This window comes from Streptomyces sp. NPDC050423 (assembly GCF_040655445.1).
Taxonomy (GTDB): domain Bacteria; phylum Actinomycetota; class Actinomycetes; order Streptomycetales; family Streptomycetaceae; genus Streptomyces.
This window is the reverse complement of record NZ_JBFAJY010000003.1, coordinates 225,880-282,276: the sequence shown is the minus strand read 5'-3', so window position 1 is coordinate 282,276 and position 56,397 is coordinate 225,880. Positions and strand designations below refer to the sequence as shown.

The window sequence follows — 56,397 nt, the reverse complement described above, 5'->3', positions numbered from 1 at the left end:
GGGGGGCAGGCGCAGGAGAGTGTGGATATCGCAGAGGTTGAGAAGGTTCCTGCGAATGGTCTCGCCGGCACCGCTCTCGAAGAGGACGTTGTCGGGGAGGACCAGGGCGGCCCGGCCGTTGGTCTTCAGCAGGTTGTAGATGTGCTGGACGAAGTTGAGCTGCTTATTGGTCGTCTGCGCCCAGAAGTCGGTGCGGGCCGTGTACGACTCGCCGGTCACCGAGCCGACGCCGAAGGGCGGGTTGGCAAGCACCATGTCGTAGTGCCGCTTCGGGGGGCGGGCGAGTGAGTCCTGAATGGTGATGAGCGGCTTGGCCTCGGAGTTTCCGATGCCGTGCAGCAGCATGTTCATCAGGGCGAGGCGGCCGGTCTCACGAACGAGCTCATAACCGGTGATCGCACCGGTCTGGAGAGCCCGCCCCTTGTCGCCATAGAGCTCGTCCTCGTAGTGCTGGATGAGGTGGGCATGCGCCGCGATGAGGAAGCCGCCAGTACCGCAGGCCGGGTCGGTGATGGTCTCACCGGGCTTCGGCTGGACGCAGTCGACCATCGCGTCGATGAGGGGGCGGGGTGTGAAGTATTGGCCCGCGCCGGTCTTGCGGTCCTCGGCGCCACGCTGGAGAAGCCCTTCATAGGCGTCGCCCTTGAGGTCTTGATTCTCGGTGGTCCAGGTGTGGGGATCGATCAGGTCCTTGATCAGCCGTTCGAGGACCGCAGGTTCCTGGATCTTGTTCTGCGCCTTGGTGAAGACCTCGCCAAGCATGGTCCCGCCGCGCTGGCCGAGGTCCTTGAGGATGAACTCGTAGTGGTCGAGCAGTGCCTCGGCGGATCGGGTCATCAAGCTCTTCCAGTCCCGTCCCTCGGGCACGAGAGGCTGTTCGGGGGCGTTGCGCCGGAAGACGGCCGGGCGGTTTGCACGCTCGTCGGCCATCTTGAGGAAGAGGAGGTACGTGAGCTGCTCGACGTAGTCGAGGGTCGAGACGCCGGAGTGGCGAAGCAGTTCGCAGTACGACCAGAGACGGTTGACGAGGGTGGAGGTCGAGACCGGGGCCGCCGGGGCGGCCTTGGTCTTGCCCTTGGCTCCGGTCTCGCGGGGGGTGGCCGCGCCGGGCGCGTACTCGGCCTCCGCGTTGGCGGGGCTCTCGGAGGCCGTGGTCTCGGTACTGCTGCTCATGTTCGTGCTCACAAGGGAAGTGTGTCCTGGGTACCGGCCGGAACCGGCCGGCCGGAGGTCTCGGGTGCGGCCGGGGATGCCTTGCAGGGCGCGCGCTTGCGCTTGGCCGGTTTGGAGGCGGCGGCCCGCTGCGCGCGACTCCGGTCGAGGAGGACGGACGCGTGCTCGTCGTCAGGATCCTGGGGAACGAGGGCGCCAATGAAGGCTGCGTGGAGGAGGGCGTTACGCAAACTTTCGCCCTGCTCGCGCACGCCCTGAATCACCTGCTGGGCAGACCTCGCCTCCGCCAGGCGAATTTCAACAGCCTTGACCAGAACGTCTTGCATAGACTTTGGCGGCACGGGGATAGGCATCAGTTTGATTGTTCGAAGACTGATAGAGGCAAGATTAACCGTCTGCCTCCCGTTGCGATCACACCAGTTCTTACCGAATGCGTTGGAATGCCAGGCAAGCAGCCTGGGGTCCAGCATCTTGCCTCTGATACGCGCGCGAAAAACGTGATTCTGGTGAATACAGTCCTCTATCTGCCCTTCCCAAATCCACCCGCGCCCCAGCTTGTCTCGGTCTCCCCCCTCATTTAGGAGAACATCACCGGATTCAAGCTTCAAAGAATGAGCCTTCTTCGCAGGCAACCTGATTCTTTCCACACGATCAAGCACAAGGCGTCCACGCTGCACATTCGCAACCCGGAGGTACGGAACTTCAACATACTCGGGGTCGCCCTGTTTCTTGCCATCTTTCGTGACTCCACCAACTACTTCGGCAATGTCCCCGAGACGCACCCATTTCCATCCGAGCGGAAGATCAGGAAGTACGCCGTCATCAACATCTGCGGGTTCAAGCGAGGTAGGCAAGCACTCGACTCCGTACAGTCCGCCGCGTGCACCACAGCCGGTAATCAGATCTTCCAAAACTGCGGAGGCAGTCAAAGCAGCCCGCACCGCCTCCTCTCCCGCCTCAACATGTGCCAGCTGATCGTCCAGCTTGGCGACGATTCGGTGCTGTTCGGCGAGGGGTGGCACAGGGATCTCCAGCTCCGCCAGGTACGGGCGCGGAACGCGACGCTGACCCACAGCACCAGCCATGTGCCGCTCGGCTGTCTTCCGGATGTTCGATTGCAGCAAGAAATGCATCAAATATTCAGGGAGCACGGCTCCGCGGCTCCGCAGCACATGAAATTCCGTACTTCCCAGAGCGCGCCCGCCGGTCAGCCCCTGCGCCTTCGCGATCTTCCCATTCTCCATGCAGGGCGTGATCTTAGCGAAAAGTACGTCGTTCTCCTGGAACCTGGTGAGCGACTTCTTCTTCAGATCTCCATATCGCACCCGCATCGATGCGTCCATACGCCCCGTCGCCACCTCGACAGCAGCCATCGGAACCTGCGAAATCAACTCGCCGTCGGCCGGTTCCTCGTCAAAACCACGAGGATTTACGTCACACAGCTCCCCGATCGTTGCCCGAACCCACCCCTCAGGCAGCTCCGCTGCAACACCCTCCTCGGCCCCCGAGCCCTCCGGCTCCGGCCCCGTTCCCGAGTCGGTCGTCACGCGCTCAGCTCCCTGTCCAATTCAGTGATGATGTGTTCGGCCCGCTTTCCCCCGAATTCGGCGATGAAGCCGTCCGTACCATTGTGTTTGGTGAAAGGGGGGTAATCCAGGTCAGCGGTGTCGAAGCGTACACGCCTGGCCGTCGCTTCGGCGATGCGGTCGAGCCACCAGTGCTGGCGCGCCGTGAACCGGCTGCCCATCTGTTCCTGACTGGCGATCCAGCGCTGATAGCGCTCGCGTACGAGCCCCTCGTACGGACGTGGAGCAGGCGCCCCCCGCTCCGCGCCGCCCGCGAGCTCGTAACGGAGCAGGGCCAGCAGGTCGGAGGCCGTACGCGTGCGACGGGCGCCGTCGGTCACCGCCTCACCGAGCCGCTCGTACGCCTGCCAGAGCCGGTCAGGGGTCCAGGCGCGCGGTGGGCGGGCGATCCTGCGGGCCACGTCGTCGAGCCTGTTCATGGCGGCGCTCGGTGGCACGTCCGAGCCGGCGCTGAACGCGATGGACATAGCCGCGATCTCGTCCCGGTTGTCGGCGATGTACTGGCGCCAATCCCGGACGGTCCGAAACGCCGAGTCCTCGTCCTCCACGACCGCGCCCGCCCCGAGCAGCTCGTCCGTGCCGGTCTCGTCGTAGAGGATGTCCTTCGCTCGCCGCATCTCCAGCAGCCTGGCACGCAGCGGTGGCTGGGCTGCGAGTGGCCGCACGGCCCATTCGATGAGGTCGCGTACCGCGTGCTCGGGATCGCGGCCGGCGCGCTGGGCAGCCTCGCGGGCCTCCAGTTGCCGGTCCGCCGAGACGGCGTCGACCATTCCATGGACGATCTTCGTCAGCTCCAGTCCACCGCTCAGGCGCTGGATCTCGGCGCGTTCCTCATCCGTCATCTGGACATCGAGCTTGGCAAGGCGGGCCGCGAGGGTGGAGACCTCTTCCTCCTCGATGGTGTTCGCGGCGGTCTTGCGGAGCAGCTTCTCCAGGCTGATCTGTTTGTCGGTGTGGCGTTCCAGCGGTGCCGCGTCGACCTTCGGCTTTTTCGTCACACCGACCGCGTCGACGATCACGAAGCGGGTTTTCGGGCCCACGCCGGGGGTGACCTTCTCGAACTCCGTGAGGGACAGAGTCCGGGCGCCGCGGCCCTTCATCTGCTCGAAGTAGGCCCAGCTCTTGACGTCCCGCAGGAACAACAGGCATTCAAGCGGCTTGACGTCCGTGCCGGTGGCGATCATGTCGACCGTGACCGCGATCCGCAGGTCGGGCAGGTTTCGGAAGGCAGCCAGGCGTTCGGGGGCGTTGCGGGCCGCGCTGGTGATCTTCGCGCAGAAATCGTTGCCCTTGCCGAAGACGTCGCGGACGACCTCGACGATCTCCTCCGCGTGGTTGTCGTTCTTGGCGAAGATCAACGTCTTGGGCACGTGCATCTCGTCCCGCAGCAAGGCTCCCGTGGCCGGGTCGCGCTTCGCCCGCTCGGGGAAGATCTCCGTGAACAGCCGGTCGTGGAAGGTCTGGACGACCGTACGGAGCTGGTCCTTGCTGATAACCCCGACACCGACCTGGTTCGCTCCGTACGCAATGTCCTCGTCGATGTCCTCGTAGCGCTGGCGGCGCGTGCGGCGGTCACGGACCGGAATGGTGCCCTGCGCGATGACACCGCCCTCGGCCGTGATACGTGTGTTGATCTCGTAGACGGAGAAGTCGACGTTGACGCGGTCGGCCACAGCCTCCTGATAGGAGTACTCGCTGACCAGGTTGCCGTTGAAGTAGCCGAAGGTCTGGGCGACGGGGGTGGCGGTGAGGCCAACGATGGGGGCGTCGAAGTATTCGAGGACGGAGCGCCACTTGCCGTAGATGGAACGATGGCACTCGTCGACGACGATCAGGTCGAATGCCTCCGGGGGGATGTCCGCGTTGTAGCCGACCTCGATGCCGCCGGGCACATCGATGTCGTACTCGATCTCCCCGTCCCCTTGCACGGCCCCCGGCAGGCTCGCACCGGTGAGCTCCATGTAGAGGCGCTGCACGGTGGAGATCACGACCTTGGAGGAGGTGAGCATGCCCTCCGCGCCAAGACGCTGGACGTTGTAGAGGTCGGCGAACTTGCGATCGGTGTCCGGAGTCTTGAAGTTCTCGAACTCGGCGAACGCCTGCACGCCGAGGTTGTTGCGGTCCACAAGGAACAGGACGCGCTCGGCGCGGGCGTGCTTGAGGATCCGGTACGAGAACGTGACGGCCGTGAACGTCTTGCCGGCGCCGGTGGCCATCTGGACGAGGGCGCGGGCCTGCCCCATGCCCTGCTGCCCTTTACCCAGGGCCAGCGAGTTCTCCACGCCGCGCACCGCTTTGATCTGCGCGGGGCGCAGAGGCCGTTCGTCGAGGTCGGGCATGCGGTGGCGCAGCCGGGCGCGGTAGCTGGGGGTCTGCTCGTCCTCCTCGGCCTGGCGGACCCAGCGAGCGAGAGTACGCGGCTGGTGGAAGAAGAAGATGCGGCGAGTACGGGAGTCCGGGTCAAGGACGGACCGGAAGCGGGTCTCTCCGCCATCGCTGACGTAGCGGAACGGGAGCGGAGTGCGCCATGCGTTGAAACGCTGCTGGGCATCGGTGAGGTGGTCGGCGTAGCGGTCGGCCTGGGCTTCCGCGGCGGACAGGTCAGCCCCCTCGCGCTTGGCCTCGATGACGCCGACGAGCTTGCGGTCGACGTAGAGGGCATAGTCGGCGCGGCCCCGGGCGGTGGTGACCTCTCGGACGGCGACGCCGTTACCCCGTCGGTCGCCCTGGATATGGAGGTTGAGGTCCGCGCCACCGTCCTGGACGTCCCAGCCGGCTGCTGCCAGCATGGCGTCGAGTCGCTTGCGGACCTGTACTTCGGTGAGCGGTTCGCGGGAAGCCTGCTCCGCGTTGTCGAGGAGGCGGGCGCGCTCCGCGACGGCGGCCGAAGCGGCGGCTCGGTCAGTGGTGGCGGTGTGACGGCGGTCGAGCTGAGTCGCCTCGGCAGCGGCCTGGAGTTCCTTGAGCTGGTGCTGCATGGCAGCGACCGCACGGGCCATTTCCTCGCGCTCGGCCTGCGCCTGGGCGAGCTCGCGCTCGACGACACTCCGGGCGGCCTGTTCGGCCTGGGCCTGGGATGCCTGGTCGTGATAGCTGAGACGGGCCTCTTCTAGTTCCCGGCGTGCCTGGGCGACATCCTGGAGGAGACGCGCGTTCTCCACGGCGGGGGTGCGGTCGGGACTGGGCGGCACGAACGCCAGCTGCTCGCGTGAGCCGGTGAGCAGTCGGTGGTACCAGACTCCGAGGCGGAAGCAGGTACGCAGAGCTCGGAAGGCGTCGTCGGCGTTGTCGAGCCCCGAGTGGTTCGCGTCATTGCCGAGGGTGCGCACCTTGTGAAAGGCAGTGCCCACGTCGCCATGGAGGTAGCCCTCCCGTTCCAGGGCCCGCAGCCGGTCGAACTGGGTGGTGCCTTCTGCGCGGACCCGCCCACGGCTTACGAGGTCGGCCGCCATGGCCTCGGCGAACTGGCGCGATTTGATCAGAGATGTATTCGGGTCACTGAAGACATGGCTCTCGGCGGCGCTTCCATAGGCGACGAGCAGCGGAAGGTGCGGCAGCAGGAAGCCGAAATTGCGAGTCCGTCCTGCCAAGCCTAGAAGTCGAGGGTCCGACGCCTGCGGCACCCCGTCTGCGCTGCTCATGGGGTAGGTACCACCTTCCAGGAGTACGAGAACCACCGCCACTCGTGCGGTGTGATCACCCGTCGAGCCTAACCGGCGACAGGTCCTTGCCGCTGGTTTCTCCGACTCCCTGTTCCAACCGCTGGGCTCAGGCGTATCTCGCTGACGAAAATCCGCGCCACCATGTCGGCGGCATGGTTCACTCACCCGGACCCTGCCATCACCACAAGGGAAGGCCGCCCGTGCCCCATGAGGTAGATCAGTCGTTCCTGGCCCTCCCGCTGCGGCCCCTCGCCGACGCGGCGCTCGCCCGCGCGCGGGCGCTCGGGGCCGCGCACGCCGACTTCCGCTTCGAGCGGGTGCGCAGTGCCACCTGGCGGCTGCGGGACGCCCGGCCGGCCGGGGCGTCGGACAGTACCGACCTCGGGTACGCGGTGCGGGTGGTGCACGGCGGGGCGTGGGGGTTCGCCTCAGGGGTGGATCTGACGATGGACGCCGCGGCGAAGGTGGCCTCGCAGGCCGTCGCCATGGCGAAGCTGTCGGCGAAGGTGATCGCGGCCGCGGGTTCCGACGAGCGTGTGGAGCTCGCCGACGAGCCGGTGCACGGGGAGCGGAGCTGGGTGTCGGCGTACGACGTCGATCCCTTCGACGTGCCGGCCGGGGAGAAGGCGGGGCTGCTCGCCGAGTGGAGCGCCCGGCTCCTGCGGGCGGAGGGCGTCGCGCATGTGGACGCCTCGCTGATGACCGTCCACGAGAACAAGTTCTACGCGGACACGGCGGGCACGGTCACCACCCAGCAGCGGGTGCGGCTGCACCCGCAGTTCACCGCGGTGGCGGTGGACGCGACGAGCGGCGAGTTCGACTCGATGCGCACGATCGCGCCGCCGGTCGGGCGCGGCTGGGAGTACCTGACCGGGACCGGCTGGGACTGGGACGCGGAGCTGGAGAGCATCCCCGCGCTGCTGGCCGAGAAGATGCGCGCCCCGGGTGTCGAGGCGGGGACGTACGACCTGGTGGTCGACCCGTCCAACCTGTGGCTGACCATCCACGAGTCGATCGGCCACGCCACCGAGCTGGACCGGGCGCTGGGGTACGAGGCGGCGTACGCCGGGACCTCGTTCGCGACCTTCGACAAGCTGGGGAAGCTGGCGTACGGCTCCCCGGTGATGAACGTGACGGGCGACCGCACGGCCGAGCACGGGCTCGCGACGATCGGTTACGACGACGAGGGTGTCCAGGCCCAGTCGTGGGACCTGGTGAAGGACGGCACGCTGGTCGGTTACCAGCTGGACCGCCGGATCGCGAAGCTGACGGATCTGGGCCGGTCCAACGGGTGCGCGTACGCGGACTCGCCGGGTCATGTCCCCGTGCAGCGCATGGCGAACGTGTCGCTGGCGCCGGATCCCGGCGGCCTCTCCACCGACGATCTGATCGGCGGGGTGGAGCGCGGGATCTACGTGGTCGGCGACCGGTCCTGGTCCATCGACATGCAGAGGTACAACTTCCAGTTCACCGGGCAGCGGTTCTTCCGGATCGAGAACGGCAGGCTCGCCGGGCAGTTGCGCGATGTCGCCTACCAGGCGACGACGACGGACTTCTGGGGCTCGATGGAGAAGGTCGGCGGTCCGCAGACGTACGTCCTGGGCGGCGCCTTCAACTGCGGCAAGGCCCAGCCGGGCCAGGTGGCGGCCGTCTCGCACGGCTGCCCCTCCGCCCTCTTCCGGGGCGTGAACATCCTCAATACGACGCAGGAGGCCGGACGATGAGCGGCGTGCACGGAACCGGCCGGAGGTCCGGGGGTCGCCCCCCGGGACAGCACAGTCTCAATACGACGCAGGAGGCCGGACGATGAGCCTCGTCAGCAAGCCGTACGAGATCGTCGAGCGCGCGCTCGAACTGTCCACCGCCGACGGCTGTGTGGTCATCGCCGACGAGGAGTCGTCGGCCAATCTGCGCTGGGCGGGCAACGCGCTCACCACGAACGGGGTGACCCGGGGCCGCACACTCACCGTCATCGCCACGGTCGGCGGGGCCGAGGGCACCGCGTCCGGCGTGGTGTCCAGGTCCGCCGTCACCGCGGCGGACCTGGAGCCGCTGGTGCGGGCCGCCGAGACCGCCGCGCGCGGGGCCGGGCCGGCGGAGGACGCGCAGCCGCTGGTCACCGGGGTGCGTGCCTCGCCCGACTTCACGGACGCGCCCGCGGAGACGGACTCCGATGTGTTCGCGGCGTTCGCCCCCGCGCTCGGCGACGCCTTCGCGCGGGCCCGGTCCGGCGGCCGTGAGCTGTACGGCTTCGCCAACCACGAGATGACCTCGACCTACCTCGGTACGTCGACGGGGCTGCGGCTGCGCCACGACCAGCCGAACGGGACGCTGGAGCTGAACGCCAAGTCGCCCGACCGGGTGCGCTCGGCCTGGGCGGGGCGTGCGACCCGCGACTTCAAGGATGTCGACCCGGCCGAGCTGGACGCCGAGCTGGCCCGGCGACTGAGCTGGGCTCAGCGGCGTATCGAGCTGCCGGCCGGACGGTACGAGACGCTGCTGCCGCCGACCGCCGTCGCCGATCTGCTGATCTACCAGCTGTGGTCCTCGACCGCCCGGGACGCCGCGGAGGGCCGGACGGTGTTCTCCAGGCCCGGTGGCGGCACCCGGCTCGGCGAGACGCTGTCCGCGCTGCCGCTGACGCTGTGCAGCGATCCGCACGCGCCGGGTCTGGAGTCGGCGCCGTTCGTCGTCGCCCACTCCTCCGGGGACGACGCCTCGGTCTTCGACAACGGGCTGCCGCTGGCCCGTACCGACTGGATCAGGGACGGCCGGCTGGAGCAGCTGACGACCACCCGGCACACGGCGGGCCTGACGGGGCTGCCGCTCGCCCCGGCGATCGACAACCTGGTCCTGGAGGGCGGCGGCGAGCGGTCCCTGGACGAGATGGTGGCCGCCACGACCGGCCGCGGACTGCTGCTGACCTGCATGTGGTACATCCGCGAGGTCGATCCGGCGACGCTGCTGCTGACCGGGCTGACCCGCGACGGGGTGTATCTCGTGGAGGGCGGCGAGGTCGTCGGCGAGGTGAACAACTTCCGCTTCAACGAGTCCCCGGTGGACCTGCTGTCGCGGGCCGCCGAGGCGGGACGTACCGAGAGGACGCTGCCGCGCGAGTGGGGCGACTGGTTCACCCGGGCCGCGATGCCCGCGCTGCGCATCCCGGACTTCAACATGAGCTCGGTGAGCCCGGGGGTGTGACCCGCCTAGACTGGCTGTCGCAATTCGATACACGTATCGACACACGTATCGATACACGTATCGACACACGTAGCTGAGGAGACACGGAACCGTGACGGACATCGTCGACGAGCTGAAGTGGCGCGGGCTGTTCGCCCAGTCCACTGACGAGGACGCACTGCGCAAGGCTCTCGCGGACGGTCCCGTCACGTTCTATTGCGGCTACGACCCCACCGCGGCGAGTCTGCACGTCGGCCATCTGGTGCAGGTGCTCACCATGCGCCGGCTCCAGCAGGCCGGTCTGCGGCCGCTCGCCCTGGTGGGCGGGGCCACCGGCCAGATCGGTGACCCGCGCCCGACCGCCGAGCGCACACTGAACGACCCGGAGACGATCGCTGCCTGGGTGGCGCGGCTGCGGTCCCAGATCGAGCCGTTCCTGTCCTTCGAGGGCGAGAACGCCGCGGTCATGGTGAACAACCTGGACTGGACCGCGGGCATGTCCGCGATCGAGTTCCTGCGGGACATCGGCAAGCACTTCCGGGTCAACAAGATGCTCACCAAGGAGTCCATCGCCCGCCGGCTGGAGTCCGACGAGGGCATCAGCTACACCGAGTTCAGCTACCAGCTGCTCCAGAGCATGGACTTCCTGGAGCTGTACCGGCGTCACGGCTGCACCCTCCAGCAGGGCGGCAGCGACCAGTGGGGCAACCTCACCGCGGGCCTGGACCTGATCCACCGTCTGGAGCCGGGGGCCGAGGTGCACGCGCTGGCGACCCCGCTGATGACCAAGGCGGACGGGACCAAGTTCGGCAAGTCCGAGAGCGGCGCGGTCTGGCTGGACCCGGAGATGACGACGCCGTACGCGTTCTACCAGTTCTGGCTGAACGTCGACGACCGGGACATCTCCCGCTACATGCGCATCCTCAGCTTCCTGAGCCCCGCCGAGCTGGAGGAGCTGGAGAAGGTCACCGAGGAGCGGCCGCAGGCGCGGTCGGCGCAGCGCGCGCTGGCCGAGGAGCTGACGACGCTGGTGCACGGCGCGGACCAGTGCGCCGCGGTCATCGCCGCGTCGAAGGCGCTGTTCGGCCAGGGTGAGCTGGGTGCGCTGGACGAGGCGACGCTCGGCGCGGCGCTCTCCGAGGTGCCGCACGCCCGGGTCACCGAGCTGGGTCCGCTGGTGGACCTGCTGGTGGAGGTCGGTCTGGCGCCGAGCAAGTCGGGTGCGCGCCGCACCGTCAAGGAGGGCGGCGCGTACGTGAACAACGTCAAGGTCGCCGACGGCGAGGTGGCACCGGCCCGTGAGGAGCTGCTGCACGGGCGCTGGCTGGTGCTGCGCCGGGGCAAGAAGAACCTCGCGGCCATCGAGGTCACGGCCGGCTGAGCCTTCACGAGGAACGGCCGCGGCCGTTCGGTGCCCGGCGGTCCTCAGGTTTTCTGTCGCTTGGTACCGCGGATCGACGCCCAGAGCATGTCGCCGACGCCGACCACCACCACGGCACCGATGAGCTGGAGCACATGGCGCGTCCAGTCGATGCCCTTGGTGTCGTTGACACCGAGCCAGGTGGCGACAGCGTTGCCGAGGATGCTGCCGATCATGCCGAAAATGATCGTCAGCCAGAGCGGGATCTGCTGCTTCCCCGGCAGGATCGCCTTCGCGATCAGGCCGAGGACCAGGCCCACGATGATTGCCCACAACCAGCTCATACCGCCTCCTCGTGCGACGCGGTGTCGCGATGTCCGATCAGTCTCGGCGCCGGGCGTGTATCCCGCATGCCGGAGGGGTCCGAACGTGCGGCTGGAGCGGTTTCACGGCGCGCCCCGGTCTCGAACGCGCCGGATGCCGGGCGTACCGTGGGAGCGGTCCGGTCCGGGGAGCGTCCGGCGCGAAAGCGGGGTCTCCCCCAGTGTCCGCGCGGGCTCGGGGAAGATTGGTGGAGACGGGATGCGGAAGCGGAGCGATGCGGAGGTCTTCCGGATCACGGGTGCCCGGCAGGGTCTCGCGGAGGATGTGCGCGGCAGGCAGCGGCGCTATGTGATCTCGATGTCGGTGCGCACGCTTTCGGTCGTCGCCGCGGCGGCCCTGTGGAACGTGGAGCGCTATGTGGCGATCGTGGGGCTGGCGCTGGGCGTTCTGCTCCCGTACGTCGCCGTCGTCATCGCCAACGCGGGCCGCGAGAACAGCCCTGCGCTGCCCTCCACCTTCGTCCCGGCCCCGACGCTGCCGGCGCTCGGCACCGCACCGGTGGCAGGCCCGGCCGAACCGGGTCCGGAGGCGGGCCAGAGCTTCCGCGCCTCGGATCCGCAGGGGCACGGCTGAGCCCGTGCGCCCCGATATCGACCGGATTCACGGCGGATTCAAGCTCAAGAAAAGCTCAGATCAATCATGAAGTTCCAGTGCACCGCACCCCGGTCTGCGTGACATACTTCAAAAGCGCTCCGCATCCCCCGTCGGAGCGACGGACCGACGCCGGGCAGCTCCCCCCGTGGCTGCTCGGCGTCGCCTTTTCTCCGGCAGGGGATGCGTCAGGTTCAGCCGCCCCGGCGGCCGGCCCTAGGGTTGAGTCCGTGAACTCCCCTGAATCCGCCCCCGGGAACGCCGCCGAAGCCCCCGTCTGCTCCGCCAAGGGCTGCCGTGCCGACGCCGTGTGGGTGCTTGCCTGGAACAACCCGAAGCTGCACACCCCGGACCGCCGCAAGACCTGGCTGGCCTGTGACGAGCACCGGGAGCATCTCTCCTCGTTCCTGGATGTGCGGGGCTTCCTCAAGGATGTGGTGACGCTGGCGGAGTGGGAGTCACCGGACTCGCCCCGCTAGGGCGCGCTACCCGCCGATCGCCGACATCGGACGGTCGGGCTGGAGGAACGAGGGGTCGTCCAGGCCGGAGCCGGCCTTCTTGCCCCACATCGCGAGCCGCCAGATCCGGGCGATCTCCTTGTCCGGCGCCTCCGACCGCAGTGCGCCGCGCAGGTCGGTCTCCTCGCGGGCGAACAGGCAGGTGCGCACCTGTCCGTCGGCGGTGAGCCGGGTACGGTCGCAGGCCCGGCAGAACGGCCGGGTGACGGAGGCGATGACGCCGACCCGGTGGGGTCCGCCGTCGACCAGCCAGCGTTCGGCGGGGGCGGAGCCGCGCTCGTCCCGGCCCTCCGGGGTGAGGTCGAACCGGGTGCGCAGCGAGTCGAGGATGTCACCTGCCGTGATCATTCCGTCGCGCTTCCAGCCGTGCTGTGCGTCGAGCGGCATCTGCTCGATGAAGCGGAGCTCGTAGGCGTTGTCCACGGCCCAGGCGAGGAGGTCGGGGGCCTCGTCGTCGTTGAGTCCCGGCATCAGGACGGTGTTGACCTTGACCGGGGTGAGCCCGGCTTCCCGGGCGGCTTCGAGGCCGGCCAGGACGTCGTGGTGCCGGTCGCGGCGGGTGAGGGTCTTGAACACGTCGGGGCGCAGGGTGTCCAGCGAGACGTTGACCCGGTCGAGACCGGCGGCCGCGAGCGCGGCGGCGGTCCGCTTCAGCCCGATGCCGTTGGTCGTGAGTGACATCTTCGGGCGGGGCCCCAGGGCCGCGCACTGTTCGACGATGGAGACGAGTCCGGGGCGCAGCAGCGGCTCTCCGCCGGTGAAGCGGACTTCGGTGATGCCGAGCTGTGTGACGGCGATGCGGACGAGCCGGACGATCTCGTCGTCACTCAGCAGGTCCGGCTTGGCCAGCCACTGCAGGCCCTCCTCGGGCATGCAGTACGTACAGCGCAGGTTGCACCGGTCGGTGAGTGATACGCGCAGGTCGGTGGCGACCCGGTCGTAGGTGTCGATGAGCATGGCGGGCCCCCTCCTCCGGCTGACTTCCCGGTTGCGGTTGCTGACTCTTTCGAGACTACGCGAGACGTGTGACATCGCAGGGGCTCGTTTGGCACGAGGTACGGCGCGGCCGCGTCGTAGGACTCTACGACACGGCCGCGGGAAAGGATCGGTACGAGAGACGGACTCCTGGGTGAGCTCCTGGTCTCAGTGGGCTCCGATGCCGGTGAGGGACTTGACCTCCAGCTCGGCGTACTTGCCCTTGTCGGGCTCCTCCTTCGACAGGAGGGAGCCGACCCAGCCGAGCAGGAAGCCCAGCGGGATGGAGATCAGGCCGGGGTTCTCCAGCGGGAACCAGGCGAAGTCGACGCCCTTGAACATCGAGGTCTTCTCGTTGCCGGAGACGACTGGCGAGAACAGCACCAGGATCACCGAGCCGGCCAGACCGCCGTAGATCGACCACAGTGCGCCCTGGGTGGTGAACCGCTTCCAGAAGAGGCTGTAGAGGAGGGTCGGCAGGTTGGCCGAGGCGGCGACGGCGAAGGCGAGCGCCACCAGGCCGGCGACGTTCATGTCGCGGGCGAAGGCGCCCAGCAGGATCGCGGCCGCGCCGATGAAGACGGTGGCCCAGCGGGCGGCCCGCATCTCCTCCTTCTCGCTGGCCTTCCCCTTGCGGATGACATTGGCGTAGATGTCGTGCGCGAAGGAGGACGAGGAGGCGAGGGTGAGGCCCGCGACGACGGCGAGGATGGTGGCGAAGGCGACGGCGGAGATGACGGCGAGCATGATGGCGCCGCCGGTGCTGCCGACCCCGCCGAGGTACTCGGCGAGTTGCGGGGCCGCCGCGTTGCCTGCCGGGTTCTTGGCGATGATCTCCTTCGGGCCGATGAGGGCCGCGGCGCCGAATCCGAGCGCGATCGTCATCAGGTAGAAGCCGCCGATGATGCCGATGGCCCAGTTGACGGACTTACGGGCGGCCTTGGCGGTCGGCACGGTGTAGAAGCGGATCAGGATGTGCGGCAGGCCCGCGGTGCCCAGCACCAGGGCGATGCCGAGGGAGAGGAAGTCCAGCTTCGAGGTGCCGGTGGCCCCGTACTTGAGTCCGGGCTGCAGGAACGACGCGCCGTGGCCGCTCTTCTCGGCGGCGGTGCCCAGCAGGTCGGAGACGTTGAAGTTGAACTTCCACAGCACCATGAAGGTCATCAGGATGGCGCCCGCGATGAGCAGCACGGCCTTGACCATCTGCACCCAGGTGGTGCCCTTCATCCCGCCGATGGTGACGTACACGATCATCAGTACGCCGACCAGCGCAACGATGAGGATCTTTCCCGCGTCGCTGGTGATGCCGAGGAGCAGGGAGACCAGCACACCCGCGCCGGCCATCTGCGCCAGCAGGTAGAAGATCGAGACGATGATCGTGGAGACGCCCGCCGCGGTGCGCACGGGGCGCTGCCGCATCCGGTAGGCGAGGACGTCGCCCATGGTGTAACGGCCCGAGTTGCGGAGCGGTTCGGCCACCAGCAGCAGGGCCACCAGCCAGGCGACGAGGAAGCCGATCGAGTAGAGGAAGCCGTCGTATCCGAAGAGGGCGATGGCTCCGGCGATGCCGAGGAACGAGGCGGCGGACATGTAGTCGCCGGAGACCGCGAGTCCGTTCTGGAAGGCGGTGAACTGGCGGCCGCCGGCGTAGAAGTCGGAGGCGCTCTTGGTCTGCCGGCCGGCCCAGACGGTGATGCCGAGGGTCGCCGCGACGAAGACCGCGAAGAGCGTGATGATCAGCGGCCGGTGCTCGGTGGTGGAGGAGGCGGCGAGCACGGCGGTGTGGGAGTGGTACGCGGCGCTCATGCGTCGGCCTCCATACGGGACTTGATGGCCTCGGCCTTCGGGTCCAGCTTCGCGTTGGCGTGCCGCGAGTAGAACCAGGCGATGAGGAAGGTGGTGAGGAACTGGGCGAGACCGAAGACGAAGGCGACGTTGAAGTTGCTGTACACCTTGGTGCCCATGAAGCCGCCGGCGTAGTTCGACAGCAGCACGTACAGCAGGTACCAGAGGACGAAGGCAATCGTCAGCGGGAAGGCGAACGAGCGGTGCGAGCGGCGCAGTTCGCCGAATTCCGCGCTCTCCTGCTCCGCGATGAACGCCTCGGTCGTGGGCTGGGCCGGCCCTTTGTCCGTACTGCCCTCGGGCGGCGGTGCATCGGTAGCCACGGAATCTCCTCGCGACGCGGGTGCGGTAGTGGTGGGGACGGTGGATTTCATTGCGAACCTCGGTATCGGGGGGTGGTGGTGCGCCTCCCCTGACAACGGCACGCGGCGCGCGGCGAAGCGGTTCACCACTCTTGCGCCCTTCTCCGGGTCACCCCTTCGGACGCCTCGACGGAGACGGGTTCTCGTGAACTCATTGATGAGCCGGGATGATCAGCGATAGCTTCACTCGTCATGTACGCGACTGGACACGCCCGTGTCCGGTCCACTGACACGGATGAAGTGGAGACCCCATGGATCATCTGGGATCCAGACGGACGCGCGCACTGGCGCTTCCCGTCGGATTGGCCCTCACCGTCTCGCTCGGCTTCCTGCCGACGAGTGCCGCGACCGCCTCGCCGGTCGACGGCAGGACCGCGGCGGCGGTGCCGGCCGACGGACCGAAGCTGTCGTACGTGGTGAATACGCGGGCCGGTCACGGCACCGTCAAGCAGGTGCGCAAGGAGGTGGAGCGGGCCGGCGGCACGGTGGTGACCACCTACGACCGGATCGGTGTCCTCGTCGTCCACTCGCAGAACCCGGACTTCGCGCGGTCCATACGCAGGGTCAGGGGCGTGGATTCGGCGGGCGCCACCCGTACCAACCCGATCGTTCCGCAGGCCACCAAGGACATCGGGGTCGAGCAGCCGCTCACCGCGCAGGAGGAGCGGGGCGCCGCGGCGCGGGCGACGGCGGACCAGGACCCGCTGGAGCCGCTCCAGTGGGACCTGCCCGCCATCAAGGCGGACAAGGCGCACCAGAAGTCGCTGGGCAGCCGGAAGGTCACGGTCGCGGTCATCGACACGGGTGTCGACGACACCCACCCGGACCTCGCACCGAACTTCGACCGGGCCGCCTCGGCGAACTGTGTGACCGGCGCACCGGACACCACGGCCGGCTCCTGGCGTCCGAATGCGGGTGAGAGCCCGCACGGCACCCATGTCGCGGGCACCATAGCCGCCGCGAAGAACGGTATCGGGGTGACGGGTGTCGCACCGGGGGTGAAGGTCGCCGGTATCAAGGTGGCGAACCCGGACGGGTACTTCTACACCGAGTCCATAGTCTGCGGCTTCATGTGGGCGGCCGACCACGGCGTCGATGTCACCAACAACAGCTATTACACCGACCCGTGGCTGTTCAACTGCAAGGATGATCCGGACCAGGGCGCACTGGTCGAGGCGGTCGCGCGTGCCACCCGGTACGCGGAGCGCAAGGGCACGGTCAATGTCGCCGCTTCGGGCAACTCGGCCGAGGACCTGGCGGCCGACACGATCGAGGACTCGACCAGCCCGAACGACGGCGACACGGTCACCCGGACGATCGACCCGAAGAAGTGCTTCGACATCCCGACGATGCTGCCGGGTGTCGTGACGGTCTCGGCGACGGGAGCGAAGGGGCTGAAGGCCTCGTACTCGAACTACGGGAACGGCGTCATCGACGTGGCCGCCCCGGGCGGCGACTCGACGGTGTACCAGACCCCCGCGCCGCCCGCGACGAGCGGCCTGATCCTGTCCACGCTGCCGGGCGGCGCGTACGGCTACATGGCCGGTACGTCGATGGCCTCCCCGCATGTCGCGGGAGTCGCCGCCCTGATCAAGTCGACGCACCCGCACGCGTCGGCGCTCGCGGTGAAGGCGCTGCTGCTGGCGGGGGCCGACGCCACCGCGTGCGGCGCGCCGTACGACATCGACGGTGACGGCACCGTCGACGCGGTCTGCGAGGGCGGCAAGCACCGCAACGGCTTCTACGGAGCCGGTGTGGTGAACGCCCTGAACGCGGTCCGCAGGTAGCGGGTCCGGTACGGGGGCCGGTGATCTCGCCGGCCCCCGTACCGGCCGGCTCACGGCTTGATGAGGACCTTCAGCGCGGTGCGCTCGTCCATCGCCTTGTAGCCGGCCGGGACCTCGTCGAGGCCGATGGCCAGGTCGAAGACGGGCGACGGGTCGATGGTGCCGGACAGGACGTCGGGGAGCAGCTCCGGTATGTAGGCGCGTACGGGGGCGACCCCGCCGCGCAGGGCGATGTTCCGGTCGAACATGACGCCGAGGTCCAGTCCGGTGCCGCTGCCGTGCGGTACGCCGACGTAGCCGATCGAGCCGCCGTCACGCGTGATGCCGACGGCCGTGCGCATCGACTGCTCGGTGCCGACGGCCTCGATCACCGCGTGGGCGCCCTCGCCGCCGAGCAGTTCCCGTACGGCGGCGACGGCCGCGTCGCCGCGCTCGGCGACCACGTCGGTGGCGCCGAAGGTGCGGGCGATGTCGGTGCGCGCGGTGTGGCGGCCGAGCGCGATGATCCGTTCGGCGCCGAGCCGCTTGGCGGCCATGACGCCGCACAGGCCGACTGCTCCGTCACCGACGACGGCGACCGTGGTGCCGGGCTTCACACCGGCGCCGACGGCCGCGTGGTGGCCGGTGCCGAGGACGTCGGAGAGGGCCAGCAGCGCGGTGAGCAGCCGGTCGTCGGAGGCCGCGGCGGACGGCAGCTTGACCAGGGTGCCGTCGGCGAACGGGACGCGGACGGCCTCGCCCTGCCCGCCGTCGGAGCCGACCGAGCCCCAGAAGCCGCCCTGCGGGCAGGAGGTGGTCAGGCCCTCGGCGCAGTAGGCGCAGGTGCCGTCGGACCAGACGAAGGGGGCGACGACGAGGTCGCCGACGGCGAAGCCGTTGACCCCGGAGCCGGCCTCCTCGACAATCCCGAGGAACTCGTGGCCGATCCGCTGGCCGGGCTGCCGGGCGGACTCGCCGCGGTACGCCCACAGGTCGCTGCCGCAGATGCAGGCCCGCAGGACCCGGAGCACCACATCGGTGGGCTGCTGGATCGCCGGGTCCGGGACCTCCTGCACGCGGATGTCGTGGGGGGCGTGGATGACGGTGGCGCGCATGCGTGGGAGTCCTTGCTGGTCTCAGATGCTGATACTCCGTCCACGGTACGCCCCGGGGCCCGTACCGGGCCGTCGCGCACCCGGGGCGAGCGCTCCGAGGGTCAGCAGGAGCTGGGCCGCCACGTAGGTGAGCATGACCCAGAAGTCGGGTGCGGGCAGCTGCGGCCGGTCGGCGATGCCGGTGGCGATCAGGGCGTCGGAGATCAGGAAGAGCGCGCCGCCGGCGGCCGCGTACCGGCCGAGGACGCCGGACCGGTAGGCCATGGCGGTGAGCAGCAGGCTGTAGCCCGCCAGCGGGAACCGCAGACCGGCCGGCAGCCCGCCCCAGATCAGGGCGGTGAAGACGGCCAGGGCGGCCGCGTACAGGATCGCGGGCAGCAGCGCGCCGCGGGCCCGTCCGAAGAGCCGCAGGTAGCAGAGGTGCCCTGCGGCGAAGCCGCCCATCCCGAGGAGGAAGGCGAGGTCGGCATCAGCCAGCAGGAGCACGTCACCGACCCAGCCGCAGAGCAGTGCCGCGATCAGCAGCCGGGGCGCGTCCCGGGCGGCGGCGTACCCGGCCAGCAGCGGCATCAGCAGCGGCTTGGCGACTAGGTGCGCGATGCCGATGTCGGCGAGGACCGCGACGAGGTCGACGGCGCAGACGGCGAGGAAGGCGATGAGCAGGGGGCGTACGAGACGCTCCCGCCGGTCCGGGAACGGGCCGGCGCTCATCCGGTGCGCTCGCGCACGGTGGCGGTCGCGGGGGCGGTCGCGGGGGCGGCGGCAGGCGTGGCGGCGCCGGGCGGCTGCCAGCCCGGCCCGCGGAAGACCCGTCCGGCCCGCTCGCCCCAGCTGCCCGCCGCGCGTACGTCGCGGGCGATGGCGGCGTACTCGTGGGTGGCGACCCGCAGCGGGTTGAACGTGTCGATGTTCTTGGTGAGCCCGAACACGGGCCGTTGCGACTCCGCCGTGAAGGAGCCGAACCACCGGTCCCACACGATCAGGATGCCGCCGAAGTTCCGGTCGAGGTAGCCGCCCTGGGAGGCGTGGTGCACCCGGTGGTGGGAGGGCGTGTTCAGCACGTACTCGAAGGGCCTGGGCAGCTTGTCGATGCGTTCGGTGTGCACCCAGAACTGGTACACGAGATTGGCCGATGAGCAGAAGGCGAGCGCCGCCGGGTGGACACCGCAGGCGATCAGCGGGAGGTAGAACGGCCAGACGGTCAGCGAGGTCCAGGGCTGGCGCAGCGCGGTGGAGAGGTTGAACTTCCGGCTGGAGTGGTGCACCACGTGGCAGGCCCAGAGGATCCGGATGACGTGGTGGCCCCGGTGGGACCAGTAGTAGAGGAAGTCCTGCCCGAGCAGCATCAGCGGGACGGTCCACCACAGGACGGGCACGCGCAGCGGGGTGAGTTCGTACACCGCCGAGTAGATCGCGACGATGGGCACCTTCCACAGCAGGTCGAAGGCCAGGCTGCCCAGCCCCATGGTGATGCTGGTGGCGGCGTCCTTCGCCTCGTAACCGGCGGCCTCCTCGTCGGGGTGGAAGTGGTGGAGCGCCATTTCCAGGACGGTGAGCAGGACGAAGGCCGGTATGGACCAGAGCACTACATCGGGCAGGTTCGTCGGCATGTCAGCACCGTAGAGCCGCAGGTCGGCCCGCGACCAGACGTTGTTACCAACAAGTATGCGAGACGCGCTGTCAGCGATCTTTGGTGACTTCCGACAGCACGGCCGTCGTACGATCCCTCCACCAGGGTCCGACAGGGGGAGGAACTGCGGTGCAGGGTCTTGAGGTTGCGCTGGTCCGGCTCGCGACGACGGTGCTCGGCACGGTGGCCAGATCACTGCTCACACCGAAGCCCGGCGCGGGCCTGGTCCCGGACCCGGTGCGCCCGCTCCCCCGCCCGGCGAGGCCGGACCGGCTGGCGAAGGTGCTCGGCGGCCGGCTGGAGGCGGCGTACGCCGGCCTCCCGGAGCACGAGCGGCTGGCGGCCGTGGAGGCGGTCAAGGACACCTTCGCGGCGGCGGACGCGCTGACGGCGGACCGGCTGTTCGCCGTGAACCTCGATCCGGAGCGGCTGGCGGCCGGGTTCCCGGCGCCCCCGGCGGGACTCTCGGAGCGTGCGGCCGGACTGTACGGGGAGCTCCTGGGCCGGTGCTGCGCCCATGTGGTGGAGCAGCTGACCGCCGAGCCGTCGTTCATGGCGCGGACGGCGGTGGAGCAGATGCGCGAGGCCGGACGGACCCGGGAGCTGGTGGAGGACGTACGGGAACGGCTCGGCCCGCGCCCGGACGCGGCGGCGCTGGACTTCGAGCGGCGGTACACGGAGTTCATTGCCGCGACGCACAGCCGGATGGGGCTGTTCGGACTGACGCTGGGGCGGTCGGCGGGCGAGTGGCCGCTGGAGACGGCTTACATCAGTCTGGCGGTGAGTTCCGAGGAGACCGGCCCGTCCTGGTCACCGGGGTCCGTACCGGAGCGGGTCACCGTCGAGATCGAGCAGGCTCTCGCCGAGACCAGCCGGTTGCTGCTGCGCGGGCCGGCCGGATCGGGCAAGAGCACCCTGGTGCAGTGGCTGGCGGTGAACGCCGCGCGGCAGACGTTCGACAGCGATCTGGTGGACTGGAACCGCTGTGTGCCGTTCGTCCTGCGACTGCGCGCGTTCACGTCGGACGAGAAACTGCCCGGCCCGGAGGACTTCCTGCGTGCGACCGGCGTCCCGCTGCACGGCGCGGCGCCCGCCGGCTGGGCGGATCGGCTGTTGTCGCAGGGCCGGGCGCTGGTGCTGGTGGACGGGGTCGACGAGGTCCCGATGCGGCTGCGCAACCGGACCGAGCGCTGGCTCAAGGACCTGATCGTGGCCTACCCGCAGGCCCGGTACGTGGTGACAACCCGGCCGTCCGCCGTCCCGGACGGGTGGCTCGGGCAGCAGGGCTTCGTCGCGCACTCGCTGCTGCCGATGGAGCGGGACGACATCCGCGCGTTCATCGGACACTGGCACGACGCGGCCCGGCTGGAGTGCCCTTCCCAGGAGGAACGCGATCAACTGGACGTGTACAAGGCGTCGTTGCGCCGTGCGGTCGGACTGCGCCGGGACCTCGGCCGACTGGCGACGAACCCGCTGATGTGCGCCCTGCTGTGCGCCCTGAACCGGGACCGGCGGATGCAGCTGCCGCGTGCCCGCAAGGAGCTGTACGACGCGGCGCTGGACATGCTGCTCGTACGACGGGACACGGAACGCGAGATCGTGAACGTCGAAGGGGTCGACCTCACCCGCGAGGAGCAGACGGCCCTGCTCCAACGGCTGGCGTACTGGCTGATCCGTAACGGTCAGTTGCAGGCGGACCGCACGGAGGCGGTCGAAAAGACGGCGCAGTGGCTGCGGGCGATGCCGCAGGTCCGGGGATCGGCCGAGCAAGTGTTCTCGCATCTGCTGATCAGGAGCGGCCTGCTGCGCGAACCAGCCCCGGGCGCCGTGGACTTCGTGCACCGGACGTTCCTGGACTACCTGGGCGCGAAGGCAGCAGTGGAGGCGCGCGACTTCGGGATGCTGGTGCGCAACGCCCACGACGACGGCTGGGACGACGTGGTCCAGATGGCGGTGGGGCACGCCAGGGCGGACGAACGGGCTTCATTGCTGCGCAAGTTGCTGCAGCGCGCAGACCAGGAACCCGAGCACGAGCACCGGCTGGTGCTGCTGGCGGCGGCGAGTCTGGAACACGCGCCGGAGCTGGACCCCGACGTGCGCAAAGAGGTGGCGGCTCGCACCGAGGGAATGCTTCCGCCCCTCACGCCGGAGGACGTGGAGGCCCTGGCGAAGGTCGGCGAACTGGTTCTGGGGCTGCTGCCGGGCCCCGACGAGGTGGACGGGTACGAGGCGGCCGCGATCGTCAGAACGGCCGCGCAGATCACGGGCGACGCCGCGTACGAGGTAGTGGCCCGCTTCCGGGACGATGAGAGATGGCCGGTCGTACCGGCCGTCTCCGAGGCGTGGAGTTCCTTCGACGCGGACCTGTACGCACGGGACATCATGGCGGCCGGCTCCTGGGACGACGCATACGCCTATGTGCAGAGCACCGCCCAGCTGGCGGCCCTGCGTCACATCCCGTGCGCGAGGCGGATACACCTTCGGGGCGATCACCAGGACTTCTCGTCCGTGACGTCGCGGACGGACGTGGAACGGCTCTTCGTCTACCACAACCGGGACCTCGACGACCTGAGCGAGATCGCGGCCATGTCCGGACTGCGCGAGCTGGCCGTCAGCATGTGCCCCTGGGTCGAGGATCTCAGTCCGCTGGTGAGGCCCGGTCTGGAGTGGCTCTCACTGATCGAGCTGCATCCCGCGCTCGGTCCCGGTCCGCTCGGGGACATGCCCGACCTCCGTCAGCTGACGCTCGGCCATCCGTTCCTCGTCGAGAGCATCGGCGAACTCCCTGTGTGCCAGAAGGTCACCAGCCTCCTTCTGGACCGGCAGACCCGGTACGTGAACCTGGAAGGCCTTGAGCACTGGCCGAAACTGCGTGAACTGGCCCTGAGCGGCGTCACCCAGCTGCGACAACTGGCAGGGATGCCGCAGCTGAATGGCCTGGAGTCCCTCAGTCTTCGGGAAGTGTCACCGCTGGACCTGGGCGTGCTCGCTCCCGTCACGGGACTGCGCACGCTCACCCTGTTCCAGTGCCGGATACCGGACGGGCTTGAACCGCTGCGCGACGTGGCCGGCCTCACCTCGCTCGTCATCGAGTCGTACTTCGGTGCCGCAGACCTGACGCCGTTGAGCGGCCTGACCGATCTGACCATCACGCTCGCGTACGGCAGCCGGGCCACCGGCACCGAGCTCTTCCCGCCCGAGCGGATCGTGCGCAAGGAACGGAGTTAAACCCCCGCCGCCCCCAGCAACTCCCCCGCCGCATACGTCACGGCCATCGCCAGCGCTCCCCCACCCATGTTCCGCAGCACCGCCGGGCCCACCGCCGCCTCGCCCAGCCGGGCGCTCCACCAGCCCGTCAGGGCCAGCGCGGCGAGCACCGAGAGCACGGTCACCAGCAGCCGCAGCGACATCGGGGGCAGCACGATCGCCAGCAGGGGCAGCAGCGCACCCACCGTGAACGCGAGGAAGCTGGCGCCCGCCGCGTGCCAGGGGTTCGTCAGGTCGTCCGGGTCGATGCCCAGCTCGACCTCCGCGTGGGCGCGCAGCGCGTCGCGTTCGGTGAGCTGGACAGCGGCCTCGCGGGCGACCTCGTGGCTCAGCCCCTTGCCCTCCAGCAGTCCGGTGAGCTCGGCGAGTTCCTCCTCCGGCATCTCCTGGAGCTCGCGCTTCTCCGTGGCGAGTGCGGCCTTCTCCGAGTCGCGCTGGGTGGAGACCGACACGTACTCACCCGCGGCCATCGACATGGACCCGGCCAGCAGCCCGGCCAGGCCGGCGGTCAGCAGGGTGCCGCGGTCGTCGGTGGCCCCGGCGACGCCGACGACGAGGCCGGCGGTGGAGACCACACCGTCGTTGGCCCCGAGCACGGCGGCGCGCAGCCAGTTCAGCCGTGCGCCCATACCCGTGCCGTGCGGTTCGTGGTGCGCCTGGGGATCGCTCATCCGGGGATGATCTCACCTAGGGCCTTTCGTTTGGATCAGGCCGGGCTCGCGTGCCCTGGTGCCGCACCTCGCGGCGTTGTCACCAGACGCGTACCGACCCGCCCGGCGCGAACGCGGGACTGGTCGCGCCCGCGGGGACCTCCTTCAGGGGTTCGGCGATCTCCTGGACCGTCGGGCCGACGCGGGCGGCGATCCGGTCGAGGGCGGCCAGGTCGAATCCGTAGACGCGGGCGGCGTTGCCGCCGGTCATGGCGGCGATCTCGGCGGGCGGCAGCCCGGCGTACGCGATCCGCAGGCCTTCGCGTGAGTACGGGGCGGTGCCCTCGTCGTGCGGGTAGTCGCTGCCCCACATGATCTTGTCGAGGCCGATCCGGTCGCGTAGCGGCACCTCGTGCGGGCGCATGAAGCTGGCGCCCACGTAGCAGTTCTCGCGCCATACCTCGCTGGGGCTCGCGCCCATCGAACCGGCCAGCCCCGCACCGAACTTCGACTCCGCCGTGGCCGCCCGGGAGGCCGACGCGACGAGTCGGCCGTGGTAGTAGTCGAGCATCTCCATGATGCCCGGGATCCAGCCGGAGCCCTGTTCGGTCAGGACGAGCCTGAGTCCGGGGTGGCGGCGGAACGCGCCGCCGAAGATCAGGTGCCACAGGGCCCGGTGCGAGAACCAGGTGGTCTCCACCATGAAGACGGCGCGGGCCGCCGGTTCGTCGCCCAGTGGCGGGGAGGCGGAGCCGCCGTGGTGGTTGACCGGTACGTCCAGCTCCGCGCAGACCGCCCAGAGCGGGTCGTACGCCGGGGAGTGCAGCTCCGGGACGCCGGAGCCGGGTGGGGCGCCGGGCAGCAGGATGCCGCCGGTGAGTCCGGCCTCCTTGGTGCGGCGGACCTCGCGGGCCGCCTCGTCCGGGTCGTTGAGGAGGATCTGCGCGACGCCCGCGCGCCGGCCGGGCGCGGCCGCGCAGAAGTCGGCGAGCCAGCGGTTGTGGGCGCGCAGCCCGGCCCAGCGCTGCTCGTACTCCGCCCGGGAGGGCGCGGGTGCCATCAGGGAGGCGGAGGGGAAGAAGGGCGGGACGGTGTTGGGGAAGACGACCTCGGCGACGATGCCGTCCGCTTCCTGTTCGGCGAGGCGGCGGTCCGAGTTCCAGTTGCGGTCGGCGGTGTCGGCCACCAGGTCCTCGTACGGGTTGACGTAGGTCGCCGCCCAGGCGTCGAAGTCGTCGTGGTGCGCCGACTCCAGGTACGGCCGGTAGTCGAGGAGGTCGGCGCCGGCGTGGCAGTCGGCGGAGATGACGGTGTAGCGGTCCGTCGTGAAGCCCTCAGGACCCGTCATGACGCCCTCAGGACCCGCCGTCACGCGCCCAGGCTCCGTCACCGCACCCTCGGGGCCCGTCACGACGTCCCCAGGACCGGGAAGTCGTGGTCGGTCAGCCAGTGCCTGCCGACCTCGCGCGAGCGGGCCCAGGAGGCCTCGACCGCGCTCTGGTCGGCGCTCTGGCCCAGGTCGGCGGGGGTGGGGCCGATGCGCGCGGCGAGCGGGGCGAGCTTGTCCGTGTCGAAGCCGAAGACCTCGGCGGCGGCCAGGCCGAGCATCCGGCGGGTCTCGGTGACGGGGATGTCGTGGAAGGTGTCGCGCAGCCAGTTCGCGGTGTTCGGCCAGGTGCCCTCGGGGTGCGGGAAGTCGCTGCCCCAGAGGATGTTGTCGACGCCGATCTCGTACCGCTGGGCGAGCTCGCGGCGTTTGGTGTTGGTGGCGCAGATGAACACCTGGCGGTCGAGGTACTCGTGCGGCGGGCGCTTCAGTTCGGCGAACGGGGAGAGTTTCTTGCCGCCGTGGGCGCCGAGGTAGAGGCGGTCCATGAACCAGAGCAGGTTGGGCAGCCACCAGCAGCCGGACTCGGCGACGCCGAACCTGAGCCCGGGGTGGCGTTCGAAGGCGCCCGACCAGAGGAGGAACCAGAGCGGGCGCGACGGCCACCAGGTGACCTCGGAGACGTAGATCCCGAGGTGGTCGCCGTACTCGTGGCGCGGGGCCGCGCCGGAGTGGGTGACGATCGGCATCCCGGTCTCGGCGGCGGCCGCCCAGACGGGGTCGTAGCGGCGGTCGTGGTAGGGGGCCTTGTCCACCCACATGGAGGGGATCATCAGCGCGCCGAGGCCGGACTCCTTGGCCCGGTGGATCTCGGCGACGACCCGGCCGGTCTCGCCGGTGACGGGCAGCAGGGCGACCCCGCAGTGGCGTTCGGGGTGCTGCGAGACGAAGTCGGCCAGCCAGCGGTTGTGGGCCTGCGCTCCGGCCATGCCCAGCTCCGGGTCCTGGTCGCCGGAGAGGCCGAGGCCGACGCCGAAGGGGGCCGCGGTACGGCTGTCGACGGCGTCGGCGTCGGGGAAGACGACCTCGGCAGCCACCCCGTCGCCGTCGAGTTCCTTGAGCCGCTGTGTGGAGTCCCAGCCGCCCCTGAGGCCTTCCTCGTTGTCCTGGAACCACTTGTCGGCGAAGGCCTCGTTGCGGACCCCGAGGCGGGTCATCTCCTCGCGGCGGCGGTCGCGGCCGGCGAGGAAGTCGTCGAACTCCCGGTGGAAGCGGCTGTCGAGGTAGGGCCGGTACTCCTCGGTGGGCAGTCCGGCGTGGCAGTCGGAGGAGATGATCAGGTACGGGTCGTCAGCGGTCATGGCTCGCTCCTCAGTCGAGTACGAACTTCTCCAGGTAGGACGGGTTGGACCGGTCGAGCATCGACTGCGACCTGGCGCGGATCTGCCGGTCGCTGTGCTCGCTGTCCGGCAGCATCCAGAAGCGGTCGGCGGTGATGCCGTCCACGACGGTCTGCGCGACCTCCTCCACCGGTGTGAACTCCACGTCGTGGCCCGCCGACCTCATCGCGGCCTCCCACTCGCCGAGGCTGCGGTACGGGGTCCGGCGCGGGCGCTCCTTGGCGTACCGCTCGGGGCGGTTGCGGTGCGACTCCCACAGTCCGGTGCGGAGCATGTGCGGGCCGGGGAAGAGGACCGAGGCGCCGACCGCCGCGTCCTCCGCCCGCAGGTGCGCGTAGAGCGATTCGGTCATGGTGACGACGGCGGACTTGGTGACCGCGTACACGGAGGCGGTGGGCAGCGGGGCGATCCCGCCGTCGCCGGAGGAGGTGTTGACGACGTGGCCGGGGTCGCCGCCCGCGAGCATGCGCGGCACGAAGGCCTGGATGCCGTGGAAGACACCCCACACGTTGACCGCGAAGGCCCACTTCCAGTCGTTGGGCTCGTGCTCCCACATCCGGCCCTCGGCGCCCGATCCGACGCCGGCGTTGTTGCACAGCACGTGCACGGCACCGAAGGCGTCGTACGCGGCCTCGGCGAGCTCCTGCACGGAGTCGCGTTCGCTGACGTCGACGGCCCGTGCCAGTACCCGTGCGCCGTCCTCGCGCAGTTCGGCGGCGGCCCTGCCGAGCGCGCCCTCCTCCACGTCGGCGAGCACGACGTTCAGTCCCTCGGCCGCGAACCGGCGGGCCATGGCGAGGCCGATGCCGCTCGCGGCCCCGGTGACCACCGCGGTCCGGCCCTCCTCCAGCCTCATCGGACGCTCCCCTCGGGCGGGCCGTCGTGGATCTGCTGCGGATCGTCGTAGCGCTGGTGGACGTACGGCAGCAGCGCGTCGGCGCTGACCCGCTCCACGGCCCTGCCCCGCTGGTCGCTGGTCTTCTCGCCGATGGTGAGGTCGATCAGCCTGCGGACGGGGAGGTCGGCGACCGGGTCGTACATCGACTCGCGCAGCACCACGTCGCCGGTGATCCGCTCCAGCCTGCGGACCTTCTCGTGCCGGGTGCAGTGGATCAGTACGGGGCCGGAGTCGAAGCCGTCGCCGTCCACGGCGGGCAGGAACTTGAAGTAGAAGTCGAGCTTCGTGCTCGGTTCGGGCAGCGGGAGCGGTCCGTCGACCGCGCCGCGGATCTCGACGAACGCGATGCCGTGACGGACCAGGCGGGCCCGCACGACGAGGCCGTCGCGTTCGACGCCGACCTCACCGAGCTTCTTCGGTTCGCCGAACACCTCGCGGCCGCCGGTCAGCGCCCGTTCGTGGGTCATCGGCATGACCAGCGGGTACCAGCCCTCGTGCCCGTCGTGGACGGCGGCGACGGCGACGGAGCCCGCGCCGAGCGGATAGCCGGGGAGGTCGACCTTGCTGATGCTCGCCCGGACGAGCGGGCGCCCGGCGGGTTTCAGCGGCGGCGGGAGGACGGCCGCCACCGCGTCGGGGTCGCTCTCCCAGACGGCGGTGACGCCGGTGGACCAGATGTCGGGGAGCCTGGAGCGGGCCTCGCGGGATGCCGCGATCTCGGCCTCGGTGCGCGCGCCGTACCGTACCCGTGCCATGCGGTGCCACCCTTCTCGGTCGTCCGTGTCCCGGCTCGCCGCCGGGGCCCTGTAACACAGTTACACCGGGGACGATGAAGGGTAAATAGGCATGCGCGTAACGGAGTTCGGGAACCTGGAGGAGCTGTGGCGCGATCGGCGCTGACCCGCGACGAGGTCCTCGCGACCGCCGCGGGGCTGGTGCGGCAGCACGGTCCGCAGACCCTCACCATGCGCGGACTGGCCGCCGAGCTGGGCACCGCCGTCACCTCGATCTACTGGCACGTCGGCAACCGCGAGTCGCTGCTGGACGCCCTGGTCGAGCGCACCGTCCAGGAGATGGGCACCCTGCGTCCCACCGGCCGGGCCCCGGCCGCCCGGATCGTCTCCGTGGCCCGGGGGCTGCGCCGCGAACTGCGCGCCCGGCCGCATCTGATCGCGATGGTCCACGAACGGGGGCTGACGGAACGGATGTTCCTGCCGGCGCAGCAGGCGCTGGTCCACGAGGTGCACGCCGCCGGGCTCCGGGGCGCTCGGGCGGCGGCCGCGGTCCGGGCGGTGCAGTTCCACACCGTGGGCTTCCTGCTGGTGGAGCGCAACCGGGAGCGGTCCCCCGTCCAGTCACCGGCCGAGGGCGATCTGTGGAGCGCGTCGACGGCCGGCGGCGATCCGGCGCTGGCCCGCGCGCTGACCCGGCCCGCCGCCCCGGACCGGCTGTTCGCCACCTCCGTACGGGCACTGGTGGACGGGCTGCTGGCGGGCCCCCCGGGGGAGCGCCGGTCCGCCGGACAGGACCCGGGGTTGACGGCCGGGTAGGGGACTGTCGGTCGTGGCCCGTATTCTCTGTGACCATGCTCGACGACCGCCAGACCGCAGCACCGTGGCCGACCGCCTACCCGCAGGGGTACGCGGTCGTCGACGTGGAGACCACCGGACTCGCACGGGACGACCGGATAATCTCCGCCGCCGTCTACCGCCTGGACGCGCAGGGCAATGTCGAGGACCACTGGTACACCCTGGTCAACCCGGAGCGGGACCCCGGCCCCGTGTGGATCCACGGGCTGACCAGTGACGTACTCGAAGGCGCCCCGCTCTTCCCGGAGGTCGCCGCCCAGCTCTCCGAGCGGCTCGCCGACCGTGTGCTGGTCGCGCACAACGCGGCCTTCGACTGGTCGATGCTCGCCCGGGAGTACGCGCGGGCCTCGGTGATCGCCCCGGTCCAGCAGCGGCTGTGCACCATCGCGCTCTCCAAGGAGCTGCGGCTGCCACTGCCCAACCACAAGCTGGAGTCGCTGGCCGCGCACTTCGGGGTCGTGCAACAGCACGCGCACCACGCGCTGGACGACGCCCGGGTGCTGGCCGAGGCGTTCCGCCCGAGTCTGCACGCGGCGGCGGGCGGCGGTCTGCGGCTGCCGCTGCTGGAGTGCCGGCCGCTGACCGAGTGGGCGGACTCCCCCGTCACCCCGCGGGTCGGCCACCAGGCCCCGTACGGCGGTGGCCAGGCGAGCTGGCGCCCCTCGCGCAAGCGTCCGGCCTGCCCGTACCCGAACCCGGGGCGGTACGACAAGGACAAACCTCTCATGCAGGGCATGCGGGTGGCGTTCTCCGGGGACACCTCGATCGACCGTGAGCTGCTGGAGGACCGGGCGGTGGAGGCCGGGCTGCACGTGGCGACCAGCGTGTCCCGGCTGACCAGTCTGCTCGTCACCAACGACCCGGACGCGGCGACGTCCAAGACGGTGAAGGCCAAGTCGTTCGGCACCCCGATCCTGGAGGAGAGCGCGTTCACCCATCTCCTGCGGGACGTGGCCGAGGCGTCGAAGGGGCCGTCGGCGGCGCCGTCATCGGAGTGAACCGGGGGCGACTCGCCCGCCCACCGCTCGCCCGCCGCCGCCCTCGCGTCCCACCCTGTGGCGCATGGCACGTTGCGAGGTATGCGGAAACGACTACGGGATGTCCTTCGAAGTGCACGCGCAGGGCGCGGTACACGTCTTCGACTGCTTCTCCTGCGCGATTCACCGGATGGCGCCGATCTGTGAGCACTGCCGGGTCCAGGTCATCGGCCAGGGTGTCGAGGTCGACGGGCACTGGTTCTGCGGCGGTCACTGCGCCCGCGCCGAGGGGAAGGCGGGCATCATCGACAAGGTCTGAGCACCGGGCGCCGCACCCTTTCCCCCACCCCCTGCGCGATGCACCCCATGCCACGGTTGTACCGTCATGGGGTGTACCGCTTCCTGTTGACCCGGCAGTGGCTGATCCTCGCCCTCCTCGCCCTCGTCATGATCCCCACGATGGTCGAGCTGGGTTTCTGGCAGCTGCACCGGCATGAGCACAAGGTCGCGCAGAACTCCCTGATCTCGCACAACCTCAAGGCGAAACCGGTTCCGGTCGCCGCGCTCACCTCGCCCGGCCACACCGTTCCGCGCTCCGACTACTGGCGCGCGGTGAAGGCCACCGGGACGTACGACGAGAAGCACGAGGTCGTGGTGCGGCGCAGGACCTCATCCGACGGCAGCATCGGCTTCCACGTGCTGGTTCCGTTCGACCTCAAGGGCGGCGGCACGGTCATGATCAACCGTGGCTGGATCGCCACCGCCGACGACCAGCGCGCCTTCCCCGACGTACCGGCCGCGCCGAAGGGCGAAGTGACCGTCACCGGGCGGCTCAAGGCCGACGAGACGACGGGCAGCAGCGGTATCAAGGACCTCTCGGACCTGCCGGACCGCCAGGTGATGCTGATCAACAGCGCCGAGCAGGCCAAGCTGCTCTCCCGGCCGGTGCTCGGCGGCTACCTGGAGCAGACCGGGCCCGTGCCGTCCGGCGACACCCCCGAGCTGATCGAGGCTCCCGACGACAGCTCCATCGGCCCGCACATGGCGTACGCCGTGCAGTGGTGGCTGTTCGCCGCCGGTGTTCCGGTCGGCTACGTGGTGCTGGCCCGCCGGGAGAAGCGTGACCTGGTGGCAGCCGCGGCCGCCGAAGCGGGGGACGCCGCGGCGGCGCCCGGGAAGCCCGAGCCCGCGAAGGCCTGACGGGATGTCCGCGCCCTCGCCCGCCGGGGTGACTCGCGACTCACGTCGTACAGCGGCTGCTTAGCGAGGGCCATGTTCGGGAACACGCCAGGCGTGACCCCACTCATCGAGGACTACGCCCTCATCGGCGATCTCCAGACAGCCGCCCTGGTCGGAAAGAACGGTTCCGTCGACTGGCTCTGCCTGCCCCGCTTCGACTCGGGCGCCTGTTTCGCCGCCCTGCTCGGTGACAAGGAAAACGGCCACTGGCGTATCGCACCGAAGGGTGCGGACACCTGTACCCGGCGCTCCTACGCGGGTGACTCCCTCGTCCTGGAGACGTTCTGGGAGACCCGCACCGGCACGGTCAAGGTCATCGACTTCATGCCACAGCGCGACCAGGAACCCGATGTGATGCGGATCATCGAGGGGGTCAGCGGCACCGTCGACATGGCCTCCGTGCTGCGGCTGCGCTTCGACTTCGGCTCGGTCGTGCCCTGGGTGCGCCGTTCGCAGGGCCACCGGGTGGCGGTCGCGGGGCCGGACTCCGCCTGGCTGCGCAGCGAACCGCCGGTCAAGACCTGGGGCCAGCAGTTCTCCACCTGCTCCTCGTTCAGCGTCTCCGCGGGCGACCAGGTGGCGTTCGTCCTGACCTGGCACCCCTCGCACTCGCCCCGGCCCGATCTCGTCGACCCGTACGAGGCGCTGAAGAACACCCTGTCCGACTGGGCCGAGTGGTCCGCCCGCTGCAAGTACCAAGGGCCCTACCGGGAGGCGGTGATCCGGTCACTGATCACCCTGAAGGCGCTCACCTTCGGCCCGACCGGCGGCATCGTGGCGGCCCCCACCACCTCGCTGCCCGAGGAGATCGGCGGCGTACGGAACTGGGACTACCGCTTCTGCTGGCTGCGGGACTCCACGCTCACCCTCGGCGCGCTGATCTCGGCCGGCTATCTGGAGGAGGCCGGCGCCTGGCGGGACTGGCTGCTGCGCGCCGTCGCCGGGGACCCGGCCGACCTGCAGATCATGTACGGGCTCGCGGGCGAGCGCAGACTGCCCGAGTCGGAACTGACGTGGCTGCGCGGGTACGAGAACTCCACCCCGGTCCGGATCGGCAACGCCGCGGTCCGCCAGCGTCAGCTCGATGTGTACGGGGAGGTCATCGACTCGCTGCGGCTGGCCCGCGACGCGGGCCTGGGCGACAAACCGCACGCCTGGAACCTCCAGCTCAGCCTGCTCGGCTTCCTGGAGTCCACCTGGCGCGAGCCGGACGAGGGGCTGTGGGAGATCCGCGGTCAGCGCCGCCACTTCGTGCACTCCAAGGTAATGGCCTGGGTGGCGGCCGACCGGGCCGTGCGCAGTCTGGAGGAGGACCCGTCGCTGACCGGCGACGCCGACCGCTGGCGGGCGATGCGGGACGCCGTGCACCGGGAGGTGTGCGAGAAGGGGTACGACCCGGTGCGCAACACCTTCACCCAGTCCTACGGGTCACGGGACCTGGACGCCGCGACGCTCCTGATCGCCAGGACCGGGTTCCTGCCGCCGGACGACCCGCGGCTCGTCGGGACGGTGGACGCGGTCCGCGACGAGCTGGGCAGCGACGGGCTGGTGCGCCGCTACAGCACCGACGGAACCTCGATCGACGGGCTGCCAGGCGGTGAGGGCGCGTTCCTGGCCTGCTCGTTCTGGCTCGCGGACGCGCTGCGGATGACCGGGCGCACCGAGGAGGCCACCGAACTGTTCGAGCGGCTGCTGGCGCTCCGCAACGACGTGGGGCTGCTCGCCGAGGAGTACGACACCGTCGCCATGCGCCAGCTCGGCAACTTCCCGCAGGCGTTCAGCCACATCGGGCTGGTGGGGACGGCCGTCGCGCTGGCCGAGGCGCAGGCCCGCGAGGACACGGCGCCGGGCGAGGCGGCAGGATAGGGCCATGGATCTTGGACTGAAGGACCGTGTGTACATCGTCACCGGCGCGACCCGGGGACTGGGCAACGCCGCGGCGCGGGCGCTGGTGGACGACGGCGCGAAGGTGATCATCACCGGCCGGGACGGGAAGACCGTCCGGGCCGCCGCCGAAGAGCTGGGCCCGGACGCGGTCGGGCTCGCCGCCGACAACGCCGACCCGTCCGTGGCGCAGCGGCTGGTGGACGCCGCGCGGGAGGGGTTCGGCCGGCTCGACGGCATCCTCATCAGCGTCGGCGGTCCGGCGCCCGGTTCCGCCGCGGACAACACCGACGAGCAGTGGCGGTCGGCCTTCGAGTCGGTCTTCCTGGGCGCGGTGCGGCTGGCCCGTGCGGCCGCCGCGGCGCTCGGCGAGGGCGGGGTCATCGGCTTCGTGCTCTCCGGCTCCGTCCACGAGCCGATCGCCGGACTGACCATCTCCAACGGTCTGCGCCCCGGCCTGGCCGGGTTCGCCAAGTCACTGGCCGACGAGCTCGGCCCGCGGGGCATCCGGGTGGTGGGCGTGCTGCCGGCCCGGATCGACACCGACCGGGTACGTGAACTGGACGCGCTCTCGGGCGACGCGGAGGCCTCGCGCACGGCCAACGAGGCGCGCATCCCGCTGCGCCGCTACGGCACTCCGCAGGAGTTCGGCCGGACGGCGGCCTTCCTGCTCTCGCCCGCCGCCTCGTATCTGACCGGCATCATGGTCCCGGTCGACGGCGGCTCCCGGCACGGCTTCTGAACCGTCGCTCCGAACCGTCGGGCGGGAGCCGGACGACGCCGGCGGCCCGCCCGGCGGGTCCGCACCGTCCGTCAGCTCACCCGCTCCGCGCGGTGCTTGACCGCCTTCAGCCGGACCTCGGCGGGCAGCCGCGCCAGGCCCGCGGAGTCCCTGGCACGGGCCAGCGCCTCGTCGGTCAGCCGGCCCAGCGCCTCCTCCGGCGCCGCGTGCGGCTCCATCAGCAGCCGGATCCTGGCCTGCGGTGTGCTGCGCTTCCCGGTCAGTACGACCTGGGCGCGGGCCACCCCGTCCAGCGCTCCCGCCTCCGCGGCGAGCACGCCCTCCAGGGCCCGTCCGCGCAGCAGCGCGCCCTCGCCGTCCCCGCTGTCCACCAGCACTTCGGAGAGGCGGGCGCGGCGCAGCTGGGCCAGCAGCCACCACAGGGCGAGCACGACGAGGACGGCGAGGACCGCGATCACCGTCGGCCACCACCAGCCGTCCGAGCGCCAGCGGTCCCGGCCGGACTCGCTGAGCAGCACGTCGTTCTTGCCGGACCAGGGCCACCAGGACGGTACGGAGAGCCCGGTCGCGGCGGCCAGTACCCCGCCGCCCACGCAGACCAGCACCAGCCCGGCGAGCCCCAGCAGTACCCGGTTGACGGTCCTGAGCACGCCGCTCACCCCTTCCTCGCCGGACGGCGGACGTGAACGGACAGGCCCGGCGGCCTGGACAGTCCGAGTTCTCCGATGCCCCTGGAGAGCACGGTGTCCAGATCGGCCCGTACGTCGTCGAGTTCACGGAAGTGCGAGACGGCCCGCACCCCCACCTTGTTCCGGCCCATCCGGACCCGGACCGACTGCACGCCGGACACCTCGACGGCCCGGTCGCGCAGGACCATCGCGGCCGCGGTCCGGTCGAGAGCGGCCCGTACGCCGGGGCGGTCACGGCGCATCGGCAGCAGGTCACGGAGTCCGGGTGTGAGCGCGAGGACGATCAGCCACAGGCCGATCGCCGCCGCGACCGCCGCACCGGTGAGCACCCAGACGTCGTTCAGCGGCCGCCGGGCCAGCTCGTCGGCCAGCGAGCGGCGCCACTGCATCGCCGGATGGCCGGCCCGGACCGCCGCCACGTCGTACAGGAGGAGTCCGGCGCCGCCGAGGACCACCAGGGCGAGGATGCCGGCCGGAATGCGGCGGGCGGACCAGAAGCGGCCCGCGCCGCCGTCGCCCCGCTCCTTGTCGGACACCGGGTCGTAGGCGGCGGACGACGCCGACTGGTCGAGTCCGTGCGCGTCCCCTTCCTCCACCGGCTGGACCGTGGGCAGCCGCTGCGTACTGCCGTGTTCCGGGTTGCGGGGCTCGGTCATCGGATCCTCCCCTGCGCCGCGAGGCTCGTTCCTGAGGGGTGCAGGCGCTCGACCTGTACGGCCACTTCGGGCACCTCCATCCCCGCCAACGCCTTTACCCGCATCGCGACCCGGTGACGCACCGCACCGCACTGGCGGCCGATGTCGCTGGGATACCCGAGCTCCAGGCTCACCCGTACCCGGGCGGTGTCACGGTGCACCGTGACCGTGGCGCGTGGCGACGCACCGTCCTTCGCCGGCTCGTCGACGGCCTCCTTCGCCGCCTGCGCGGCGATCTTCGCGACCACCCGGTCGGCGATCCGGGTCTCCCCGCGCTCCCCTGCGGCGACCCGGCCGCTCGCCCCCGACACGGCCGTCACCGCCGTCGGTCGCCGCGATCGCGACTCCGGAAGAAGTCGCCGGGCTCCAGGTCACCGTCGAGGAAGCGACCGGCGATGAAGCCGATCGCCCCCAACGCGGCCACCAGCAGAAAGGCACCGAACCCGCCGAAATATCCGGCGAATCCGAGCGCCATGCCTGCCACCATGCCGACCACAGCCATGCTCATCGTGCGCTCCTCAACTACCTCGGACGGGAGGACTACTGGAGACGTGGCTCGGGCTGTTCGTCGTCGTCTTCCTCGTCGGGCAGCTTCACATCGCTCACCGCGATGTTGACCTCGACGACTTCGAGACCCGTCATCCGCTCGACGGCGGCGACCACGTTCTCCCGTACGTCACGGGCGACATCTGCGATGGACACGCCGTAGTCCACGACGATCTCCAGGTCGAGGGCGGTCTGCGACTCCCCGACCTCGGCCTTCACGCCCCGGGTGACGGACTTGCCGCCGCCGGGCACCCGGTCGCGCACCGCGCCGAAGGTGCGTGAGAGGCCGCTGCCCATCGCGTGCACGCCGACCACGTCGCGTGCCGCCATTCCGGCGATCTTCTCGACCACGCCGTCGGCGATCGTCGTACGGCCGCGCGTTGCGGGGTCTCCGCCGCCGCGCTTGGTCAGTGGCGATGTCCTGTTGTCGCCACCCGCCGCGTCCTTGTCGGGGTTCTCGGGCCGGTTCCGCTGTGGGGTGTCGGTCATCGCCGTTCTTCCCTTCGGGGCAGGATTGGACTTCCTTGCCCACATTAAGTGCGCTTGCCCCGTCTCGCGCCGTGGATGCGGCAGGCTGGGGCAATGACGACGGCTGACAGCCCGAACAGGGCCGACGGATGGACGACTGCGGTCCGGCAGCGACTCGGCCTGGGCAGGCTGCTCCCTTTGGGCGGTCCTGCGGACGGGGCCTGGATCTCGGAACGGGCCGCGGTCGCGGTGCTGCGCCGGGCGGTACGCGGCCCGGGGGCGGGGCCCGTGCTCGGTGAGCTGAGGATCGCGGTGGCCGATCCGGGGACGGCCCCCGGTCCGCAGGTGCCCTCGCCCCCGAGCGCGCTGCCACCGGGCCCGCTGAGGATCGAGGCGACCATGGCGGCGACGGCCGACCAGCCCCTGCCCGTCGCCGCGGCGGCGCTGCGCTCGGCACTGCTGGCGGCGGCCTCACGCCGGCTCGGCCTGGTGGTCGCCGAGGTGGACCTCCAGGTGACGGAGTTGCTGGACACCGCGCCGGAGCCGGACGAGCCGGAGCCGGCCGGGGTACGTGCGGCCGAGCCGGAGGACGCGGCGGGCCGGGCGGCCGCCGGGGTGGCCGGTGTCGCCACGCTGACCCGGGTACTGGGCGCGGCGGTGCACACGGGCGCGGACCACGTACGGGTCGAACTGGCGACGGACGAGGGCCACCGCGCGCTCGACGTGGCACGCGCGGTGCGGACGGCGGTGACGGAGGCAGTGGACAGGCATCCGCCGGTCGCGGTGCTGGTCACGGCGGTGACGGGGCAACCGGAGCCTCCCGGTGCGCCGGAAACCCCGGAGAGCTGAACCGGGCGCGTGGGACGGCGACGGGCCGGGGGCGGTGTGTACCCCCGGCCGGGTGACGTGTCAGTCGGACAGGCCCGCGAGGTCGCGCAGCCGGCGGCCCTGCGCGGCCCGTTCGGCGGTGCGCTGCTCCTCGTACGTTCGGGTGACGGCCCCGCTCAGCAGGGCCTTGGTCTCGACGAGGGCGTCGCGCGGGGCGGCCAGCAGGGCGCCGGCCAGGTCACGGGCGGCTCCGTCGAGCTCATCGGCGGGCACCACGAGGTTGGCCAGCCCGGTGCGCTCGGCCTCGGCGGCGTGCACGAAGCGGCCGGTGGCGCAGATTTCGAGCGCGCGTGCGTACCCCACCAGGTGCACCAGGGGGTGCGTGCCGGTGAGGTCGGGCACCAGACCGAGGCTGGTCTCGCGCATGGCGAACTGCACGTCCTCGGCGACGATCCGCAGATCGCAGGCGAGGGCGAGCTGGAAGCCCGCGCCGATGGCATGTCCCTGGACGGCCGCGATCGACACGACATCGTTGCGACGCCACCAGGTGAACGCCTCCTGGTACTCCGCGATGACCGCGTCGAGCTCGGCCTCGGGACCACGCCCCATGTCGAGGAACGACGGCTCACCGTCGAAACCCTCCGGGGTGAACGCCTGCCGGTCGAGACCGGCGGAGAAGGACACACCTTCGCCGCGCAGCACGACGACCCGCACACTGCCGGGCAGGGCCCGTCCGGCCTCTGTCAACGCCCGCCACAGAGCGGGGGACTGAGCGTTGCGCTTGGCCGGGTTGGTGAGGGCCACCGTGGCAATCGCGTCATCGACGGTGAGTCGTACGCCGTCCTTGTCGAGCACGGAGTCGAGCGAGGTCATGGAGCGCCTCCGGTTCGGGTGCAGTCAGCACATCGAGCTAAGTGACTGAACAGTAACCACCCGATCGACCGCACGATCGACCGGGTGGCCACCGCCGAAACCGGTGAGCCCCGGAGCAGGTCCTGCGACCTGCTCCGATCCGTCGACGCCTGTCAGGCCGTCGCGGACTTCTTGCCTCGTGTCGCGCCGCCGCGTCCTCGCAGCGTCACTCCGGACTCGCTGAGCATCCGGTGGACGAATCCGTAGGAGCGGCCGGTTTCCTCGGCCAACGCCCGGATGCTCGCACCGGAGTCGTACTTCTTCTTCAGGTCTGCCGCGAGCTTGTCGCGCGCGGCGCCGGTTACCCGGCTGCCCTTCTTCAGAGTCTCGGCCACCCGTGCCTCCTCGTGGGAAGTGCGCTCTGGACTCTCATGATCACCCCTCCGGAGCTTCCTGGCCACCCATTCGGCAAGGTCCGTGCAACCGGATTCACGCCCCGGGAGTGCGCCGGACTGATCGGAATCTCGCATTCCGCGGGGCCGTGGAGGGTCCGTGGGGAACACCCCGGGGGGAACGTCCAGGTCAGGGCCGCACGGCGAGCGCGCCCGCAGATGGGTGCGCCCGGCAGGTATCTGCCGGGCGCCGCGCCGAGGTACGAGACGTACTCACGCAGATGATGGATCACGCGTAGGCCGAATGATCCAGTGGGAGTGGATCAGTGGGCGGCCGGTCGGGGTCAGGCCAGCGAGACCAGGTCCCGGTAGTCCGCACCCCACAGGTCCTCGACGCCGTCCGGCAGCAGGATGATGCGCTCGGGCTGGAGCGCCTCGACCGCGCCCTCGTCGTGCGTGACGAGGACGACGGCGCCCTTGTACGTGCGCAGCGCGCCGAGGATCTCCTCGCGGCTGGCCGGGTCGAGGTTGTTGGTGGGCTCGTCGAGCAGGAGCACATTGGCGGAGGAGACCACGAGCGTCGCCAGGGCGAGCCGGGTCTTCTCACCGCCGGAGAGCACTCCGGCGGGCTTGTCCACGTCGTCCCCGGAGAAGAGGAACGAGCCGAGCGTCTTGCGGACCGCGACGAGATCGAGGTCGGGCGCCGCGGAGCGCATGTTCTCCAGGACGGTGCGGTCCGGGTCGAGGGTCTCGTGCTCCTGGGCGTAGTAGCCGAGCTTGAGTCCGTGGCCCTCGATGATGTCGCCGGTGTCGGGCTTCTCCGCGCCGCCCAGGAGCCGGAGCAGCGTGGTCTTGCCGGCGCCGTTGAGGCCGAGGATGACGACCCGGGAGCCCTTGTCGATGGCGAGGTCGACGTCGGTGAAGATCTCCAGCGACCCGTAGGACTTGGAGAGGCCCTCCGCCATCAGCGGGGTCTTGCCGCACGGCGAGGGGTCCGGGAAGCGCAGCTTGGCGACCTTGTCGGAGACCCGCACGGCCTCCAGGCCGGAGAGCAGCCGGTCGGCGCGCTTGGCCATGTTCTGCGCGGCCACGGTCTTGGTGGCCTTGGCGCGCATCTTGTCGGCCTGGGCGTTGAGCGTGGCGGCCTTCTTCTCGGCGTTCTGGCGCTCGCGCTTGCGGCGCTTCTCGTCGGCCTCGCGCTGCTGCTGGTAGAGCTTCCAGCCCATGTTGTAGACGTCGATCTGCGAGCGGTTGGCGTCGAGGTAGAAGACCTTGTTGACGACGGTCTCGACCAGCTCGACATCGTGGGAGATCACGATGAAGCCGCCGCGGTAGCTCCTGAGGTAGTCCCGCAGCCAGACGATGGAGTCGGCGTCGAGGTGGTTGGTGGGCTCGTCGAGGAGCAGGGTGTCGGCGTCCGAGAAGAGGATCCGGGCCAGCTCGACACGGCGGCGCTGACCACCGGAGAGCGTGTGGAGCGGCTGGGCGAGCACCCGGTCGGGCAGGCTGAGGGCCGCGGCGATGGTGGCTGCCTCGGCCTCGGCGGCGTATCCGCCCTTGGTGAGGAACTCCGTCTCCAGGCGCTCGTACTTCTTCATCGCCTTCTCGCGGGTGGCGCCCTTGCCGTTCGCCATCCGCTCCTCGTTCTCGCGCATCCTGCGGAGGATCTCGTCGAGGCCGCGGGCGGAGAGGATGCGGTCCCGGGCGAGCACGTCGAGGTCGCCGGTGCGCGGGTCCTGCGGGAGGTAGCCGACCTCGCCGGAGCGGGTGATGGTGCCGGCGGCGGGGGTTCCCTCGCCCGCGAGGCACTTGGTGAGGGTGGTCTTGCCCGCTCCGTTACGGCCGACGAGGCCGATGCGGTCGCCCTTGGCGATGCGGAAGGAGGCGGATTCGATGAGCATACGGGCGCCGGCGCGCAGCTCGATGCCGGAGGCGGTGATCACGGGTAAAACTCCAGGGCGGAATGGACGGCGGAAGAACGGCCAGGGCCTGTCGTTTGCATCAGGCCGGATCAGGGAGCGGGGGCTGGTGCCGGGGGTCGCAAGGCGGAGGAGGGAGGCGACGCGGAGCGTCGTCGACCGACGACAACGCCGCGAGCCGCGGTGCCAGGGCACGCGAGCCCGGCCTGATGCAAACGACAGGCCCTAGCGGTTCACGACTCGAACGCCGCTACTCACGCACACGCACAAGGAGAGTTGCCATGAGGACCAGTCTACTGGCGGTGTCCAATCACTTTGCCGCCTGCTCCCGCCGCGGTCGCCGAGGGCTCGCCGGAGTCGTGAACGCACGGCTGTCAGTGCCCGGTGGAAGACTGAGACACAGGTCACACACGAGTCAGGCGCGGGCCTGAGCGACGCGAAAAGGGGTGAGCACGATGGCCGGCTCGACGGCAGGCGTTCCGTCGGTGTTTCCGACGATTGTCTACGACGACGCGAAGGCAGCGATCAAGACGCTGACGGAGGGGCTCGGCTTCACCGAGGAAGCGGTGTACGAGGGCGAGGACGGCACCGTGCTCCACGCGGAGCTGTCCTGCGGGAACGGCAGGGTGATGCTGAGCTCCAGCGGCCGCGAGGGGATCTTCGCCGAGGCGATGCGGGGGTCGGGGCCGGCCGGCGTCTATGTGGTGGTCGACGACGTCGACGCGCACCACGCGCGGGCGGTGGAGCACGGGGTGAAGATCCTGATGCCGCCCACCGACCAGGACTACGGCTCGCGGGACTACATGGCGCGGGATGCCGAGGGCAATGTGTGGAGCTTCGGGACGTACGCCCCGGGGGCGGCGGGCTGAGGGCCGCGGGCCGGCCGCGGGTCTCCCCCGGCCGGCCCGACCGCCCGGTCAGGCTCCGCCGGTGTGCACCTGGAACGCCGCCTTGCGGACGGCTTTGGCGAGCGCGGGGTCGGGGTGTGCGGCGGCCAGCGCCACCAGGACCTGGACGGTGCGCGGATGGCCGACGGCCCGTACCTCGTCGAGCAGGGCGGGGACGCTGCCCTGCACGGCCGAGTCGAGGTGGCGGACCAGCAGTCCGGTCTCGCCGTGGTCGGCCACGGCCGCCGCGGTGTCGACCCAGAGCCAGGTGGCCTCCTCGCGGCTGAGGACCTCCTGGGCGTCCTCGGGGTCGGCCCCGTCGTACTCGGCGAGCCAGAGCAGTGCGTAGGGGCGCAGCGACGGGTCGGCGACGACGGAGCGCACCTCGGGCTCGGCGGGTGCGCCGACGACGCGGAGCGCCTCGAAGGCGAGCCCGCGCAGCAGCGCGTCCTCGCCCCGGGCCACCCCGAGGAGTTCGGCGACGGCGCTGCCGACGGGGCGGGCGGCCAGCCAGGCGCGGTATTCGGCACGGGCCGGTCCGGGGGTGAGCCGGGCGCAGCCGAGCAGCATGTCGGCGGCGGACTGCTCGATGTTGCCGGCCGGGCTCTGGGCGGCGACGCAGATCTGTTCCAGCTTGACCCAGACCGCCCAGTTGCCGAGCGGGGTGAGCGTGGCGTGCCCGGATCCGAGGGTGAGCGCCCCGACGGCGGCCAGCCCCTCCAGGGCCCAGTCCAGCAGGAGGGCGACCAGGGCCTCGGGGTGGGCGGCGGGGGCCTCCTCGGCGGGGACGGGCAGTGGCTGCGGCCCGTACGGCACCTCGCAGCGCTCCTCGTGGAGCTCGGCGACGCGCTGGCCGAGGAGGTCCAGGAGCGCGGGCACGGTGACCGGGCCCGCGGAGAGCTGGAGGAGGGAGAGCACCTGGGGCACGGCCTCGACGGCCTCGGCGACGGCGGTGGACTCGATGTCCTGCGGCGCGGGGTGGACGAGTGACCAGGCGTCGAAGAGCGCGACCCAGCCGCGGAGCACGGCGGAGTCGTCGCGGTCCCAGGCGCGCAGCCGCCAGCCGGGCCGTGCGGTGTCGCCGTGCAGTTCGACGAGGCCGGCGAGCCGGGCCCGGTCCCAGCCGGAGCGCACCTGGGCCGGGGACAACTCCAGCTCGGAGGAGGCCCGTTCGAGGGACGTGGCGGCCAGGGGTGGTGTGCCGGGGCGGGAGCCGCCGGCCGCCCAGCGGGCGATCCGCACGGCGTCGGCGAGGGCCGTCCTGGCCTGGCGGGCCAGTTCCGCCCGGGGCGGGGTGCCCTCGGGCGGGCGGGGCGCCGGCCTGGTGCGCCGGGTGATCACGGCCTTGCGAGCGGTGGCGAGGGGTCGCGGGCGGACAAGTCGCAGCCTGGAGTCGCGCGGGGTACGGGACGTCACGGGGATCAGTCTTGCCTCTGACAGCCCGAAAGCCCAAACGGAACCCGGATCGCCGGTGTCCCGGGGCGTCCGCACCCGTCCGGGACCAACCGGCCGAAGCGGCACATCAGCTCACATCAGGGGCGTGAGGAAGCGCCGAAGTGTCTCTTCGTAGTGGCCCGGGTCGGCGTTCCACATCGCCGCATGCGGAGCCCGCGGTACGGGGTGCAGGGCGACCAGGTCGGGGCGGCGGGCGGCGAGCGCCCGGGAGGGCCGCCAGGGCGCCAGGGTGTCGTCGGGCCCGTGGAAGATCAGCGTGGGGACGTGCAGGGTCCGGGGCAGCGAGGTGTCCAGGAGCCGGGCGCCTTGCAGTCCGGTCTGTCCCTGGGCGGCGCGGACGGCGAGGGGCAGCAGGGCGGACGGGACCCCGCGGGCGGCGGCCAGGGCGCGCAGGGTGGTGGCCCAGTCCATGACCGGGGAGTCGAGGACGAGGCCGCAGATGCGGTCCCGGAGCGCGGAGTTGACGGAGGCGTGCAGGGCCATGGAGGCGCCGGTGGACCAGCCGTGCAGCACGACCCGTTCGGCGCCGTAGCGCACCGCGAAGCGGATGGCGGCGTCCAGGTCGCGCCATTCGGACTCGCCGAGGTGACTGAGGCCGTCCGGGGAGCGCGGGGCCCCGGTGTCGCCGCGGTAGGCGAGATCGAGCACCGGAAGCTGCTGGCCGTTCAGGAAGCCGAGCAGGTTCAGGGGGTGTTCCCGGGTGGTGCCGATGCCGTGGGCGGTGATGACCCAGGTGTCGCGGGGGGCGGGCACGAACCAGGCGGGCAGGACGCCGAGTTCGCCGGTGATCTCGACCTCCCGGTGGTCCAGGCCGAGGGCCGTGGCGGGGTCGCCGCTGTGCAGCTCGGGTGTCATGCGGACCTTGGCCCCGGGGCGCAGGGTGCCGCGGTTGACGCGCTCCAGCCGGCGCACGACGGTGTCGGGGGCCTGGTGGGCCTGGTCGATCACCGGGCCGACGACGGCGTGGACGTCGTCACCGACCAGCCCGTAGGTGCCGGGCCGCAGCGCGGCGAAGGACCGGGTCAGGGTGACCTGCCCCGCCGCCGTGGCATGAACGGTGAGTCTGCGGTCGGCGGGGAAGGGACGTCCGGACGGCGCCCGCAGGGCGACGTCGCCGGCGTACCGGCCGGCCGCGACCGCTGCCGCACCGGCGCCGAGGATGGAGGTGACGACTGCTGCCGTCGCTGTTGCCGGGCGCACGGCTTCAGTCTCGTGGGCGCTCCCGGAGTCGGCCACCGGGCGGGGGCCGTCCGGTGCCGCGCGCCCGCCCCGGCGGCATCGGCGCCCGCCGCCCGAAGGGGGACGGGAAGATCACGGACGGCCCGGGCCCGGCTGCCCGTACCCCTTCAGCGCCTCCCGGACGTCGCCCAGCTGGTCCGGGGTGAGCAGGGCCGGGGAACGGCCGGGGACGGCGCTCGCGGCGAGCCAGAGGCGGCAGAGCCATTCGAGCTGGGCGGTGCGGTCGTACGCCTCGTCGAGGGTGGCTCCGTAAGTGAGGGTTCCGTGGTTGCCGAGCAGACAGCCGGTGCGGTCCCGCAGGGCCGCCAGCATGTTCGCGGCCAGCTCGTCGGTCCCGTACCGGGCGTAGGCGGCGACCCGTACGGGGCCGCCCAGCATCGCGGCCGCGTAATGGATCGGCGGGACCTCGTCGACGAGCGTGGAGACGGCCGTGGCGTGCACCGCGTGGGTGTGCACCACGGCGGCCGCCGCCGTGTTCCGGTAGACCGCGAGATGGAGCGGGAGTTCGCTGGTCGGAGCCAGCTCACCGAGGACCCGGTTGCCCTCCAGATCGACGCCGACCGCGTCCTGGGGGCGCAGCCGGTCGTAGGGCACGCCGCTCGGGGTGACCAGGACGGTGCCGCCCACCCGCGCCGACACGTTGCCCGAGGTCCCGACGACCAGGCCGTCGGCCGCCGTCCTGCGCGCGGTGGCGACGACCGCGACCCAGGCCTGTTCGATGTCCCCGGCCCGTTCGACCGGGCCTCGCCGCTGATCGCTCATACGAAGATCCTTTCCACTGATGAGCGGTCCATGTCTCCGCCTCCTCCGGAAGATCGTCCGGAGCCGGAACCGGGGCCCACACCGCCCCGTACCCGTCCCGCACTGTCGGAGCACGGCCAAGTGGAGCGACGACCCTCCGATTGGAGTCACCGCAACGCCCTGTTCAGTTCATCTTCCGTTCACCCAGATTGCCTACGGTCCACGTGCCACTGCCGTCGAACGATTGCCTGGGTAAATGGAACACATCACGCTGCTGCTCGCGATTGTGATCGTGACAGCTCTAGTGTTCGATTTCACGAACGGTTTCCACGACACCGCCAACGCGATGGCCACGACCATCTCGACCGGCGCACTCAAACCCAAGACAGCGGTGGCGATGTCCGCCGTTCTCAACCTCGTCGGCGCGTTCCTGTCGGTGGAGGTCGCCAAGACGATCTCCGGCGGGATCATCAATGAGAACGGCCTCAGAACCGAGGTCATCTTCGCGGCGCTCGTCGGCGCCATCCTGTGGAATCTGCTGACCTGGCTGGTCGGACTCCCGTCCAGCTCCTCCCACGCCCTCTTCGGCGGTCTGATCGGCGCCGCGGTGATGTCCGCGGGCTGGTCGTCGGTCGACGGCGGCACGGTCGTCACCAAGGTGCTGCTCCCCGCGGTCGCCGCCCCGGTCGTCGCCGGTCTGGCCGCGCTGCTGGCCACCAAGCTGACGTACCGGATCGGCGGGAAGATCCGTAACGGCGCCCAGGAGAAGGCGACCGCCAAGGGCTACCGCGCCGGGCAGATCGCCTCCGCCGGGCTGGTCTCGCTCGCCCACGGCACCAACGACGCGCAGAAGACCATGGGCATCATCACGCTGGCCCTGGTCACCGGCGGGGTGCTCTCCCCCGGTTCGAACCCGCCGGTCTGGGTCATCGTCAGTGCCGGTCTGGCCATCGCGCTCGGCACGTACCTGGGCGGCTGGCGCATCATCCGCACCATGGGCAGCGGCCTCACCGAGCTCAAGCCGCCGCAGGGCTTCGCCGCCCAGACCAGTGCGGCGACGGTCATCCTGGCCTCCTCGCACCTCGGCTTCTCCCTCTCCACCACCCAGTCCTGCTCCGGCGCCGTGATGGGCGCGGGCCTCGGCCGCCGGGGCGGTGTGGTCCGCTGGTCCACCGCCACCCGGATGTTCGTCGCCTGGGGTCTGACCCTGCCGGCCGCCGGTCTGGTCGGCGCGGGGGCGGAATTCCTCACCAAGCAGGGCACCTGGGGTGTCGTGGTCGTCGCCGTGCTGCTGGTCGCGGGCTCCGGAGCGATCTGGGTCCTGTCGCGCCGCAAGCCGGTCGGCCAGGACGATGTCGCACCCGGCGGCCGGGACGGCACTCCTGTCGCCGTGGACGCCGAACCCGCGGGCGTCGTCACCACCGCCATCGCGGCCGTCAGCCCGCCGCCCACCGCGGCCCAGGCGCAGCAGGACCTCAAGACCACCATCCCGGCCCCGGCCGGACCCGTAGCCGACCCGGCGCGACCCGCCACGGTGTAAGGACACATCCCCATGAACATCGACTGGGCAGCCCTCGGCACCGTCTTCGGTGTCTCTCTCGTCGCCACCGTCGCCCTGGTGGGTCTCTTCACCCTGGGCATCGTCGGCCTCTCCAGGCAGCCGGAACCCGCGCAGGGCGGGCAGGCCGGCGGGTCCCTCATGCTGGCCCGCGCGGGCGCGTACGTCTGCTTCGGGCTGTGCGCGGCGGCGGTGGCCTACGGGATCTACATGATCGTCGCCTGACCTCCGGAAGGACCCCGCGGGGCCCTTCCCGCTCCTGCCCATCGGGCCGGACGCACCTCGGTGCGTCCGGCCCGATGTGGGTCTCAGCACACTGCACCGTCGCAGGTCAACGGCAGGTTGACTGACGTTCGCGGAGCGTGGTGGACTGCCGGAGCCATTACGGCGACAGCAGAGGAAGCCGGTGCGAATCCGGCGCGGTCCCGCCACTGTCACCGGGGAGCAGTCCCCCACCACCGGAAGTCACGGTCCACGCCATGTGGACCGGAAGACCGGGGGAACTGCGGATCCGGGAGCCAGGAGACTCTCGTCGCCGGTCACGTCGAACCAGGGCGCGGACCCTGAGTGAGGACATATCGCCATGCCCGGCCGCCGTGCGTCCGTATCTGCGCCGCCCCTTCCACCAGCTGCCCGCACGAAGGTCCTTCGAGGCGCGACGGCCGGCTGAACCGTGCGTGCCGATCGCATCTTCGCGTACGGCGCCGCGGCCGGTCTGATCGGCGATCTGCTGCTCGGTGATCCCCGCCGGGGACACCCGGTCGCCGCCTTCGGGCGGGCCGCGGCAGGCGTCGAACACCGTCTGTGGCGCGACCACCGGGGGTGGGGCGCACTGCACACCCTGGTCTGCGCCGGAGGCGCCGCGGGGGGTGCCGCGCTGGCCGCCCGCGCGCTGCGCCGCTGTCCCGCCGCTTCCGTGGCCCTGACCGCCGTCGCCACCTGGTCCGTCGTCGGCGGTACGTCGCTGGGGCGCGAGGCCCGGTCCATCGGCGGCGCCCTGGCCGCCGGGGACCTGGACCTGGCCCGTGAGCGGCTGCCCCACCTGTGCGGCCGTGACCCGCAGTCCCTGGACGGACCGCAGATCGCCCGCGCCGTGGTGGAGTCCGTCGCCGAGAACACCTCGGACGCCGTGGTCGGCGCGCTGGTGTGGGGTGCGCTGGGCGGGGTCCCCGGACTCGTCGGCTTCCGGGCCACCAACACCCTCGACGCCATGGTCGGCCACAAGTCGCCCCGCCACCTGCGCTACGGCTGGGCCTCGGCCCGCCTCGACGACCTCGCGGGCTGGCCGGGCGCCCGGCTGACGGCGCTGCTCGCCGTGGCGGCGGGCGGACGGCCCCGGGGGGCACTGCGGGCCTGGCGGGCGGATGCCGCCAAGCACCCGAGCCCCAACGCGGGCCCCGTGGAGGCCTCCTTCGCGGGCGCCCTCGGCGTACGCCTGGGCGGCACCCTCGCCTACGGCGGCCGGGTCGAGCACCGCCCCGTACTCAACGGGGAGACGGGCCGGGCGGTGGAGACCGAGGACATCGAATGCGCCGTACGGCTGTCGCGCCGGATCGGTGCACTGGCCCTCGGCGTCAGCGTGGCGGCCCGCCTGGGCGCGGGCGCGGCGGCACGGCGGATCACCTCGACGCACGGCACGGGGCCGCACGCCCCGGGTACGCGCACCTCAGGACGGAGGCCGACATGAGCGGCGGGCTGCTGGTCGCCGGGACCACCTCGGACGCGGGCAAGAGCGTCGTCACGGCGGGCATCTGCCGCTGGCTGGTGCGCCGGGGCGTGAAGGTCGCGCCGTTCAAGGCGCAGAACATGTCCCTGAACTCCTTCGTCACCCGCGAGGGCGCCGAGATCGGCCGCGCCCAGGCCATGCAGGCCCAGGCGGCCCGGGTGGAGCCGACCGCGCTGATGAACCCGGTGCTGCTCAAGCCCGGCGGCGACCGCTCCAGCCAGGTCGTCCTGATGGGGCGCGCGGTCGGCGAGATGAGCGCCCGCGGCTACCACGGCGGCAGGCAGGAAGCGCTGCTGTCCACCGTCGTGGACTGCCTGGAGCAGCTTCGGGGCACGTATGACGCGGTGATCTGCGAGGGGGCGGGCAGTCCGACCGAGATCAATCTGCGGCGCACGGACATCGTGAACATGGGCATCGCCAGGGCGGCCCGCTTCCCGGTGGTGGTCGTCGGGGACATCGACCGGGGCGGGGTCTTCGCGTCGTTCTTCGGTACGACGGCACTGCTCGCCGCCGAGGACCAGGCACTGATCGCCGGCTACCTGGTCAACAAGTTCCGCGGTGACGTGTCGCTGCTGGAGCCCGGCCTGGACATGCTGCGCGATCTCACCGGACGGCCGACGTACGGGGTGCTGCCGTTCGCCCACGGCCTCGGCATCGACGAGGAGGACGGGCTGCGGGTCTCGCTGCGCGGCACCGTACGGGAGTCGGCCGTCGCTCCGCCGCACGGCGAGGACGTCCTGCGCGTCGCGGTGTGCGCGGTCCCCCTGATGTCGAACTTCACCGATGTCGACGCGCTGGCCGCCGAACCGGGTGTCGTCGTGCGGTTCGTGGACCGCGCGGAGGAACTGTCCGACGCCGACCTCGTCATCGTGCCCGGCACCCGCGGCACCGTGAAGGCGCTGGCCTGGCTGCGCGAGCGCGGGCTCGCCGACGCGCTGCTGCGGCGCGCCGCCGAGGGCCGCCCGGTCCTCGGCATCTGCGGCGGCTACCAGATCCTCGGCGAACGCATCGAGGACGAGGTGGAGTCGCGCGCCGGGCAGGTCGACGCGCTCGGGCTGCTGCCGGTACGCATCCGGTTCGCCCGCGAGAAGACCCTCGCCCGGCCGGCCGGCGAGGCGCTCGGCGCCCCCGTCGAGGGGTACGAGATCCACCACGGCGTCGCGGACGTGCGGGGCGGCGAGCCGTTCCTCACTGACGGACAGGGGCGGCGCCTCGACGGCTGCCGGTCCGGCGCCGTGTGGGGCACCCACTGGCACGGCTCCCTGGAGAGCGACGCGTTCCGCCGCCGCTTCCTTACCGAGGTCGCGCGCGCCGCCGGCCGCCGCTTCGTGCCCGCCCCCGGCACCTGCTTCGCCGAGCTGCGCGAGGAACAGCTCGACCGCCTCGGCGACCTCATCGAAGAACACGCGGACACCGACGCGCTGTGGCGGCTCATCGAGTCGGGCGCGCCGGCAGGACTCCCCTTCATCGCCCCAGGAGCACCCGCAGCACCTGGAGCACCCGCATGACCGCCCGCCGGCCGCCGAAACCGCTGGAAACCGCCGCCACCAAGGAGGCCTTGTGAGTACGCCGTACCCCTTCACCGCCATCGTCGGGCAGGACGATCTCCGCCTCGGCCTGCTGCTCAACGCCATCTCGCCGGCCGTCGGCGGGGTGCTGGTGCGCGGCGAGAAGGGCACCGCCAAGTCCACCGCGGTGCGTGCGCTGGCCGCGCTCATGCCGGAGGTGTCCGTCGTCCCCGGGTGCCGGTTCTCCTGCGCCCCCGCGTCACCCGATCCGGCGTGTCCCGACGGCCCCCACGAGTCCGCGCCCGGCGTGTCGCGGGCGGCGCGGACGGTCGAGCTGCCCGTCGGCGCCTCCGAGGACCGGCTCGTGGGGGCGCTCGACATCGAACGGGCGCTCGCGGAGGGCGTGAAGGCCTTCGAGCCGGGACTCCTCGCGGATGCCCATCGCGGAATCCTGTACGTGGACGAGGTCAACCTCCTCCACGACCATCTGGTGGACCTGCTGCTGGACGCGGCCGCCATGGGCGCCTCCTACGTGGAGCGCGAGGGCGTCTCCGTACGCCATGCCGCGCGCTTCCTGCTCGTCGGGACGATGAACCCCGAAGAGGGCGAGCTTCGGCCGCAGTTGCTCGACCGGTTCGGGCTGACCGTCGAGGTGGCCGCGTCCCGTGAGACCGATCTGCGGGTCGAGGTGGTGCGGCGGCGTCTCGCGTACGACGACGATCCGGCCGCCTTCGCCGCCCGATGGGCGGACGAGGAGGGCGCGTTGCGGGCCCGGATCGCCGACGCGCGTGCGCTGCTGCCCGAAGTACGGCTCGGTGACGGGGCGTTGCGGCAGATCGCGGCCACCTGCGCGGCCTTCGAGGTCGACGGGATGCGCGCCGACATCGTGATGGCCCGGACCGCCACGGCGCTGGCCGCGTGGGCGGGGCGCACCGATGTGCTGGCCGAGGACGTCCGGCAGGCCGCCCTGCTCGCGCTCCCCCACAGGCGCCGGCGCAATCCGTTCGACGCGCCGGGGCTCGACGAGGACAAGCTCGACGACACGCTGGAACAGAACAGCGGCGGGGACGACGATCCGGACCCGGACGGCCCCGGTGGCGGCGGCCGGCCGCCGCAGGGCGACGGACCCGGCACGCCGCCGCAACCTGAGGGCGGCGCCGACGACACGCCCGCGCAGTCCGTGCCCGAGCAGGGCGGGGAGCAGGAACCGGGGCAGCCCCGGCCGGGCGGGGGCGGCGAGCAGCAGCCCGTGCGGGCCGGCGAGCCGTTCCGGACGAAGATGCTGAGCGTGCCGGGCCTGGGCGAGGGCGCGGCGGGGCGGCGCTCCCGGGCGCGCACCGAGCACGGGCGTACCACCGGTGCGCGGCGTCCGCGGGGCGCGCTGACCAAGCTGCACCTGGCCGCCACCGTGCAGGCCGCCGCCCCGCACCAGCGGGCGCGGGGCCGGTCCGGGCCGGGTCTGGTGGTGCGGCGGGACGATCTGCGGCAGGCGACGCGAGAGGGGCGCGAGGGGAATCTTGTGCTGTTCGTCGTGGACGCGTCGGGGTCGATGGCGGCCCGGCAGCGGATGGCCGCCGTGAAGGGTGCGGTCCTCTCCCTGCTGATGGATGCCTATCAGCGGCGGGACAAGGTCGGTCTGGTCACCTTCCGGGGCAAGGAGGCGGCCGTGGTGCTGCCGCCCACCTCGTCGGTGGACGCGGCGGCGGCACGGCTGGAGACGCTGCCGACCGGTGGGCGAACCCCGCTGGCCGCCGGGCTGCTGAAGGCCCATGACGTGCTGCGGGTGGAGCGGCTGCGTGATCCGTCGCGGCGGCCGCTGCTGGTCGTGGTGACCGACGGGCGGGCGACCGGGGGGCCGGAGCCGGTGGCACTGGCCGCGCGGGCCGCCCGGCTGCACGAGGCCGAGGGCACGGCGTCCGTCGTCGTGGACTGCGAGCCGGGCCCGGTGCGGCTCGGTCTCGCGGTGAGTCTCGCGGGCGAGCTGGGCGGCACCGCCGTCACGCTCGACGAGCTGCGGGCGGACTCGATCGCCGGGCTGGTCAAGGATGTTCAGGACAACAGCAGGAGGGCCGCTTGATGCCGCAGGGACAGCCGGTCAGTGTGCCGGACGACGGACTCACCACCAGGCAGCGCCGCAACCGGCCGCTGCTGATGGTGCACACCGGTATCGGCAAGGGCAAGTCGACGGCGGCCTTCGGGCTGGCGTTGCGCGCCTGGAACCAGGGGTGGCCGGTCGGGGTCTTCCAGTTCGTGAAGTCGGCGAAGTGGAAGGTCGGCGAGGAGAACGCGCTGAAGGTACTCGGCGCGAGCGGCGAGGGCGGGCCCGTCGTCTGGCACAAGATGGGCGAGGGCTGGTCCTGGGTCCAGCGCGACCAGCAGCTGGACAACGAGGCCGCGGCCCGCGAGGGCTGGGAGCAGGTCAAGCGTGATCTCGCCGCCGAGACGCACCGGCTGTACGTGCTCGACGAGTTCGCCTACCCGATGCACTGGGGGTGGATCGACACCGACGAGGTCGTCGAAGTGCTGCGGGACCGGCCCGGTTCGCAGCATGTGGTGATCACCGGGCGCAACGCTCCTGCCGCGCTGCTGGACGCGGCGGACCTGGTGACCGAGATGTCAAAGGTCAAGCACCCGATGGACGCCGGACAGAAGGGCCAGAGGGGCATCGAGTGGTGACGGTTCCCCGCCTGGTCATCGCCGCGCCGTCGTCCGGCAGCGGCAAGACCACCGTCGCGACGGGTCTGCTGGCCGCCTTCGCCGGGCGCGGGCTCGCCGTGTCCGGGCACAAGGTCGGGCCCGACTACATCGACCCGGGCTACCACACCCTCGCGACGGGGCGGCCGGGGCGCAATCTCGACGCGTACATGTGCGGGCCGGAGCTGATCGCTCCGCTGTTCGCGCACGGTTCGCAGGGCTGTGACCTGGCGGTCGTCGAGGGTGTGATGGGGCTGTACGACGGGGCATCGGGGCTCGGTGAGCTCGCGTCCACCGCGCACGTCGCGAAGCTGTTGCGGGCGCCGGTGGTGCTGGTCGTGGACGCGTCGTCGCAGTCGCGGTCGGTGGCGGCGCTGGTGCACGGTTTCGCCTCGTGGGACCCGCGGGTGCGGATCGGCGGGGTGATCCTGAACAAGGTGGGCTCGGACCGCCACGAGGCGCTGCTGCGCGAGGCCCTGGACGAGTCCGGGGTACCGGTCATGGGGGTGTTGCGGCGGGCCGAGCAGGTGGCGGTGCCGTCTCGGCACCTGGGGCTGGTGCCGGTGGCCGAGCGGCGGGGCGACGCGGTGGCCGCGGTCGCTGCGATGCGGGAACAGGTGACGGCGGGGTGCGATCTGGACGCGCTGATGGCGCTGGCCCGGTCCGCGCCGTCCGTGGCGAGTGAGGTGTGGGACGCGGCGGGGGCCATGGCCGGCTGCGGCGGGCCCGTTCCGGAAGCGGAAGGGGTGCGGGTCGCCGTCGCGTCCGGGGCCGCCTTCACCTTCTCCTACGCCGAGCACAGTGAGCTGCTCACCGCCGCCGGGGCCGAGGTGGTGCCGTTCGACCCGTTGCGGGACGAGGCGTTGCCCGAGGGGACCCGGGGGCTGGTCATCGGGGGCGGGTTCCCCGAGGTGTACGGGCCCGATCTGTCCGCCAACGAGCCGTTGCGCGGGGCCGTCGCGGGGCTGGCGGCGTCCGGGGCACCGGTGGCCGCCGAGTGCGCGGGGCTGTTGTACCTGGCGCGGTCGCTCGACGGGCTGCCCATGTGCGGGGTGCTGGACGCCGAGGGGCGGATGTCCCAGCGGCTGACGCTCGGTTACCGGGACGCCGTGGCACTCTCCGACAATGTGCTCGCGGCGGCCGGTACGCGGATGCGCGGGCACGAGTTCCACCGCACCGTGCTGGAGCCGGGCGCCGGGGACCAGCCGGCCTGGGGCATGCACCGGCCGGAGCGGCGCGTGGAGGGGTTCGTGCGACGGGGCGTGCACGCGAGCTATCTGCACACGCACTGGGCCTCGGCGCCCGGTACGGCCCGCCGGTTCGTCGAGAGGTGCGCGGGATGAACCATGGGCACGGCACGGGACGGCAAGCGGTGCGCCGGTCAGTCCGCGATGCCCACGACCAGCCAGATGAAGCCCACTCCGGCGACCGTGCAGAGCAGGGTGGAGCGGGCCGGGTGGTCGTGGTGCGCCTCGGGCAGGATCTCGGCGGCGGCGAGGTAGAGCAGCGCTCCGCCGAAGAAACCGAGATAGCAGCCGAGGAGTTCCGCCGGAAGGGTGAACAGAAGCGTCGTCGCCGCGCCGACGACGGGCGCCGCCGCGTCCGCGTAGAGCATCGTGAGGGCCTTGCGGCGGGCGTTCCCGTACAGGCTGGTGATCGTGTACGTGTTGAAGCCGTCCGCGAAGTCGTGGGTGATGACGGCGAGGGCGACGGCCGCGCCCATGCCGCCGCCGACCTGGAAGGCGGCGCCGAGCGCCACGCCGTCCATCAGGCTGTGGCCGACCATCGCCGCCGCCGCTGTCAGCCCGACCTGGGGCACCCGTTCCTCGCCCGCGCCGTGTGCGGCCTGGCGTACCGCGAGCAGTCGCTCCACCAGGTGGGCGACCAGGAAGCCGCCGACGAACAGCAGCAGGGCCGCCGGTACGCCGAAGACGGGACCGCTCGCGGCCTCGATCGCCTCCGGCAGCAGGTCCAGGCCGACCACGCCGAGCATCAGTCCGCCGGCGAAGCCGAGTACGAGGTGGCGGCGGTCGGTGACGCGCTGGGCGACCCAGCCACCGGCCAGGGTCATCAGGAACGCGCCGAGCGCGACGAACACCGCCATGGGCTCTTGCTAGCCGATTGACCCCGGTGCGCGCATCTCAGGGCGCCCCTCGTCAGGTCCCGTTCATCTCTCGTCCCGAAAGGATCGTTCCATGACCGAAACAGTCGCCGCAGCCGTGCCGGCGGCGACGGACGCGGTGGGGGGCGCTGTGGGGGGCGTCTCGCTCGCGGTCGGGGTCGGCGCGTCCAGGGGCGCACCCGCGGACGAGGTGTTCGGGCTGATCCGGGACACCCTGGCGGCGGCGGGGCTGTCGCCGTCGAGCGTCGCGGAGTTGGTGACCGTCGACACCAAGGCCGAGGAGCCGGGGATCATGGCCGCCGCCGCACGGCTCGGTGTGCCGCTGCGGACGTACCCGGCCCAGGAGCTGGCCCGCATCGAGGTGCCGCATCCGTCCGGCGCGCCGCTCGCCGCCGCCGGCACACCCTCGGTGGCGGAGGCCGCGGCGCTCGCCGCCGGCGGCGAACTCCTGGTGCCGAAGCGGAAGTCGCGGCCCGAGGGACGCGCGGCGATGGCCACCTGCGCGGTGGTCCGCCGGCCGCGCCCGATGTGCGGCAGGGCCTGGACCGTTGCGTGAAGCCGGGTGCGGGGCGCATAGTCGTTCTGCCGTACTTCCTCTGCACCGGCGGCGCTACCGGGAGGCCGCCAAGAGCGATTCGCGGATGAAATGCGACTCTTGCGTGTACCGATTCCACTGCCGGGCTTCGAAGACAAGGTGGGACCGCCGCAGCAGCCGCGCTTCCACCCTGACACCGACGGCCATCACCACCACCCCCCACCATGGCGGTCATGCACACTCCCACTGAGAGCCCCGACGCAACCGGCGCGGGCGCCCACGATCTGCGGCATCACGGTGACGCGGAGGTACGGGGACGGGGCCGGGATCTGACCGATCTCGCCGTCAACGTACGGGCCGGTACCCCACCGGCCTGGCTGAAGGAGCGGATAGCCGCGTCGCTCGGCGCGCTCTGCGCCTACCCGGACGGGCGTCCGGCGCTCGCGGCGGTCGCCGCACGCCACGGGCTGCCGCCCGAGCGGGTCCTGCTGACGGCGGGTGCGGCGGAGGCGTTCGTGCTGATCGCACGCGCGCTGCCGGCCCGGCGGCCGGTCGTGGTCCATCCCCAGTTCACCGAGCCCGAGGCCGCCCTGCGCGCGGCCGGGCACGAGGTGGGACGGGTGCTGTTGCGGGCCGAGGACGGCTTCCGGCTGGATCCGGCCGCCGTTCCGGCGGACGCGGATCTGGTGGTGGTCGGCAATCCGACCAACCCGACGTCCGTGCTGCACCCCGCGGCCGTACTGGAGCGGCTGGCCCGCCCCGGGCGGACCCTGGTGGTCGACGAGGCGTTCATGGACGCGGTGCCGGGTGAGCGCGAGGCGCTGTGCGGCCGCACCGATGTCCCCGGGCTCGTCGTCCTGCGCAGCCTCACCAAGACCTGGGGGCTCGCCGGGCTGCGGATCGGTTATGTCACGGCCGCGCCGGAGACCGTGCGCATGCTGGCGGAGGCGCAGCCGCTGTGGCCGGTGTCGTCACCGGCGCTGACGGCCGCCGAGGCGTGCATGGAACCGAGGGCGCTGGCCGAGGCGGCAGCCGCGGCGGAGCGCATCGCGGTGGACCGGTGCCATCTGGTCGCGGGGCTGCGCGAGTTCACCGAGATCCAGGTGGTGGAGCCGGCCGAGGCGTCGTTCGTCCTGGTCCGGCTGGAGCGGGCTGCCGAGATACGGGAGCGGCTGCGGATGATGGGCTTCGCGGCCCGGCGCGGCGACACGTTTCCGGGGCTCGGCACCGACTGGCTGCGGCTGGCCGTGCGCGACCGCACGACGACCAACCGCTTTCTGCAGGTGCTCGATCAGGCGCTCCAGGCGTTGACCGCCGTCAGCCGGTGACGGCACCGCCCGGTCCGGTGTCGCGTCGGGGGCGGGGAGCGGTGCTCCACTCGTGGAACACCGCTCCCCGCTCCCTGTTTTCCCTACGGCCCCCC

The 56,397-nt window shown here is 71.4% G+C and carries 49 protein-coding genes, 3 pseudogenes and 1 riboswitch (1 of these 53 only partly in view); of the genes and pseudogenes, 25 read left to right on the top strand and 27 right to left on the bottom strand.

Going from position 1 to position 56,397, the window contains the following annotated elements:
* The 3 genes in view from AB0I52_RS04260 to AB0I52_RS04250 are tightly spaced (each overlapping or abutting the next) and all read right to left on the bottom strand, a layout consistent with a single transcriptional unit that may run on beyond the window.
* Positions 1-1,185 carry the 5' portion of a class I SAM-dependent DNA methyltransferase gene (locus tag AB0I52_RS04260; protein ID WP_363068735.1) on the bottom strand. Its footprint begins 444 nt before the window's first position, so the window shows 1,185 of its 1,629 coding nt (coding positions 1-1,185); the start codon lies at positions 1,183-1,185; the stop codon falls past the left edge of the window.
* Complete coding sequence (locus AB0I52_RS04255) at positions 1,182-2,720, bottom strand: restriction endonuclease subunit S (protein ID WP_363068733.1); 1,539 nt, start codon at positions 2,718-2,720, stop codon at positions 1,182-1,184. The genes AB0I52_RS04260 and AB0I52_RS04255 overlap by 4 nt, the downstream gene beginning before the upstream one ends.
* Positions 2,717-6,349 carry a DEAD/DEAH box helicase family protein gene (locus tag AB0I52_RS04250; protein WP_363068731.1) on the bottom strand — a complete coding sequence of 1,211 codons (3,633 nt, stop codon included), beginning with the start codon at positions 6,347-6,349 and terminating at the stop codon, positions 2,717-2,719. Before AB0I52_RS04250 ends, AB0I52_RS04255 begins: the two co-directional genes overlap by 4 nt.
* Before the next feature lie 272 nt (positions 6,350-6,621).
* On the opposite strand from AB0I52_RS04250, the gene AB0I52_RS04245 reads away from it, so the two are divergent.
* The 3 genes from AB0I52_RS04245 to tyrS all read left to right on the top strand — a co-directional run bounded on the left by AB0I52_RS04245 (position 6,622) and on the right by tyrS (position 10,982).
* Complete coding sequence (locus tag AB0I52_RS04245) at positions 6,622-8,145, top strand: TldD/PmbA family protein (RefSeq protein ID WP_363068729.1); 1,524 nt, start codon at positions 6,622-6,624, stop codon at positions 8,143-8,145.
* An 82-nt stretch (positions 8,146-8,227) separates the two neighbouring features.
* Positions 8,228-9,622, top strand: coding sequence for a metallopeptidase TldD-related protein (locus AB0I52_RS04240; RefSeq protein ID WP_363068727.1), 1,395 nt, complete (start codon positions 8,228-8,230; stop codon positions 9,620-9,622).
* Between the two features lie 91 nt (positions 9,623-9,713).
* The gene (tyrS, locus tag AB0I52_RS04235) at positions 9,714-10,982 is read left to right on the top strand and encodes a tyrosine--tRNA ligase (protein ID WP_363068725.1); all 1,269 of its coding nucleotides are present in this window, start codon (positions 9,714-9,716) and stop codon (positions 10,980-10,982) included.
* A 44-nt stretch (positions 10,983-11,026) separates the two neighbouring features.
* Here the strand turns inward: tyrS and AB0I52_RS04230 are convergent, their stop codons facing one another.
* Positions 11,027-11,305 (bottom strand): GlsB/YeaQ/YmgE family stress response membrane protein, encoded by a 279-nt coding sequence (locus AB0I52_RS04230; protein WP_363068723.1) that lies wholly within the window; start codon positions 11,303-11,305, stop codon positions 11,027-11,029.
* A 238-nt stretch (positions 11,306-11,543) separates the two neighbouring features.
* On the opposite strand from AB0I52_RS04230, the gene AB0I52_RS04225 reads away from it, so the two are divergent.
* On the top strand, positions 11,544-11,918 hold the full coding sequence (locus tag AB0I52_RS04225; protein WP_363068721.1) for a DUF3099 domain-containing protein: 375 nt from the start codon (positions 11,544-11,546) through the stop codon (positions 11,916-11,918).
* Positions 11,919-12,166: 248 nt separating this feature from the next.
* The gene (locus AB0I52_RS04220) at positions 12,167-12,415 is read left to right on the top strand and encodes a hypothetical protein (protein WP_363068719.1); all 249 of its coding nucleotides are present in this window, start codon (positions 12,167-12,169) and stop codon (positions 12,413-12,415) included.
* Between the two features lie 6 nt (positions 12,416-12,421).
* Here AB0I52_RS04220 and moaA read toward each other — a convergent pair whose 3' ends face one another.
* From moaA to AB0I52_RS04205, 3 genes are all read right to left on the bottom strand, one after another.
* Complete coding sequence (gene moaA, locus AB0I52_RS04215) at positions 12,422-13,411, bottom strand: GTP 3',8-cyclase MoaA (protein WP_363068717.1); 990 nt, start codon at positions 13,409-13,411, stop codon at positions 12,422-12,424.
* Between the two features lie 186 nt (positions 13,412-13,597).
* Positions 13,598-15,235 (bottom strand): cation acetate symporter, encoded by a 1,638-nt coding sequence (locus tag AB0I52_RS04210; RefSeq protein WP_363068715.1) that lies wholly within the window; start codon positions 15,233-15,235, stop codon positions 13,598-13,600.
* Positions 15,232-15,597, bottom strand: coding sequence for a DUF485 domain-containing protein (locus AB0I52_RS04205; RefSeq protein ID WP_363068713.1), 366 nt, complete (start codon positions 15,595-15,597; stop codon positions 15,232-15,234). Before AB0I52_RS04205 ends, AB0I52_RS04210 begins: the two co-directional genes overlap by 4 nt.
* Before the next feature lie 290 nt (positions 15,598-15,887).
* On the opposite strand from AB0I52_RS04205, the gene AB0I52_RS04200 reads away from it, so the two are divergent.
* The gene (locus AB0I52_RS04200) at positions 15,888-17,423 is read left to right on the top strand and encodes a S8 family serine peptidase (protein WP_363068711.1); all 1,536 of its coding nucleotides are present in this window, start codon (positions 15,888-15,890) and stop codon (positions 17,421-17,423) included.
* A 50-nt stretch (positions 17,424-17,473) separates the two neighbouring features.
* On the opposite strand, the gene AB0I52_RS04195 is transcribed toward AB0I52_RS04200, so the two are convergent.
* From AB0I52_RS04195 to AB0I52_RS04185, 3 genes are read right to left on the bottom strand one after another with little or no spacing between them, the layout of a single operon-like run.
* Positions 17,474-18,517: a zinc-dependent alcohol dehydrogenase family protein gene (locus AB0I52_RS04195; RefSeq protein ID WP_363068709.1), complete on the bottom strand. Its 1,044-nt coding sequence runs from the start codon at positions 18,515-18,517 to the stop codon at positions 17,474-17,476.
* Positions 18,518-18,538: 21 nt separating this feature from the next.
* A complete protein-coding gene (locus tag AB0I52_RS04190) occupies positions 18,539-19,228 on the bottom strand; it encodes a lysoplasmalogenase (protein WP_363068707.1) in 690 nt (229 codons plus the stop codon).
* Complete coding sequence (locus AB0I52_RS04185; protein WP_363068705.1) at positions 19,225-20,127, bottom strand: sterol desaturase family protein; 903 nt, start codon at positions 20,125-20,127, stop codon at positions 19,225-19,227. The genes AB0I52_RS04190 and AB0I52_RS04185 overlap by 4 nt, the downstream gene beginning before the upstream one ends.
* A gap of 149 nt (positions 20,128-20,276) precedes the next feature.
* Here AB0I52_RS04185 and AB0I52_RS04180 point away from each other — a divergent pair, with 149 nt between their 5' ends.
* Positions 20,277-23,375, top strand: a complete 3,099-nt coding sequence (locus AB0I52_RS04180; protein WP_363068703.1) for an NACHT domain-containing protein — start codon at positions 20,277-20,279, stop codon at positions 23,373-23,375.
* Here the strand turns inward: AB0I52_RS04180 and AB0I52_RS04175 are convergent.
* From AB0I52_RS04175 to AB0I52_RS04155, 5 genes are all read right to left on the bottom strand, one after another.
* Entirely contained in the window at positions 23,372-24,085 is a 714-nt protein-coding gene (locus AB0I52_RS04175; RefSeq protein WP_363068701.1) for a VIT family protein, read from the bottom strand. The two genes, AB0I52_RS04180 and AB0I52_RS04175, sit on opposite strands and share 4 nt — an antisense overlap.
* A 79-nt stretch (positions 24,086-24,164) precedes the next feature.
* On the bottom strand, positions 24,165-25,412 hold the full coding sequence (locus AB0I52_RS04170; protein WP_363068699.1) for an amidohydrolase family protein: 1,248 nt from the start codon (positions 25,410-25,412) through the stop codon (positions 24,165-24,167).
* A 59-nt stretch (positions 25,413-25,471) separates the two neighbouring features.
* A complete protein-coding gene (locus AB0I52_RS04165) occupies positions 25,472-26,752 on the bottom strand; it encodes an amidohydrolase family protein (protein ID WP_363068697.1) in 1,281 nt (426 codons plus the stop codon).
* A 10-nt stretch (positions 26,753-26,762) separates the two neighbouring features.
* On the bottom strand, positions 26,763-27,647 hold the full coding sequence (locus AB0I52_RS04160) for an SDR family NAD(P)-dependent oxidoreductase (protein ID WP_363068695.1): 885 nt from the start codon (positions 27,645-27,647) through the stop codon (positions 26,763-26,765).
* Positions 27,644-28,444, bottom strand: coding sequence for an acetoacetate decarboxylase family protein (locus AB0I52_RS04155; protein WP_363068693.1), 801 nt, complete (start codon positions 28,442-28,444; stop codon positions 27,644-27,646). The genes AB0I52_RS04160 and AB0I52_RS04155 overlap by 4 nt, the downstream gene beginning before the upstream one ends.
* Positions 28,445-28,570: 126 nt before the next feature.
* Between AB0I52_RS04155 and AB0I52_RS04150 the strand changes: the two genes are divergently transcribed.
* From AB0I52_RS04150 to AB0I52_RS04125, 6 genes are all read left to right on the top strand, one after another.
* Positions 28,571-29,239 carry a TetR/AcrR family transcriptional regulator gene (locus AB0I52_RS04150; RefSeq protein WP_363068691.1) on the top strand — a complete coding sequence of 223 codons (669 nt, stop codon included), beginning with the start codon at positions 28,571-28,573 and terminating at the stop codon, positions 29,237-29,239.
* A gap of 29 nt (positions 29,240-29,268) precedes the next feature.
* The gene (locus tag AB0I52_RS04145) at positions 29,269-30,276 is read left to right on the top strand and encodes a DEDDh family exonuclease (RefSeq protein ID WP_363068690.1); all 1,008 of its coding nucleotides are present in this window, start codon (positions 29,269-29,271) and stop codon (positions 30,274-30,276) included.
* Between the two features lie 64 nt (positions 30,277-30,340).
* Entirely contained in the window at positions 30,341-30,574 is a 234-nt protein-coding gene (locus AB0I52_RS04140; protein ID WP_363068689.1) for a hypothetical protein, read from the top strand.
* 71 nt (positions 30,575-30,645) lie between these two features.
* Positions 30,646-31,455 carry an SURF1 family protein gene (locus AB0I52_RS04135; protein WP_363068688.1) on the top strand — a complete coding sequence of 270 codons (810 nt, stop codon included), beginning with the start codon at positions 30,646-30,648 and terminating at the stop codon, positions 31,453-31,455.
* A gap of 93 nt (positions 31,456-31,548) precedes the next feature.
* Complete coding sequence (locus tag AB0I52_RS04130; protein WP_363068686.1) at positions 31,549-33,360, top strand: glycoside hydrolase family 15 protein; 1,812 nt, start codon at positions 31,549-31,551, stop codon at positions 33,358-33,360.
* Between the two features lie 4 nt (positions 33,361-33,364).
* The gene (locus tag AB0I52_RS04125; RefSeq protein ID WP_363068684.1) at positions 33,365-34,120 is read left to right on the top strand and encodes an SDR family oxidoreductase; all 756 of its coding nucleotides are present in this window, start codon (positions 33,365-33,367) and stop codon (positions 34,118-34,120) included.
* Between the two features lie 71 nt (positions 34,121-34,191).
* Here the strand turns inward: AB0I52_RS04125 and amaP are convergent, their stop codons facing one another.
* From amaP to AB0I52_RS04100, 5 genes are read right to left on the bottom strand one after another with little or no spacing between them, the layout of a single operon-like run.
* Entirely contained in the window at positions 34,192-34,779 is a 588-nt protein-coding gene (amaP, locus tag AB0I52_RS04120) for an alkaline shock response membrane anchor protein AmaP (protein ID WP_363068682.1), read from the bottom strand.
* Positions 34,776-35,465, bottom strand: a complete 690-nt coding sequence (locus tag AB0I52_RS04115) for a DUF6286 domain-containing protein (protein WP_363068680.1) — start codon at positions 35,463-35,465, stop codon at positions 34,776-34,778. Before AB0I52_RS04115 ends, amaP begins: the two co-directional genes overlap by 4 nt.
* The gene (locus AB0I52_RS04110) at positions 35,462-35,815 is read right to left on the bottom strand and encodes a hypothetical protein (protein ID WP_362961664.1); all 354 of its coding nucleotides are present in this window, start codon (positions 35,813-35,815) and stop codon (positions 35,462-35,464) included. Before AB0I52_RS04110 ends, AB0I52_RS04115 begins: the two co-directional genes overlap by 4 nt.
* A 5-nt stretch (positions 35,816-35,820) precedes the next feature.
* On the bottom strand, positions 35,821-36,012 hold the full coding sequence (locus tag AB0I52_RS04105) for a hypothetical protein (RefSeq protein WP_136330255.1): 192 nt from the start codon (positions 36,010-36,012) through the stop codon (positions 35,821-35,823).
* A 32-nt stretch (positions 36,013-36,044) separates the two neighbouring features.
* A complete protein-coding gene (locus AB0I52_RS04100; RefSeq protein WP_363068678.1) occupies positions 36,045-36,539 on the bottom strand; it encodes an Asp23/Gls24 family envelope stress response protein in 495 nt (164 codons plus the stop codon).
* Positions 36,540-36,632: 93 nt separating this feature from the next.
* Between AB0I52_RS04100 and AB0I52_RS04095 the strand changes: the two genes are divergently transcribed.
* The gene (locus AB0I52_RS04095) at positions 36,633-37,367 is read left to right on the top strand and encodes a hypothetical protein (RefSeq protein WP_363068676.1); all 735 of its coding nucleotides are present in this window, start codon (positions 36,633-36,635) and stop codon (positions 37,365-37,367) included.
* Between the two features lie 60 nt (positions 37,368-37,427).
* Here the strand turns inward: AB0I52_RS04095 and AB0I52_RS04090 are convergent, their stop codons facing one another.
* From AB0I52_RS04090 to AB0I52_RS04080, 3 genes are all read right to left on the bottom strand, one after another.
* Positions 37,428-38,219: an enoyl-CoA hydratase/isomerase family protein gene (locus tag AB0I52_RS04090; RefSeq protein WP_363068674.1), complete on the bottom strand. Its 792-nt coding sequence runs from the start codon at positions 38,217-38,219 to the stop codon at positions 37,428-37,430.
* Between the two features lie 152 nt (positions 38,220-38,371).
* On the bottom strand, positions 38,372-38,593 hold the full coding sequence (locus tag AB0I52_RS04085; protein WP_363068672.1) for a helix-turn-helix domain-containing protein: 222 nt from the start codon (positions 38,591-38,593) through the stop codon (positions 38,372-38,374).
* 341 nt (positions 38,594-38,934) lie between these two features.
* A complete protein-coding gene (locus AB0I52_RS04080) occupies positions 38,935-40,533 on the bottom strand; it encodes an ABC-F family ATP-binding cassette domain-containing protein (RefSeq protein WP_363068670.1) in 1,599 nt (532 codons plus the stop codon).
* Between the two features lie 431 nt (positions 40,534-40,964).
* On the opposite strand from AB0I52_RS04080, the gene AB0I52_RS04075 reads away from it, so the two are divergent.
* Positions 40,965-41,378 (top strand): VOC family protein, encoded by a 414-nt coding sequence (locus AB0I52_RS04075; RefSeq protein ID WP_363068668.1) that lies wholly within the window; start codon positions 40,965-40,967, stop codon positions 41,376-41,378.
* Positions 41,379-41,426: 48 nt separating this feature from the next.
* On the opposite strand, the gene AB0I52_RS04070 is transcribed toward AB0I52_RS04075, so the two are convergent.
* The 3 genes from AB0I52_RS04070 to AB0I52_RS04060 form a co-directional block, all read right to left on the bottom strand.
* Positions 41,427-42,737 (bottom strand): hypothetical protein, encoded by a 1,311-nt coding sequence (locus AB0I52_RS04070; RefSeq protein WP_363068791.1) that lies wholly within the window; start codon positions 42,735-42,737, stop codon positions 41,427-41,429.
* A 186-nt stretch (positions 42,738-42,923) separates the two neighbouring features.
* Positions 42,924-44,051, bottom strand: coding sequence for a hypothetical protein (locus AB0I52_RS04065; RefSeq protein ID WP_363068666.1), 1,128 nt, complete (start codon positions 44,049-44,051; stop codon positions 42,924-42,926).
* Positions 44,052-44,162: 111 nt separating this feature from the next.
* Positions 44,163-44,852 (bottom strand): class II aldolase/adducin family protein, encoded by a 690-nt coding sequence (locus AB0I52_RS04060; protein WP_363068664.1) that lies wholly within the window; start codon positions 44,850-44,852, stop codon positions 44,163-44,165.
* A gap of 235 nt (positions 44,853-45,087) precedes the next feature.
* On the opposite strand from AB0I52_RS04060, the gene AB0I52_RS04055 reads away from it, so the two are divergent.
* From AB0I52_RS04055 to AB0I52_RS04025, 7 genes are all read left to right on the top strand, one after another.
* Complete coding sequence (locus AB0I52_RS04055) at positions 45,088-46,371, top strand: inorganic phosphate transporter (RefSeq protein WP_363068662.1); 1,284 nt, start codon at positions 45,088-45,090, stop codon at positions 46,369-46,371.
* 12 nt (positions 46,372-46,383) lie between these two features.
* Entirely contained in the window at positions 46,384-46,614 is a 231-nt protein-coding gene (locus AB0I52_RS04050; RefSeq protein WP_363068660.1) for a hypothetical protein, read from the top strand.
* Between the two features lie 170 nt (positions 46,615-46,784).
* A riboswitch (cobalamin riboswitch) is annotated at positions 46,785-46,918 on the top strand.
* A 144-nt stretch (positions 46,919-47,062) separates the two neighbouring features.
* Entirely contained in the window at positions 47,063-48,076 is a 1,014-nt protein-coding gene (locus tag AB0I52_RS04045; RefSeq protein WP_363068658.1) for a cobalamin biosynthesis protein, read from the top strand.
* Positions 48,073-49,623: a cobyric acid synthase gene (locus AB0I52_RS04040; RefSeq protein WP_363068656.1), complete on the top strand. Its 1,551-nt coding sequence runs from the start codon at positions 48,073-48,075 to the stop codon at positions 49,621-49,623. Before AB0I52_RS04045 ends, AB0I52_RS04040 begins: the two co-directional genes overlap by 4 nt.
* Before the next feature lie 52 nt (positions 49,624-49,675).
* A complete protein-coding gene (locus AB0I52_RS04035) occupies positions 49,676-51,700 on the top strand; it encodes a putative cobaltochelatase (RefSeq protein ID WP_363068654.1) in 2,025 nt (674 codons plus the stop codon).
* On the top strand, positions 51,700-52,299 hold the full coding sequence (cobO, locus tag AB0I52_RS04030; RefSeq protein WP_363068652.1) for a cob(I)yrinic acid a,c-diamide adenosyltransferase: 600 nt from the start codon (positions 51,700-51,702) through the stop codon (positions 52,297-52,299). Before AB0I52_RS04035 ends, cobO begins: the two co-directional genes overlap by 1 nt.
* Entirely contained in the window at positions 52,293-53,660 is a 1,368-nt protein-coding gene (locus AB0I52_RS04025) for a cobyrinate a,c-diamide synthase (RefSeq protein WP_363068650.1), read from the top strand. The genes cobO and AB0I52_RS04025 overlap by 7 nt, the downstream gene beginning before the upstream one ends.
* Before the next feature lie 38 nt (positions 53,661-53,698).
* Here the strand turns inward: AB0I52_RS04025 and AB0I52_RS04020 are convergent, their stop codons facing one another.
* Entirely contained in the window at positions 53,699-54,421 is a 723-nt protein-coding gene (locus tag AB0I52_RS04020; RefSeq protein WP_363068648.1) for a ZIP family metal transporter, read from the bottom strand.
* 91 nt (positions 54,422-54,512) lie between these two features.
* Here AB0I52_RS04020 and AB0I52_RS04015 point away from each other — a divergent pair.
* The 3 pseudogenes from AB0I52_RS04015 to cobC form a co-directional block, all read left to right on the top strand.
* A pseudogene (locus AB0I52_RS04015) lies at positions 54,513-54,959 on the top strand (cobalamin biosynthesis protein); the annotation flags it as partial.
* A pseudogene (locus AB0I52_RS04010) lies at positions 54,956-55,224 on the top strand (CbiX/SirB N-terminal domain-containing protein); the annotation flags it as partial. The pseudogenes AB0I52_RS04015 and AB0I52_RS04010, both read left to right, overlap by 4 nt.
* Positions 55,190-56,302 (top strand): annotated as a pseudogene (gene cobC / locus AB0I52_RS04005) (Rv2231c family pyridoxal phosphate-dependent protein CobC); the annotation flags it as partial. The pseudogenes AB0I52_RS04010 and cobC, both read left to right, overlap by 35 nt.
* Between the last annotated feature and the right edge of the window lie 95 nt (positions 56,303-56,397).

What these genes read in the sequence shown, in the direction of transcription:
- AB0I52_RS04240 (WP_363068727.1), top strand. Translation starts at nt 8,228, where the DNA reads ATGAGCCTCGTCAGCAAGCCGTACGAGATCGTCGAGCGCGCGCTCGAA.
- cobO (WP_363068652.1), top strand. Translation starts at nt 51,700, where the DNA reads ATGCCGCAGGGACAGCCGGTCAGTGTGCCGGACGACGGACTCACCACC.
- AB0I52_RS04100 (WP_363068678.1), bottom strand. Translation starts at nt 36,539, where the DNA reads ATGACCGACACCCCACAGCGGAACCGGCCCGAGAACCCCGACAAGGAC.
- AB0I52_RS04040 (WP_363068656.1), top strand. Translation starts at nt 48,073, where the DNA reads ATGAGCGGCGGGCTGCTGGTCGCCGGGACCACCTCGGACGCGGGCAAG.
- AB0I52_RS04190 (WP_363068707.1), bottom strand. Translation starts at nt 19,228, where the DNA reads ATGAGCGCCGGCCCGTTCCCGGACCGGCGGGAGCGTCTCGTACGCCCC.
- AB0I52_RS04055 (WP_363068662.1), top strand. Translation starts at nt 45,088, where the DNA reads ATGGAACACATCACGCTGCTGCTCGCGATTGTGATCGTGACAGCTCTA.
- AB0I52_RS04105 (WP_136330255.1), bottom strand. Translation starts at nt 36,012, where the DNA reads ATGAGCATGGCTGTGGTCGGCATGGTGGCAGGCATGGCGCTCGGATTC.
- AB0I52_RS04165 (WP_363068697.1), bottom strand. Translation starts at nt 26,752, where the DNA reads ATGACCGCTGACGACCCGTACCTGATCATCTCCTCCGACTGCCACGCC.
- AB0I52_RS04225 (WP_363068721.1), top strand. Translation starts at nt 11,544, where the DNA reads ATGCGGAAGCGGAGCGATGCGGAGGTCTTCCGGATCACGGGTGCCCGG.
- AB0I52_RS04195 (WP_363068709.1), bottom strand. Translation starts at nt 18,517, where the DNA reads ATGCGCGCCACCGTCATCCACGCCCCCCACGACATCCGCGTGCAGGAG.
- AB0I52_RS04210 (WP_363068715.1), bottom strand. Translation starts at nt 15,235, where the DNA reads ATGAGCGCCGCGTACCACTCCCACACCGCCGTGCTCGCCGCCTCCTCC.
- AB0I52_RS04020 (WP_363068648.1), bottom strand. Translation starts at nt 54,421, where the DNA reads ATGGCGGTGTTCGTCGCGCTCGGCGCGTTCCTGATGACCCTGGCCGGT.
- AB0I52_RS04185 (WP_363068705.1), bottom strand. Translation starts at nt 20,127, where the DNA reads ATGCCGACGAACCTGCCCGATGTAGTGCTCTGGTCCATACCGGCCTTC.
- AB0I52_RS04175 (WP_363068701.1), bottom strand. Translation starts at nt 24,085, where the DNA reads ATGAGCGATCCCCAGGCGCACCACGAACCGCACGGCACGGGTATGGGC.
- AB0I52_RS04115 (WP_363068680.1), bottom strand. Translation starts at nt 35,465, where the DNA reads ATGACCGAGCCCCGCAACCCGGAACACGGCAGTACGCAGCGGCTGCCC.
- AB0I52_RS04200 (WP_363068711.1), top strand. Translation starts at nt 15,888, where the DNA reads ATGGATCATCTGGGATCCAGACGGACGCGCGCACTGGCGCTTCCCGTC.
- AB0I52_RS04075 (WP_363068668.1), top strand. Translation starts at nt 40,965, where the DNA reads ATGGCCGGCTCGACGGCAGGCGTTCCGTCGGTGTTTCCGACGATTGTC.
- AB0I52_RS04155 (WP_363068693.1), bottom strand. Translation starts at nt 28,444, where the DNA reads ATGGCACGGGTACGGTACGGCGCGCGCACCGAGGCCGAGATCGCGGCA.
- moaA (WP_363068717.1), bottom strand. Translation starts at nt 13,411, where the DNA reads ATGCTCATCGACACCTACGACCGGGTCGCCACCGACCTGCGCGTATCA.
- AB0I52_RS04090 (WP_363068674.1), bottom strand. Translation starts at nt 38,219, where the DNA reads ATGACCTCGCTCGACTCCGTGCTCGACAAGGACGGCGTACGACTCACC.
- AB0I52_RS04095 (WP_363068676.1), top strand. Translation starts at nt 36,633, where the DNA reads ATGACGACGGCTGACAGCCCGAACAGGGCCGACGGATGGACGACTGCG.
- AB0I52_RS04170 (WP_363068699.1), bottom strand. Translation starts at nt 25,412, where the DNA reads ATGACGGGTCCTGAGGGCTTCACGACGGACCGCTACACCGTCATCTCC.
- AB0I52_RS04230 (WP_363068723.1), bottom strand. Translation starts at nt 11,305, where the DNA reads ATGAGCTGGTTGTGGGCAATCATCGTGGGCCTGGTCCTCGGCCTGATC.
- AB0I52_RS04060 (WP_363068664.1), bottom strand. Translation starts at nt 44,852, where the DNA reads ATGAGCGATCAGCGGCGAGGCCCGGTCGAACGGGCCGGGGACATCGAA.
- AB0I52_RS04050 (WP_363068660.1), top strand. Translation starts at nt 46,384, where the DNA reads ATGAACATCGACTGGGCAGCCCTCGGCACCGTCTTCGGTGTCTCTCTC.
- AB0I52_RS04140 (WP_363068689.1), top strand. Translation starts at nt 30,341, where the DNA reads ATGGCACGTTGCGAGGTATGCGGAAACGACTACGGGATGTCCTTCGAA.
- AB0I52_RS04160 (WP_363068695.1), bottom strand. Translation starts at nt 27,647, where the DNA reads ATGAGGCTGGAGGAGGGCCGGACCGCGGTGGTCACCGGGGCCGCGAGC.
- AB0I52_RS04125 (WP_363068684.1), top strand. Translation starts at nt 33,365, where the DNA reads ATGGATCTTGGACTGAAGGACCGTGTGTACATCGTCACCGGCGCGACC.